General features: G+C 54.7%; 57 protein-coding genes and 1 tRNA gene (2 of these 58 only partly in view). 25 read left to right on the top strand and 33 right to left on the bottom strand.

Annotation, left to right across the window (positions count from 1 at the left end; genetic code table 11):
* The 3 genes from NMUL_RS05510 to NMUL_RS05500 all read left to right on the top strand — a co-directional run.
* A protein-coding gene (locus NMUL_RS05510; RefSeq protein WP_011380395.1) for an ExbD/TolR family protein crosses the window boundary here: on the top strand, positions 1–286 show its 3' portion. It extends 134 nt beyond the left edge of the window; only the last 286 of its 420 coding nucleotides appear in the window; the start codon falls outside the window, past its left edge; its stop codon occupies positions 284–286.
* Between the two features lie 101 nt (positions 287–387).
* A complete protein-coding gene (locus NMUL_RS05505; RefSeq protein WP_011380394.1) occupies positions 388–915 on the top strand; it encodes a FecR family protein in 528 nt (175 codons plus the stop codon).
* Between the two features lie 60 nt (positions 916–975).
* The gene (locus tag NMUL_RS05500) at positions 976–1,686 is read left to right on the top strand and encodes a type 1 glutamine amidotransferase (protein WP_011380393.1); all 711 of its coding nucleotides are present in this window, start codon (positions 976–978) and stop codon (positions 1,684–1,686) included.
* A 96-nt stretch (positions 1,687–1,782) separates the two neighbouring features.
* Here the strand turns inward: NMUL_RS05500 and NMUL_RS05495 are convergent, their stop codons facing one another.
* From NMUL_RS05495 to NMUL_RS05475, 5 genes are all read right to left on the bottom strand, one after another.
* Positions 1,783–2,268 (bottom strand): YajQ family cyclic di-GMP-binding protein, encoded by a 486-nt coding sequence (locus tag NMUL_RS05495; protein WP_011380392.1) that lies wholly within the window; start codon positions 2,266–2,268, stop codon positions 1,783–1,785.
* Between the two features lie 40 nt (positions 2,269–2,308).
* A complete protein-coding gene (locus NMUL_RS05490) occupies positions 2,309–3,532 on the bottom strand; it encodes an argininosuccinate synthase (RefSeq protein WP_011380391.1) in 1,224 nt (407 codons plus the stop codon).
* Positions 3,533–3,615: 83 nt separating this feature from the next.
* Positions 3,616–4,539, bottom strand: a complete 924-nt coding sequence (gene argF / locus NMUL_RS05485) for an ornithine carbamoyltransferase (protein WP_041352408.1) — start codon at positions 4,537–4,539, stop codon at positions 3,616–3,618.
* 94 nt (positions 4,540–4,633) lie between these two features.
* Positions 4,634–5,806 carry an aspartate aminotransferase family protein gene (locus NMUL_RS05480; RefSeq protein WP_011380389.1) on the bottom strand — a complete coding sequence of 391 codons (1,173 nt, stop codon included), beginning with the start codon at positions 5,804–5,806 and terminating at the stop codon, positions 4,634–4,636.
* Positions 5,807–5,906: 100 nt separating this feature from the next.
* Positions 5,907–7,886, bottom strand: a complete 1,980-nt coding sequence (locus tag NMUL_RS05475) for an aminotransferase class I/II-fold pyridoxal phosphate-dependent enzyme (RefSeq protein ID WP_041352407.1) — start codon at positions 7,884–7,886, stop codon at positions 5,907–5,909.
* Positions 7,887–8,001: 115 nt separating this feature from the next.
* On the opposite strand from NMUL_RS05475, the gene NMUL_RS05470 reads away from it, so the two are divergent.
* Complete coding sequence (locus tag NMUL_RS05470) at positions 8,002–9,372, top strand: NfeD family protein (RefSeq protein WP_011380387.1); 1,371 nt, start codon at positions 8,002–8,004, stop codon at positions 9,370–9,372.
* A 13-nt stretch (positions 9,373–9,385) separates the two neighbouring features.
* Entirely contained in the window at positions 9,386–10,219 is an 834-nt protein-coding gene (locus NMUL_RS05465; RefSeq protein WP_011380386.1) for a slipin family protein, read from the top strand.
* A 177-nt stretch (positions 10,220–10,396) separates the two neighbouring features.
* On the opposite strand, the gene rpsT is transcribed toward NMUL_RS05465, so the two are convergent.
* Entirely contained in the window at positions 10,397–10,660 is a 264-nt protein-coding gene (gene rpsT / locus NMUL_RS05460) for a 30S ribosomal protein S20 (RefSeq protein WP_011380385.1), read from the bottom strand.
* A 204-nt stretch (positions 10,661–10,864) separates the two neighbouring features.
* On the opposite strand from rpsT, the gene murJ reads away from it, so the two are divergent.
* Positions 10,865–12,400 (top strand): murein biosynthesis integral membrane protein MurJ, encoded by a 1,536-nt coding sequence (gene murJ, locus NMUL_RS05455; RefSeq protein WP_011380384.1) that lies wholly within the window; start codon positions 10,865–10,867, stop codon positions 12,398–12,400.
* Positions 12,401–12,655: 255 nt separating this feature from the next.
* On the opposite strand, the gene NMUL_RS15620 is transcribed toward murJ, so the two are convergent.
* Positions 12,656–12,877: a hypothetical protein gene (locus NMUL_RS15620; protein ID WP_146063186.1), complete on the bottom strand. Its 222-nt coding sequence runs from the start codon at positions 12,875–12,877 to the stop codon at positions 12,656–12,658.
* 55 nt (positions 12,878–12,932) lie between these two features.
* Between NMUL_RS15620 and NMUL_RS05450 the strand changes: the two genes are divergently transcribed.
* Positions 12,933–13,733, top strand: coding sequence for an MlaA family lipoprotein (locus NMUL_RS05450; protein WP_104009598.1), 801 nt, complete (start codon positions 12,933–12,935; stop codon positions 13,731–13,733).
* Positions 13,734–13,847: 114 nt separating this feature from the next.
* Here NMUL_RS05450 and htpX read toward each other — a convergent pair whose 3' ends face one another.
* The 5 genes from htpX to xseA all read right to left on the bottom strand — a co-directional run bounded on the left by htpX (position 13,848) and on the right by xseA (position 18,670).
* The gene (gene htpX / locus NMUL_RS05445; RefSeq protein ID WP_011380382.1) at positions 13,848–14,729 is read right to left on the bottom strand and encodes a protease HtpX; all 882 of its coding nucleotides are present in this window, start codon (positions 14,727–14,729) and stop codon (positions 13,848–13,850) included.
* A 198-nt stretch (positions 14,730–14,927) separates the two neighbouring features.
* Positions 14,928–15,434 carry a disulfide bond formation protein B gene (locus tag NMUL_RS05440; protein WP_011380381.1) on the bottom strand — a complete coding sequence of 169 codons (507 nt, stop codon included), beginning with the start codon at positions 15,432–15,434 and terminating at the stop codon, positions 14,928–14,930.
* Positions 15,427–16,626, bottom strand: coding sequence for a THUMP domain-containing class I SAM-dependent RNA methyltransferase (locus tag NMUL_RS05435; protein WP_011380380.1), 1,200 nt, complete (start codon positions 16,624–16,626; stop codon positions 15,427–15,429). Before NMUL_RS05435 ends, NMUL_RS05440 begins: the two co-directional genes overlap by 8 nt.
* A gap of 69 nt (positions 16,627–16,695) precedes the next feature.
* A complete protein-coding gene (locus NMUL_RS05430; RefSeq protein WP_011380379.1) occupies positions 16,696–17,073 on the bottom strand; it encodes a DUF423 domain-containing protein in 378 nt (125 codons plus the stop codon).
* Between the two features lie 253 nt (positions 17,074–17,326).
* The gene (xseA, locus tag NMUL_RS05425; RefSeq protein ID WP_011380378.1) at positions 17,327–18,670 is read right to left on the bottom strand and encodes an exodeoxyribonuclease VII large subunit; all 1,344 of its coding nucleotides are present in this window, start codon (positions 18,668–18,670) and stop codon (positions 17,327–17,329) included.
* Between the two features lie 332 nt (positions 18,671–19,002).
* Here xseA and NMUL_RS05420 point away from each other — a divergent pair, with 332 nt between their 5' ends.
* The 4 genes from NMUL_RS05420 to NMUL_RS05405 all read left to right on the top strand — a co-directional run bounded on the left by NMUL_RS05420 (position 19,003) and on the right by NMUL_RS05405 (position 21,410).
* Positions 19,003–19,614, top strand: a complete 612-nt coding sequence (locus NMUL_RS05420; protein WP_011380377.1) for a MotA/TolQ/ExbB proton channel family protein — start codon at positions 19,003–19,005, stop codon at positions 19,612–19,614.
* 90 nt (positions 19,615–19,704) lie between these two features.
* Positions 19,705–20,121: an ExbD/TolR family protein gene (locus tag NMUL_RS05415; RefSeq protein ID WP_011380376.1), complete on the top strand. Its 417-nt coding sequence runs from the start codon at positions 19,705–19,707 to the stop codon at positions 20,119–20,121.
* An 83-nt stretch (positions 20,122–20,204) separates the two neighbouring features.
* Positions 20,205–20,390, top strand: coding sequence for a Trm112 family protein (locus NMUL_RS05410; protein ID WP_011380375.1), 186 nt, complete (start codon positions 20,205–20,207; stop codon positions 20,388–20,390).
* Between the two features lie 54 nt (positions 20,391–20,444).
* Positions 20,445–21,410: an ADP-ribosylglycohydrolase family protein gene (locus NMUL_RS05405; RefSeq protein ID WP_011380374.1), complete on the top strand. Its 966-nt coding sequence runs from the start codon at positions 20,445–20,447 to the stop codon at positions 21,408–21,410.
* Between the two features lie 76 nt (positions 21,411–21,486).
* Here NMUL_RS05405 and NMUL_RS05400 read toward each other — a convergent pair whose 3' ends face one another.
* The 13 genes from NMUL_RS05400 to NMUL_RS05340 all read right to left on the bottom strand — a co-directional run bounded on the left by NMUL_RS05400 (position 21,487) and on the right by NMUL_RS05340 (position 36,830).
* Entirely contained in the window at positions 21,487–23,010 is a 1,524-nt protein-coding gene (locus NMUL_RS05400) for an NADH-quinone oxidoreductase subunit N (protein WP_011380373.1), read from the bottom strand.
* Entirely contained in the window at positions 23,007–24,509 is a 1,503-nt protein-coding gene (gene nuoM, locus NMUL_RS05395) for an NADH-quinone oxidoreductase subunit M (protein WP_011380372.1), read from the bottom strand. Before nuoM ends, NMUL_RS05400 begins: the two co-directional genes overlap by 4 nt.
* Positions 24,491–26,479, bottom strand: coding sequence for an NADH-quinone oxidoreductase subunit L (nuoL, locus tag NMUL_RS05390; RefSeq protein ID WP_011380371.1), 1,989 nt, complete (start codon positions 26,477–26,479; stop codon positions 24,491–24,493). Before nuoL ends, nuoM begins: the two co-directional genes overlap by 19 nt.
* A 240-nt stretch (positions 26,480–26,719) precedes the next feature.
* Positions 26,720–27,067 carry an NADH-quinone oxidoreductase subunit NuoK gene (gene nuoK, locus NMUL_RS05385; protein ID WP_011380370.1) on the bottom strand — a complete coding sequence of 116 codons (348 nt, stop codon included), beginning with the start codon at positions 27,065–27,067 and terminating at the stop codon, positions 26,720–26,722.
* Entirely contained in the window at positions 27,064–27,630 is a 567-nt protein-coding gene (nuoJ, locus tag NMUL_RS05380) for an NADH-quinone oxidoreductase subunit J (protein ID WP_011380369.1), read from the bottom strand. Before nuoJ ends, nuoK begins: the two co-directional genes overlap by 4 nt.
* 34 nt (positions 27,631–27,664) lie before the next feature.
* A complete protein-coding gene (gene nuoI, locus NMUL_RS05375; protein ID WP_011380368.1) occupies positions 27,665–28,180 on the bottom strand; it encodes an NADH-quinone oxidoreductase subunit NuoI in 516 nt (171 codons plus the stop codon).
* Between the two features lie 27 nt (positions 28,181–28,207).
* A complete protein-coding gene (gene nuoH, locus NMUL_RS05370) occupies positions 28,208–29,161 on the bottom strand; it encodes an NADH-quinone oxidoreductase subunit NuoH (RefSeq protein ID WP_011380367.1) in 954 nt (317 codons plus the stop codon).
* A gap of 90 nt (positions 29,162–29,251) precedes the next feature.
* Positions 29,252–32,080: an NADH-quinone oxidoreductase subunit NuoG gene (gene nuoG, locus NMUL_RS05365; protein ID WP_011380366.1), complete on the bottom strand. Its 2,829-nt coding sequence runs from the start codon at positions 32,078–32,080 to the stop codon at positions 29,252–29,254.
* A gap of 43 nt (positions 32,081–32,123) precedes the next feature.
* A complete protein-coding gene (gene nuoF, locus NMUL_RS05360; protein ID WP_011380365.1) occupies positions 32,124–33,401 on the bottom strand; it encodes an NADH-quinone oxidoreductase subunit NuoF in 1,278 nt (425 codons plus the stop codon).
* Complete coding sequence (gene nuoE / locus NMUL_RS05355) at positions 33,379–33,885, bottom strand: NADH-quinone oxidoreductase subunit NuoE (protein ID WP_011380364.1); 507 nt, start codon at positions 33,883–33,885, stop codon at positions 33,379–33,381. The genes nuoF and nuoE overlap by 23 nt, the downstream gene beginning before the upstream one ends.
* Positions 33,886–33,917: 32 nt before the next feature.
* Complete coding sequence (gene nuoC, locus NMUL_RS05350) at positions 33,918–35,744, bottom strand: NADH-quinone oxidoreductase subunit C/D (RefSeq protein ID WP_011380363.1); 1,827 nt, start codon at positions 35,742–35,744, stop codon at positions 33,918–33,920.
* Positions 35,741–36,340 carry a NuoB/complex I 20 kDa subunit family protein gene (locus NMUL_RS05345; RefSeq protein WP_369596332.1) on the bottom strand — a complete coding sequence of 200 codons (600 nt, stop codon included), beginning with the start codon at positions 36,338–36,340 and terminating at the stop codon, positions 35,741–35,743. The genes nuoC and NMUL_RS05345 overlap by 4 nt, the downstream gene beginning before the upstream one ends.
* Positions 36,341–36,386: 46 nt before the next feature.
* Positions 36,387–36,830, bottom strand: coding sequence for an NADH-quinone oxidoreductase subunit A (locus NMUL_RS05340; protein WP_011380361.1), 444 nt, complete (start codon positions 36,828–36,830; stop codon positions 36,387–36,389).
* Between the two features lie 298 nt (positions 36,831–37,128).
* Here NMUL_RS05340 and NMUL_RS05335 point away from each other — a divergent pair, with 298 nt between their 5' ends.
* Positions 37,129–37,860, top strand: a complete 732-nt coding sequence (locus NMUL_RS05335; protein WP_041352406.1) for a hypothetical protein — start codon at positions 37,129–37,131, stop codon at positions 37,858–37,860.
* A 63-nt stretch (positions 37,861–37,923) separates the two neighbouring features.
* On the opposite strand, the gene NMUL_RS05330 is transcribed toward NMUL_RS05335, so the two are convergent.
* Positions 37,924–38,151, bottom strand: a complete 228-nt coding sequence (locus NMUL_RS05330; protein WP_011380359.1) for a sulfurtransferase TusA family protein — start codon at positions 38,149–38,151, stop codon at positions 37,924–37,926.
* Between the two features lie 331 nt (positions 38,152–38,482).
* Between NMUL_RS05330 and argJ the strand changes: the two genes are divergently transcribed.
* A complete protein-coding gene (argJ, locus tag NMUL_RS05325; RefSeq protein ID WP_011380358.1) occupies positions 38,483–39,721 on the top strand; it encodes a bifunctional glutamate N-acetyltransferase/amino-acid acetyltransferase ArgJ in 1,239 nt (412 codons plus the stop codon).
* A 148-nt stretch (positions 39,722–39,869) separates the two neighbouring features.
* Here the strand turns inward: argJ and NMUL_RS05320 are convergent, their stop codons facing one another.
* Entirely contained in the window at positions 39,870–40,475 is a 606-nt protein-coding gene (locus NMUL_RS05320) for an EF-hand domain-containing protein (RefSeq protein ID WP_011380357.1), read from the bottom strand.
* Positions 40,476–40,852: 377 nt separating this feature from the next.
* On the opposite strand from NMUL_RS05320, the gene NMUL_RS05315 reads away from it, so the two are divergent.
* Complete coding sequence (locus NMUL_RS05315; RefSeq protein WP_011380356.1) at positions 40,853–41,752, top strand: ATP-binding protein; 900 nt, start codon at positions 40,853–40,855, stop codon at positions 41,750–41,752.
* Between the two features lie 8 nt (positions 41,753–41,760).
* Complete coding sequence (locus NMUL_RS05310; protein WP_011380355.1) at positions 41,761–42,738, top strand: Nudix family hydrolase; 978 nt, start codon at positions 41,761–41,763, stop codon at positions 42,736–42,738.
* Between the two features lie 176 nt (positions 42,739–42,914).
* Here NMUL_RS05310 and yacG read toward each other — a convergent pair whose 3' ends face one another.
* Complete coding sequence (gene yacG / locus NMUL_RS05305; RefSeq protein ID WP_011380354.1) at positions 42,915–43,112, bottom strand: DNA gyrase inhibitor YacG; 198 nt, start codon at positions 43,110–43,112, stop codon at positions 42,915–42,917.
* Positions 43,113–43,552: 440 nt separating this feature from the next.
* Here yacG and petA point away from each other — a divergent pair, with 440 nt between their 5' ends.
* From petA to NMUL_RS05275, 6 genes are all read left to right on the top strand, one after another.
* Positions 43,553–44,155 (top strand): ubiquinol-cytochrome c reductase iron-sulfur subunit, encoded by a 603-nt coding sequence (gene petA / locus NMUL_RS05300; RefSeq protein WP_011380353.1) that lies wholly within the window; start codon positions 43,553–43,555, stop codon positions 44,153–44,155.
* Position 44,156: 1 nt separating this feature from the next.
* A complete protein-coding gene (locus tag NMUL_RS05295) occupies positions 44,157–45,401 on the top strand; it encodes a cytochrome b (RefSeq protein WP_011380352.1) in 1,245 nt (414 codons plus the stop codon).
* A complete protein-coding gene (locus NMUL_RS05290) occupies positions 45,401–46,138 on the top strand; it encodes a cytochrome c1 (protein ID WP_011380351.1) in 738 nt (245 codons plus the stop codon). Before NMUL_RS05295 ends, NMUL_RS05290 begins: the two co-directional genes overlap by 1 nt.
* A gap of 55 nt (positions 46,139–46,193) precedes the next feature.
* A complete protein-coding gene (locus NMUL_RS05285; RefSeq protein ID WP_011380350.1) occupies positions 46,194–46,793 on the top strand; it encodes a glutathione S-transferase N-terminal domain-containing protein in 600 nt (199 codons plus the stop codon).
* Positions 46,790–47,218 carry a ClpXP protease specificity-enhancing factor gene (locus NMUL_RS05280; RefSeq protein ID WP_011380349.1) on the top strand — a complete coding sequence of 143 codons (429 nt, stop codon included), beginning with the start codon at positions 46,790–46,792 and terminating at the stop codon, positions 47,216–47,218. Before NMUL_RS05285 ends, NMUL_RS05280 begins: the two co-directional genes overlap by 4 nt.
* Positions 47,219–47,283: 65 nt before the next feature.
* Positions 47,284–47,359, top strand: a tRNA-Thr gene (locus tag NMUL_RS05275).
* 123 nt (positions 47,360–47,482) lie between these two features.
* Here NMUL_RS05275 and NMUL_RS15915 read toward each other — a convergent pair.
* Positions 47,483–47,656, bottom strand: coding sequence for a hypothetical protein (locus tag NMUL_RS15915; protein WP_167535557.1), 174 nt, complete (start codon positions 47,654–47,656; stop codon positions 47,483–47,485).
* 272 nt (positions 47,657–47,928) lie between these two features.
* On the opposite strand from NMUL_RS15915, the gene NMUL_RS05265 reads away from it, so the two are divergent.
* Positions 47,929–49,086 (top strand): sensor histidine kinase, encoded by a 1,158-nt coding sequence (locus tag NMUL_RS05265; protein ID WP_011380348.1) that lies wholly within the window; start codon positions 47,929–47,931, stop codon positions 49,084–49,086.
* A gap of 168 nt (positions 49,087–49,254) precedes the next feature.
* Here the strand turns inward: NMUL_RS05265 and NMUL_RS05260 are convergent, their stop codons facing one another.
* Both NMUL_RS05260 and ppsA read right to left on the bottom strand, forming a co-directional pair.
* Positions 49,255–49,434, bottom strand: coding sequence for a hypothetical protein (locus NMUL_RS05260; RefSeq protein ID WP_011380347.1), 180 nt, complete (start codon positions 49,432–49,434; stop codon positions 49,255–49,257).
* Positions 49,435–49,843: 409 nt separating this feature from the next.
* Positions 49,844–52,231, bottom strand: a complete 2,388-nt coding sequence (gene ppsA / locus NMUL_RS05255; RefSeq protein ID WP_011380346.1) for a phosphoenolpyruvate synthase — start codon at positions 52,229–52,231, stop codon at positions 49,844–49,846.
* Positions 52,232–52,328: 97 nt separating this feature from the next.
* Between ppsA and ppsR the strand changes: the two genes are divergently transcribed.
* The 3 genes from ppsR to NMUL_RS05240 all read left to right on the top strand — a co-directional run bounded on the left by ppsR (position 52,329) and on the right by NMUL_RS05240 (position 54,565).
* Positions 52,329–53,177, top strand: a complete 849-nt coding sequence (gene ppsR, locus NMUL_RS05250) for a posphoenolpyruvate synthetase regulatory kinase/phosphorylase PpsR (RefSeq protein WP_011380345.1) — start codon at positions 52,329–52,331, stop codon at positions 53,175–53,177.
* Between the two features lie 470 nt (positions 53,178–53,647).
* Complete coding sequence (locus NMUL_RS05245; RefSeq protein ID WP_011380344.1) at positions 53,648–54,100, top strand: carboxymuconolactone decarboxylase family protein; 453 nt, start codon at positions 53,648–53,650, stop codon at positions 54,098–54,100.
* A 48-nt stretch (positions 54,101–54,148) separates the two neighbouring features.
* Complete coding sequence (locus NMUL_RS05240) at positions 54,149–54,565, top strand: cupin domain-containing protein (protein WP_011380343.1); 417 nt, start codon at positions 54,149–54,151, stop codon at positions 54,563–54,565.
* Positions 54,566–54,611: 46 nt separating this feature from the next.
* Here the strand turns inward: NMUL_RS05240 and NMUL_RS05235 are convergent, their stop codons facing one another.
* Entirely contained in the window at positions 54,612–55,235 is a 624-nt protein-coding gene (locus NMUL_RS05235; RefSeq protein WP_041352403.1) for a hypothetical protein, read from the bottom strand.
* 274 nt (positions 55,236–55,509) lie between these two features.
* On the bottom strand, positions 55,510–57,004 hold the 3' portion of the coding sequence (locus tag NMUL_RS05230) for a phosphoketolase family protein (protein ID WP_011380341.1). It continues 929 nt past the right edge of the window; 1,495 of the gene's 2,424 nt are visible here — the last part of the coding sequence; its start codon lies beyond the right edge, outside the window; its stop codon occupies positions 55,510–55,512.

The following is a 57,004-nucleotide window of genomic DNA, read 5'->3' as shown; positions in this document are numbered from 1 at the left end:
TAAAATCGACCTGCCCAAGGCATCCAGCAGTCCAAACATCACTCAACCGGATCATGTGGAATTCGCCTTGCGTGACGACTCCACTCTTTACTGGAACGGTGAATCGGTTACAATGGATCAACTGCCTCCGCGCTTCACTGAAGCGGTAGGGCAAAATCCCAATATCGAGCTTCATATCCGCGCCGACAAACATGTCCACTACGAGCATGTAGCGCAGGTGATGTCTATTGCAGCAAAGGCGGGACTGGTGCGAATAGGTTTCGTTACCGACCCTTCACAAAAATAACAATTGCCGAAGCGCGGCCGCGGAAGGAATATCATTACGGTCAATTCAAGCGATGACAGATACGCCGGCGAACGCTCCGTCATTGCGGGGATAATGGTTGCATGCCCGGCGTGATTCGCGACCGGTGGTGGCTACCGTTCGTGGTACATGGCTCTATCGTAGCTATCGCCGTAGGGCTCGGCCTGTTATCCTGGTTCATTGCCAAGCCGATTACTACACGCCTCCATGAAACCATTCCCGGCCAGCGGCTCACCGTTCTTGTAACGCCCGATATCGCCATCAGTCTCGATGCCGACAGCAGTGTTGCTGTCACCAATACGGAACCCAGCGGGATTGAACTGTTGCGGGGCAACGCCTTCTTTGATGTCAGGGGCAGCCAGCCCGGAAAACTGAATCTGAAGGTGGGAGCCACTTATATCAGGGACACCGGCACCCGTTTCAGCGTCAACAAGCGCGCCGCTGGCGGCAGCGTTGCGGTAGCGAATGGACAGGTGGAGATCCTGGTTAAGACCGGAACTTACCTCGTAGGCGCGCACGAGCGCGCGGATTTTGATGGTGTCCACGTTACCGGCCAGAGGGTGATTGCGGATGCCGAGGTGGCCCCCTGGCGCCAAGCTGACCGGTACTGAACATCTCCATTCCCTTTCCTCCCATTCCTACCCACCAGCCAGCGGAGTGCATGCATATTCATGAAGCCGGTCGCAATCTTCAGGCATTTTCCAATCGAAGGGCCAGGCTATTTAGCCACGTTTCTCGATCGCCATGCCATTCCCTGGCAACTCATAAAAATCGATGCCGGTGAAAGTGTACCTGGCGATGCCGGGCAATTCGGCGGCTTGGTATTCATGGGGGGCCCGATGAGTGTAAATGACGATTTGCCTTGGATCAGAAATGAACTCTCGTTGATTCGCCAGGCAGTGGCAAACAATATTCCTGTATTGGGGCACTGCCTCGGTGGTCAATTAATGGCGAAGGCACTGGGAGGAGGAGTTTCCAAAAGCCGGGTCAAGGAAATCGGCTGGGGTGAGGCGAGCACTGCCGACAACCAGCCAGCTCGGGAATGGTTTGGAGATCTGTCAAAGTGCGAAGTGTTCCACTGGCATGGCGAGATTTTCACTATCCCGGATAACGCCACACTGCTGCTTTCCAGTCCCTGGTGCAAAAATCAGGCGTTCACTCTGGATAATAAGCACTTGGGATTGCAGTGCCATGTGGAAATGACCGAAGAGATGGTGAAAGACTGGTGCACCCACGGGGCGGCAGAAATTGCCTCGAGCCCCGGCCCTGCGGTCCAGGCCGCAGAGGCAATGCAAACAAACTTGTCTGTCCGAATATCGCGGTTGCAGTGTGTAGCCGACAAGCTCTATGAGCGCTGGATCAAGGGGATCAGGTTCAATTGATCAAATCGATCGGGGAATTGTGGAGACGAGGAGAATCAGGAAACAGACAGAGAGGGGGATAAAAATCAGGGCGTTCAGGATTAATCGAAACGTTGGTCAATCGCGAAAATTCTGGAATTGCAGGGGAAAATCCGTGACCGATTTCTTGACCAATTGGATGGCCTCTTGCAAGGTATCCCGCTTTGCGCCTGAAACGCGCACAGTCTCCCCCTGAATGCTGCCTTGGACCTTGAGTTTACTGTCCTTGATGAGCCTGATAATTTTTTTAGCCAACTCACTTTCCACGCCGGTTTTTACCGTAACGAGCTGCTTCACCTTGTTGCCGCTGATTTTTTCCACCTGACCCTTGTCCAGGGAGCGCACATCGACATTCCGCTTGGCCAGTTTGGTGGTCAGAATGTCGAATACCTGGTCCAGCTTGAATTCATCATCGGCAAAAACAGTAAGGGTATAATCCGCCTGTTCCACGCGGGCGTCAGAACCCTTGAAGTCGAAACGCGTGCCCACTTCCTTATTCACCTGGTCAATCGCGTTTCTAACTTCCTGCTTGTCGACTTCGGAAACGATATCGAATGATGGCATATCAATCTTCTCAAAAGAATCTCATGCAGTTCCAGCGCTATTATTTGCGATTTCTTAAATTGGCGGCAATCCGCATCCTGAGTGCATTCAACTTGATGAAACCGGCAGCATCCATCTGATTGTACGCACCCTGGTCATCCTCGAAGGTTGCAATATGGGGATCAAACAGCGAATCTGTTTTCGAGTCTCTCCCCACGACAATCACATTACCCTTGTAGAGCTTCACCCGCACCCAGCCGTTCACATGCGCCTGTGACGCATCGATCATCGTCTGCATCATTCTGCGTTCGGGACTCCACCAATAGCCGTTGTAAATCAGTTCGGCATAGCGTGGCATAAGCTCGTCTTTCAAATGTGCGACTTCACGGTCCAGTGTAATGGACTCCATGGCCCGGTGGGCACGCAGCATGATCGTGCCGCCGGGAGTCTCGTAGCACCCGCGGGACTTCATACCGACATACCGGTTTTCGACCAGATCCAGGCGCCCTATCCCGTGCTTGCCCCCCAGTTCATTGAGTCTGGCGAGCAGGCGCGCCGGCGAAAGCTCTTCCCCATCCAATGCAACGATATCGCCCTGCCTGAATTCGAGGTCGAGATATTCGGGACTATCCGGAGCTTTTTCCGGCGAAACACTCCACCGCCACATCGACTCTTCCGGCTCCTGCGCAGGGTCTTCGAGAATACGTCCCTCATACGAAATATGCAGAAGGTTGGCATCCATACTGTAGGGAGAGCCTTCCTTTTTCTTCATTTCCACCGGGATGCCGTGCTGCTCCGCGTATTTCAGAAGCTTTTCCCGGGATGTAAGGTCCCATTCGCGCCACGGCGCAATCACCCGGATATCCGGTTGAAGCGCATAGTAACCGAGTTCAAAGCGCACCTGATCATTGCCTTTCCCGGTCGCGCCGTGCGACACGGCGTCCGCACCGGTTTCTCGCGCGATTTCGATCTGGCGCTTGGCAATCAGCGGGCGTGCGATGCTGGTGCCGAGCAGGTACTCCCCTTCATAAAGGGTATTGGCCCGAAACATGGGAAAGACGAAATCGCGTACGAATTCTTCGCGCAAGTCGTCGATGAAGATTTCCCTCACGCCAAGCTGCTTCGCCTTTGCACGGGCAGGTTCCACCTCCTCCCCCTGGCCAATGTCAGCGGTGAAGGTGACAACTTCGCACCGGTAGGTATCCTGCAGCCACTTCAGGATTACCGACGTATCCAGACCGCCGGAAAATGCCAGGACTACTTTTTTAATCTGAGCGACATTCACCTTGTTTCTTTTCCCATGCTTGTCTCATTAATAAAAATGCCGGCTTGACTTCCCGAATAACTCCTATTGAAAATCCTGCTCTATCAGGCGTTATCCAGTCTTCCCAGCAACAGGTATTCAATCAGCGCCTTTTGCGTATGCAGCCGGTTCTCCGCTTCATCCCATACCACCGATTGCGGTCCGTCTATCACTTCCGCCGCCACTTCCTCCCCGCGATGAGCAGGCAGGCAATGCATGAACAACGCATCCTTGCGGGTGTGCGACATCATTTCCGCATCCACCCGAAAATCCGCAAAATCCCTTTTTCGCTCCTCGGTTTCGGCCTCGAATCCCATGCTGGTCCAGACGTCCGTGGTAACGAGGTCTGCACCTTTTACTGCCTCATGTGGATCCGCAAACTCCTCATAGTGGCTTGTCCCGTAAAGACCGGCCCGTTCCGGCTCCACTTCGTAGCCTCGCGGAGTGGAGACATGGACGTTGAAATCGAATACTTCCGCTGCCTGAAGCCACGTATTGCAAACGTTGTTGGAGTCCCCTATCCACGCCACCGTCTTGCCGGTAATGCTGCCATGGTGCTCGATGAACGTAAAAATATCCCCAATGATCTGGCAGGGGTGATATTCATCGGTCAGTCCATTAATGACCGGAACACGCGAATGCGCCGCAAACCGCCTGACGATATCATGCTCATGGGTACGGATCATGACGATATCCACCATCCGCGAAATCACCCGGGCCGCATCTTCGACCGGCTCGCCGCGCCCCAACTGGGTATCACGAGTGGAAAGATAGATCGCCGCCCCGCCCAACTGGTGCATGCCCGCCTCAAACGAAAGCCTGGTGCGGGTTGAATGCTTGTCAAAGATCATGGCCAGAGTACGGTCTTCCAGGGGCCAGTAGCGTCGGTATTGCTTGAACTCCTGCTTGATCCAGCGCGTGCGCTCGAACAGATACTCGAATTCCTCCCGGGAAAAATCGTTGAACTGTAAGAAATGCTTGATCTGCATATTTTTGGTGTCAGGGGCGAGTCCGTTGCGAAGACTATTGCGAAGACTTGGGCCGGCTGACTTCAACCGTTCACTTTTTGCGATCGCAAAAAACTCAAGCTGCCAGAAATTCCTTCACAATGGGAGATAAAATGTTGACTACCTGCTCAGCCTCGCTGCGTTGAATCACCAGCGGCGGTAGCAGACGCACGACCTTGTCGGAGGTTACATTGATGAGAAGGCCTTTTTTCAAAGCTTCCTTCACCAGTTCACCACACGGTTTCGAAAGCTCGATGCCTATCATCAGGCCCTGGCCGCGAATTTCAATGACCTCCGGCAAATCCGCCAATTGCGCCTTGAACAGACTGCGCATGAAATCGCCCACTTCCATTGCATTGCGCAGCAGATCTTCTTTCTCGATTACTTCGAGCGTGGTGAGCGCAGCACTGCAGGCAAGCGGGTTTCCACCGAAAGTGGAGGCATGATTGCCTGGCTTGAAGACATTTGCCGCGATACCTTTCGCCAGGCAGGCCCCAATCGGCACGCCCGATCCCAGGCCTTTGGCGAGCGTGACGACATCGGGCGTGATGCCGCTGTATTGAAAAGCGAACCAGTTGCCGGTGCGGCCGATTCCGCACTGTACTTCATCCAGCATCAGCAGCCAGCCGTTCTGGTTACAGAGGTGGCGGAGACCTTGCAGATAATTTGCCTGCGGCACATTGACCCCCCCCTCCCCCTGGTAAGGTTCAACCAGGATAGCAACGACGTTCTTGTTGTGTTCCGCAACCTGTGCCACTGCCTCGAGATCATTATAGGGAACCCGCGCAAAACCGGTGAGGAGCGGCTCGAAGCCAGCCTGCACCTTGCGGTTGCCACTTGCGGTCAGGGTCGCCATGGTACGTCCGTGGAAGGATTTTTCCATGACGATAATAGTCGGCAAATCGATATTCTTCCCATGTCCATACAACCTCGCGAGCTTGATCGCTGCCTCATTGGCTTCCGCCCCTGAATTGCAGAAAAATGCATTGTCCATGCCTGAAAGCGCGGTCAATCTCGTTCCTAGTTGTTCCTGCTTCCTGATATGGTAGAGATTGGAAGTATGGATAAGGGTACCTGCCTGGTCGCAAAGGGCCTTTGCCAGCGCCGGGTGGCAATGCCCCAGCCCGCATACCGCTACTCCCGCAAGCGCATCGAGATAGCGCTTGCCCTCCTCGTCCCATAACCACACCCCTTCCCCCCTCGCAAATGTAACGGGCAGGCGCAGGTAAGTGTTCATCAAATTCGACATAGGTAAATTTGCCAGATCAGAATGCAACACGGCGGCATGAGCCGCCGTGCGACGTGGTGGAATTTATTGTGGTTTATTCTGTGGAATCCTTTAGTTTTACCTATTTTGCAAGCTTTTTCAAGCTCTTTTCCTCGACGTCGCTCAACAGCCTCAAACACGGCAGATAGCCGTCATAAACGATCCCGTGCACTTCCACCCGTTTCTGCGATCGTAGCATGCTGACTAGATATTGCACCACCCCGGACGTGATGGTCTGGCCTGGCACCAGGACCGGAATACCCGGGGGGTAAGGCGTGATCTGATCCGCGCAGACCTTCCCTTTCAGGCTATCATTTATCCGCTCCTGCTCGTCGAGCAACGGAACGATCTCGCCGCCGCAGTAAAAGGCATCCCGCGGCAGATACTTCAATTCAGTAAATCCCGGAAGCTCCGGGATCTGGTAGAGTCTGCGGGGCGCCCTGCCCTCGCGTGCGATGCGCATGAGAGCATCGTAAAGGCGCGATACCTTGCTGCGCGTGGTACCGATGGTCAGCAGCAGAGTGAGCGTATTGAAAGTGGATTTTTCCACCTGAATGTTATATCGCTCGAACAGTTCCCGGACCAAATCTTCCACCGTAAAGCCACAATGCGAAATATCGACGGTGACCTTGGTCGAATCGAGCTGGATATTGTCGTTCTTCACCTCGTCAGGCAGCAGATCCGTCAGTTCCAGTACGCGAAACACGCCGGTCGAATTGATTTGCTCACGTACTTCCTTCGCCAGCTCCAGCGTGCGCGACAATAGCTTGTATCCCTCCATCACCACCTGTTTGCGCGCCACGTCGAGACTTGCAATCATGCTGTACTGCGGGCTGGTGGAAGTATGCATGTTGAAATTTTCCCGAAACAGATGCTCGTTGAATTCGGGATCATTGATATGAATCATGCTGGACTGGGAAAAAGCCGACAGCACCTTGTGTGTACTTTGAGTAGCATAATCTGCGCCTGCTTCCAGGGCGGTGGGACGGAAAGCCGGATGAAAGCGGGCGAACCCGTACCAGGCTTCATCGATGATCACCTTGATGCCTTTGGCATGCGCGGCCTCTATGATCGGAGGCAGGTCATAGCGGAAACCATCATAGGTGCAACTCGTGAGTATGAGCGCCTGGGCATCGGGATGTTCTTCGATTGCCCTGAACAGTGTCTGCTTGGGCACCGGCCCATAAACCCCGAATTTCTTGTTTACCGAGGAGTTGAGATAGATGGGATGGGCGCCGGATAGCACGACTCCGTGATGAACCGATTTATGGCAGTTCCGATCCAGCAGCAGCTTTTCGCCAGGAGCGAGCAACGTCTGGAATATCACCTTGTTGGCGGTGGAAGTGCCATTTGTGGCAAAAAAAGTGCGGCGCGCGCCAAACGCCTTTGCCGCAATCTTCTGCGCTTCGGCAATGACCCCGGAAGGTTCCATGAGCGAATCGAGCATGGGCACCGACACCGACAGATCTGCGCGAAAAATATGCTCGCCGATAAACTGGTAGAAATCGCTGGCCCAGGGACTGTCCCGCAACGAATCGCCTGAAGAATGCCCAGGTGTATGCCAGGCATCCTTTGCCATCAATACATAACTTTTGAGTTGATCGTAAAAAGGCGTGCGCGCTTTTTCCTGAAGCTGGGCATTCAAAATCCGGTACATGCCCCGGTAATCACGCTCTTCCCGATAGAAATAACCATCCACGGTTTCAGAAAACAGCGCATCCACCACCTCATCCTCTTTCTCCTGCGCGATCAGGATATAGATATCCAGCTCGGGGCGGAAACGGGTTATTTCCTGCACCAGTTTCAGCGCCGTCATTTGCAGGATGCGGGAGCCCTTCTCGCCATTTTTCAGCGTATAGAGCGTATCGTCCACCAGCACGGACTGAATGTCGCCATCATCCTGAATGGCCTGCAGCGCCTCCCGCGCAGTAGTGACCCCCAAAAACGTGATTCCCAGAGGGTTCTCAAGGGATCTGGCCGCGGCGTTCAATCCCTTTATGAGCTCCTTGAGTATCAGTTTTTCATCATTGATAACGAGAATTCTGCTTACCGGTCTCTTCATGAAATAAATGCTTTTGATATGGAAGTCGCTTTATGCGCCAAAACAAAGGGCATTGCAAGCATCCGCAAGCTTTTTTGGCGAATTTGTAACGGATGAAACGGTCTATATTGAATAAATGAAACTACTCATTCGCACTCTTTTTGTCAGTGTCCTGGCGATGCTGTTTCTGCTGCCGTCAATTGTTCGAGCTTCCCCTGTCGTGGTGTTGAAAATCGATGGCCCCATTGCTCCGGCCAGCGCCGATTTCATCCAGCGCGGACTGGAACGCGCCGCGAACGAGAACGCGCTGCTTGTGGTGTTACAACTGGACACGCCGGGAGGCCTCGACACTTCCATGCGGCAGATCATCCGCGGTGTCCTGGCTTCACCCTTGCCCGTGGCGACTTTTGTGGCGCCGAGTGGGGCTCGGGCAGCCAGTGCCGGCACTTATATCCTGTATGCCAGCCATATCGCCGCGATGGCTCCGGGCACCAACCTGGGTGCCGCAACCCCAATAGAAATGGGTGGCTTTCCCCGATCAGAGCCTGAACCCAGGCCCCAACCGAAATCAGGCGAGAACCGCGCGCAAAATCCGGAAAAAGAAGGCCAGCTTCCCGTAAAGGACGAAATGTCCCGCAAAATGATTCATGATGCTGCGGCGTACATACGCGGCCTGGCGCAAATGCGCGGGCGTAATGTGGAATGGGCGGAAAGAGCCGTCCGCGAAGCGGTCAGTCTGTCGGCCTCCGAAGCGCTGCACCTCAAAGTTGTCGATTATATCGCTACCGACATCGCGGATCTGCTGAAGCAGCTCAATGGCAGGCAAGTGAACGTACTGGGCCAGGACCGTAAGCTCGATACCACTTCCGCCACCATGGAAGTCGTGGAACCCGACTGGCGCACGCGGCTGCTCGCCATCATCACCAATCCAAGCGTCGCCTATGTCCTGATGCTTATCGGCATTTACGGACTGTTCTTCGAGTTTGCCAACCCCGGTTTTGTGCTACCCGGCGTGGCAGGCGCCATCTGCCTGCTTATCGCCCTGTATGCCTTCCAGTTACTGCCGGTGAGCTATGCCGGACTTGCCTTGATCCTGCTCGGGATCGGGTTCATGGTGGCCGAAGTATTCCTGCCCAGCTTCGGGGCCCTCGGTATCGGCGGAATTATCGCTTTCGTCGTGGGCTCCCTGATGCTGATTGACAGTGAGGCGCCCGGTTTCGGTATCCCCTGGACGCTCGTCGGCGGAGTAGCCTTCGCCAGTGCCCTGTTCCTGATTTCAGTAATCGGCATGGCGCTCAAGACCCGCCGGAAACCGTTGCTGAGTGGTCAGGAGCATATGGTCGGCTCAGTGGGAGAAATGCTGGAAGACACTTCCGGTGACGGCATGGCGCGTATCCGCGGCGAGTTGTGGACCGTGCACTCCGCCCAACCGCTGGTTCGGGGCCAGAAGGTGCGTGTGACCGGAATCGACGGCCTCATCCTGCATGTAACCGCAGCAGAAAAATAACCAGGAGACACTTATGCTCGCCAATTCGGTATTCGGCACGCTCGCCCTCATTCTTATCCTCGCGCTATTCTCGATATTCCGCATTTTGCGCGAATATGAACGGGGTGTCGTGTTCCTGCTCGGCCGCTTCTACAAGGTGAAAGGCCCCGGCCTGATCATCATCATTCCAGGGATTCAGAAAATGGTGAAAGTTGACCTGCGCACGGTGGTGATGGACGTACCGAGCCAAGACGTCATTTCACGCGACAACGTCTCGGTGAAAGTCAGTGCCGTGGTGTATTTTCGCGTGGTCGATCCGCAAAAATCCATCATCCAGGTGGAGAACTTTCTTGCCGCCACCAGCCAGTTCGCGCAAACCACGTTGCGATCGGTACTGGGCAAGCACGAACTCGATGAAATGCTGGCGGAACGCGAGAAACTCAACATGGATATCCAGAAAGTGCTGGACATTCAGACCGACGCCTGGGGCATCAAGGTATCCAATGTCGAGATCAAGCATGTGGACATTGACGAATCCATGATACGGGCTATTGCCCGGCAGGCGGAAGCGGAACGCGAACGTCGCGCCAAGGTGATTCACGCCGAGGGTGAATTACAGGCATCGGAGCAACTCATGCAGGCGGCAGAAACGCTGTCGCGGCAGGCCGGCGCCATGCAACTGCGCTATCTCCAGACGCTTACGACAATTGCGGGCGACAAATCCAATACGGTTATTTTTCCAGTACCGATGGATCTGGTATCGACTCTGACAGAGTCGACCGGGAACCGGAGGGCGAAAGCTTCCGATACCGCAGGACCAGAAGATGCCCCCTCGCTTCCGCTACCTAATTCCGCTGAATCCACGTAATCACCGCTAATGCCGACACCCATGCGAACCCCCTCCCCTCGAGACCGGTCCTTTCCTGCTCGAGGCGAGACTTTTGCATACTCCCCATGGATCGGGTAAGTGCTAAACCATCGACAAAAGGAGCACCAACAAAAAAGCCCGGGTGATTCCCGGGCTTTTTTGTTGGGAGTTGAACGATCAGGCCATCGCCTTGATGGCTGACGAGAGACGGCTTTTATGACGGGCTGCCTTGTTCTTGTGAATGATTCCCTTGTCCGCAATCGAATCTATGGTAGCGACAGACGCCTGATATGCAGCCTGGGCAGTATTTTTGTCAGCCGATCCGATCGCCTTTCTTACATGCTTGATCGCTGTGCGCAATTCCGAGCGCAGACTCATGTTGCGGTTACGATGACTGATATTCTGTCTAGCACGTTTTCTTGCTTGTGCGCTGTTGGCCATGAAAATTCCTCGGATTACCCTTTGCGGAAAATTTTCGAATGATACGGATGTTTACGCCTGATTGCAAGAAAACTGACAACTCTGCCTTTTGTTGCTATCCATTGCAGCATTTGTCCTGATTTGCGCCTGTCGGGGAACGGCAGTGAAGAACGACTCATGGTGAAGCGACCCTAAACCTCAAGTATTCAGTTAACATACGCATCCATGAATCTGCTCAAAGCCCTTGTCACCGTCAGCGGGATGACGTTCATATCCCGCATTCTGGGATTTGCGCGGGATGTCATCATTGCCCGCATTTTTGGCGCAGGCGTCGAAACCGATGCTTTCTTTGTGGCATTCCGTATCCCCAACCTGTTGCGCCGGCTGTTCGCCGAGGGGGCGTTTTCTCAGGCGTTCGTGCCCATACTTGCCGAATACAAGAATCGCCGCACAGCCGAAGATACGCGCGAGCTGGTAAGTCATGTCGCAACGCTGCTGTTCATCGCGCTATTTGCGGTCACGCTGGCAGGCGTTATTGCGGCACCGCTGGTCATCTATGTAAGTGCGCCAGGATTCACGGCAAGCCCCGGGAAATTCGAGCTTACGGTGGAACTGCTGCAGATCACGTTTCCCTACATCCTGTTCATCTCGCTCGTGTCGCTGGCTGGCGGCATCCTCAACACCTGGAGCAGATTTTCAGTGCCTGCCCTGACTCCGGCCCTGCTCAACCTGTCGTTTATCGGCTGCTCGCTATGGCTGGCACCCCTCATGGACCCGCCAGTGCTGGCGCTCGCGTGGGCGGTATTCATCGGGGGGGTGCTCCAGCTTGCCTTCCAGGTACCGTTCCTCATGCGCCTCAAATTGATGCCGCGCCCGCGCCTGAAATCCCCCGACAATGGTGCATGGCGTGTTCTCAAGCAAATGGGACCGGCTGTTTTCGGCATGTCTATCGGCCAGATCAGCCTGCTGATCAACACGATATTTGCTTCCTTTCTTGTCACAGGCAGCGTTTCCTGGCTTTATTATGCGGATCGGCTAATGGAGTTTCCCGCCGGTCTGTTGGGTGTTGCGCTCGGCACGGTCCTGCTGCCGTCCTTGTCGCGGCACTATGCCGACAACAGCACGGATGAATATTCCCGGCTGCTTGACTGGGGTTTGCGCCTGACCATGCTGCTGACGCTGCCGGCGGCGCTGGCGCTGGCGCTGCTTGCCACGCCGCTTATCACGACACTGTTTCATCACGGCGAATTCTCGGCCAATGATGTCTGGATGACACGCAATGCCCTCATCGCGTACAGCGTGGGCCTGCTGGGGCTGATTCTGGTGAAAGTGCTGGCCCCTGGTTTCTACGCAAGACAGAACATCAAGACACCGGTAAAAATAGCCCTCATCACGCTTGTCGCGACCCAGTTGATGAATCTCGCCTTCATCATACCGCTGCGACACGCCGGGCTCGCGCTTGCCATCGGATTGGGCGCCTGTATCAATGCGGGCCTGCTCTATTACAAATTACGGCGTCATCAGATTTATCAGCCTCAACCAGGATGGGGCATCTTTATGACAAAAATATCGGCAGCCCTGGCGATGATGGGAACCATATTATGGTTTGCTTCAGGCACCGATGTTTCGTGGCTGACGGATACGGCGGCAGTGCGAGGGGTACGGTTGGCAGGAGTCGTCATGATCGGGGCGGCGAGCTACTTTGTTACCTTATGGCTGCTCGGTTTTCGCCTTAAGGATTTCTCCCGGCGCGCTGCATAGAAGCTGAATAGCGTACAGTGCGCTTCTGGTACGTTGTCACTCTTTCCACTCTCTCCCACTCCTCTCGCACACCGGGAAGAAAGGAGGATCTGGAACTCACGGTACGAGTGGTCGAATAATTTCAGACTCGCCAACGTTTACCGTTCTTGCATGAGGATTAACGAAAGCCATGTTTGCAGGAAGCTCTCATTACTCTTCATTTCCCTCTCCGGCGCAAAAGACTGGATAGCCAGCAAAAGGCCCGATTATCGAATCTCAATCTCCTTCTCTCACCGGTGGAAGAGGGACAGGGGAGAGAACGTTAAGATCGTGAAAAGCGCGTCGTAAAGCAGATGAAGCATGAACAAACATCCCGGAAAAAGCCTCAGGATTGAGCGAGAAAAAAAGTGTTTTCTTGCTTGAAATTAGCCATATAATGGCGAAAAAACATTCCCTGTCAACTTCAGGATTTACCTTGACTATGGCACGCTCTGTCAAACCTTCTCCTCTATTATTGCCGTTACTTCTTGGGTCTCTCCTCAACGGTGGGGCCATGGCTGAGGACACCACGGCTGATGGAAGCGCTCCCGCAGAGAAGAACGCTTCGACCGCCAAAACCGCTTCTGTTGATGATAACAGGCCAACAGAAGCGATTGAGGGACCTGTATTCAAAAATGCGGCTCCACCTGCCACTTACCCGACCTACAGTAAAAAAGACCCGTGGGAACCCGTCAACCGCAAGATATTTTCATTCAATGAATCGGTTGATGATTACGTCATGAGGCCGGTTGCAAGGGGATACAGATGGATAATGCCGGACCCCCTTGAAACGGCAGTAGGAAATGTTTTCGCCAATCTCGGTGATATACCGATCACGCTGAATAATCTTTTGCAGCTCAAATTCAGCAATGCGCTCACCAGCAGCACCCGGTTCGTGGTGAACAGCACGCTTGGTCTCGCCGGCATCGTGGATCTGGCAAGCGGTATTGGTCTGGAAAAGCATAATGAGGATTTCGGGCAGACTCTGGGTCATTATGGCGTCGCAAGCGGACCGTATGTCGTTTTGCCCTTCCTCGGACCCAGCTCCACCCGGGATGCGGGGGGACGCGTCATTGACACCGTGACCGACCCTGTATTTGTGGGCAGCTTTTTCGTCGCACCCTTTATAGGTCCGATAGTGGGCTCCACCAAGGTTACGGACGCTCGCGCCGATCTGCTCAAATCCGAAAAAACCCTGGAAGAAGCTTCCCTAGACAAATACGAGTTTATCCGGGATGCCTATCTCCAGAGACGGCAAAATCTGGTGTATGACGGGAATCCCCCGAAGGATACGGAGGATGAAGAGGAAATTTGAACCGCGCGAAGGAACAAGAAAGTAAAAGCCTGTCGAACCTGACCCGTCAGAACTGACGGGGCGCAAAAAAGGGCGGAAGCATGTTATGCTTCCGCCCTTTTTATTTCATGCCGATCAGGTCATCGCGCGAAGCGCTGCAATACGCACTTCAAGAGGCGGATGAGACATGAACAGGGTTCTGAGACCCCCTTCCCCTCCGGAAATACCGAATGCTTCCAACCGCTCCGGCAACTGGGAGGGCTCGTGCCGGCGTTGCAGGCGTTCAAGCGCTGCGATCATTTTGTTGCGTCCAGCCAGCTGCGCTCCACCCGCATCCGCACGAAACTCACGCTGGCGGCTGAACCACATTACAATGATGCTCGCCAATATCCCAAGTACCATTTGGGCGATCAGTGTGGTAACCATGAAGGCGGGGCCGTACTCCCGCTCGGTTTTGAATATGACCCTGTCCACGAAATGGCCGATGACTCTCGATAAAAAAATCACGAAGGTATTGACGACACCCTGAATCAGCGCAAGTGTCACCATATCGCCGTTGGCAACATGGCTTATTTCATGCGCCAGCACTCCCTCGATTTCATCTTTTGTCATAGCCTGAAGCAAGCCGGTACTTACCGCCACCAATGCCTCGTTGCGGTTCATGCCGGTTGCAAAGGCATTCATGTCCGGTGCCTCGTAGATCGCCACTTCCGGCATACCGATACCCACGCGCTCAGCCTGCCGCCGGACAGTTTCCACCAGCCAGCGCTCGGTCGGATCGGAAGGTTGCTCGATCACGACCGCACCCGTCATGCGTTTCGCACTCCACTTGGACATGGCCAGCGAAATCAGCGAACCGCCAAAACCGATTACTGCCGCCATGACAAGCAGTGAATTGTAATTGATACCCACACCCTGCTCGTCAAGCATGCGATCAACACCCAACAAGCGCAATGTGATGCTCAGCACCAGCAAGATGGCCAGATTGGTAACTACAAATAGAAAAATTCGCTTCATGGACAGTTCCGTTTCCTTGTATCAGAGATGGATCATATATAGGGATGGGAGTTCAATTTTTCAAGGAGACGCTGCAGGCAGAACCTTGCTCCTCGCAATATTCTTGTCCTGCCCTGATCGACTCAGGCCCTCTTAAACGAGCCTGTCAAAAAGCTCAGGGCGAACGGCGGACGAAGAATTCAGGAGGCTGTTAGTGTATCACTCGCGCTGATTTTCGCGGACGAGCAGGACATAAATCGAGAGCGCGGCAAGGATCATGAAAAAAATTGCGGACCAATCCGGAAGAGTAAGCGAAGCAAATTTCCATGTGACATCGGCGCAATCGCCGTTTGCTTCGAACATGACGGGCCACCATCGTGCCAGCGGCAGCGCGTTCAGAAACGCTTCTTCAGGGCTGATACCGCATTCGAATGCTTCCGGGTAGCGGACGAGCCAAGCCTGACGCAAGGCAACCAGCCCGCCGGTGAACGCAAAGACTGCCATCAGGCCGGCATAGATGCGGCGACCGGTCGTTTCCGGAGTATGAAAAAAACCGGCCAGCGCGGTCAAGCCTATCAGCCAGTAGGCCATACGCTGCACGACACAAAGCGGGCATGGCAAAAGATTTTCCACGAGTTGCAGATAAAGCGCGTAGCCGATCAGGCCCGCGCAACCGGTGAAGATCGCCAGCAATATGCTTCGTACCGGCCTCATGGGGTTACTCATGCTCGGCTCCCGTTACTCGTCCTGGCTCACCGGTGGCGGTTTTTTTCGTTTTGCGCATCCCGCCCGATACAATTTTATATTCCAGTAAGCGGCACTCCAGCGCACCGTTGAAGAGCGGAATACGACGCGAGGCTGTCAGACGTATGAGCTTGGGAAGCTGTGGATCAGCAGTCAAGATGTAGGCATTCCACCCGCTGAATTTCTTCTTAAGCACGTCGCCGAGTTTCGGATAAAACTCCATGAGCTGTTTCTGCTCCCCCAATCTCACCCCGTAGGGGGGGTTGGTGACAAGAAAGCCGGAAGATGCCGGAGCGGACAATTCCAGCACGTTCGCCTGCTTGAGAGTAACTGCTTCAGAAAGTCCGGCAGCGGAGAGATTGGCCTGGGCCACAGCAATCGCATTGCCATACAAATCGCTGCCAAATATCGGTTGCTGAGATTTCGTCTTCTGCCCTGCAATTGCCGCCTTTCTGATCTGCTCCCATCGTTTTTTGTCGAATATCCTGAGCTTTTCGAAAGCAAAACTTCGTCCCAGCCCTGGGGGTATATTCAGGGCAATTTGTGCCGCTTCCAGCAGAAAGGTTCCGCTCCCGCACATGGGATCAAGCAGCGGAATTCCCGGGCGCCAGTCTGCCAGCGATAAAATTCCTGCAGCAAGATTTTCCCGGAGGGGAGCCTCCCCGGTATTCTTTCGCAGGCCACGCTTGAATAACGCGTCACCGGAGGTGTCCAGATACAAGGAAATCCTGCGGGCATCGAGAAAGCCGTGAATCCGGATGTCAGGTTGCACGGTATCGACACTCGGCCGGTTGCCGGCAACTTCGCGGAACCTGTCGCAGACTCCATCCTTGATCTTGAGCGTAACGAAATCCAGGCTCTGCAACGGACACCTGATGGCAGCCACGTTGACCTTGATTGTAAGCGCCGGAGAGAACCAATCGTGCCAGGGTAACTGGCGCGCAACTTTATATACGTCAATTTCGGTAGCGTAAGGTTCGCTTGCAACGCGCCAGAGAATGCGGCTGGCGATACGGCTTTCCAGATTGGTTCGATAGCACGTATCCCAATCCCCCTGAAATTCCACGCCCCCATCCTGAGGATTTATGGCAGAAGCACCGAGGCACTCCAACTCGGCAACGAGCCCGGATTCCACGCCACGGGGACAGGGAGCAAAAAAATGATGAAGCGTCACAGGATGACAGAATGCAGGCGGGTCACGATATCAGGGGAACCTGATCCCCGGATACTCGCAAAAATGGGTTTATCTTGCTGTCCACGAGCCGTAGGCAAGCAGGGCCCACGCTGTGAGGAATGACACGCCGCCCAATGGGGTGATGGCGCCAAGTCCGCGTATGCCCGTGAGGCTCAGCGCATAAAGACTGGCAGAAAACAGAACAATTCCGGCACACATCAGCCATCCGGATAACGCCACCCATTTGGAAGCGGGAAACTGAAACAGCACGAGACCCACTGCGATAAGGCCGAGCGCATGATAAAAATGATACTGCACACCGGTCTGGTATACGGCCAGCATATCAGCGGAGAGCGTCTGCTTCAGGCCGTGCGCGCCGAACGCACCCAAAGCGACGCAGAGAAATGCATTGACTGCGCCCAGCGTGAGAAAGATTTTTGGAGACATATTTTTGTGGAAAGAGCTGATAGGATTCAGTGGCAGAGATCAGTGGCAGAAACATATAAACGGAATTGAATGGCAACTATCTCCATAACGTCTTTTTATCCGGGAAAAACTTATCTCTCCCCTGCGGGAGAACGGGAGTTCGATGCGATTCTGCACAATCCAATCCCGCCAACGGTCAAGTCTGCACCACCCTTGGCTGAATGTCCAGACTCGGCGGAAGGTCATGGAGTGCGATCCTGCAGGCGCATTCCCGCTACTCGCCCTTCTCCATCACGGACGCCTTGCTCCATCCTTTCGCAAACGTCACGCGGATGACATCGCCAACATCGACCTGATCATTTCTTCTCAATACCGTGCCATCGGAGGTATAAGCAATACTGTAGCCTCGCGCCAGAACGGAATCCGGATTCAGATGGGAAAGATTTGCTTCCCTGCGCTGCAAGTGCATGCCGAGAGTTTCAATCCGGGATGCGATCGCCCGCTGAAGGCGTAGACCGAGTTGCTGCTGGCGCCCTTCCAGCCGTGGGATGTCGGGCCGGGCAATCTTCATGCGCTGCTGGAGCTCGCGCAAGCGCCAGTGCCTCTCTTTCGCGTGACGTAGCCATGCGCTTTCCAGGCGTTCGCGCAAACGCGCAAGCTGCGCCAGTTGTGCTTCGATGCGCTTTCCCGGATGTACCAGACGGCACCCCAGCATATCCGTATGCTGCATCCGGCTTTCGATGCGCCGTTGCATCGCGCGGTACATGCGTCCACGAAGAATTTCTCCGCATCTCGCCACTTCTGCGCGATCCGGGCACACGAGCTGGGATGCGCCAGTCGGCGTGGGCGCGCGGACATCCGCAACAAAATCCGCAATGGTAAAATCGGTTTCGTGACCCACTCCACTGACAATGGGAATGGAACAAGCCGCGATTGCGCGTGCCACAACCTCCTCGTTGAAAGCCCACAGATCTTCCAGAGAGCCACCCCCGCGGCACAGTATCAGTACATCGCACTCAGCCCGGCTTGCAGCGGTTTGAATGGCGCCCGCGATCCTTACTGAAGCGCCAGCGCCCTGAACAATCGTTGGATAAACGATTATGGGCACGGAAGGCATACGCCGCTGCAAGGTGGACAGCACATCATGCAGCGCCGCGGCGGCAGGAGAAGTGATGATCCCGATCTGCTTTGGAAACTCTGGCAATGGTTTCTTGCGCTCAGAATCGAACAACCCCTCTTTTCCAAGCCTCGCCTTGAGTTGCTCGAAAGCTTCAAACAGCGAACCGAGTCCGGCGTGGCGGATAGTCTCGATGTTCAGTTGGAAATCGCCGCGCGCATGATATAGCGTTACCAGGGCGCGCACTTCCACCCGCATGCCATCCCGAGGCTGCCAATCAAGATACTGGTTTTTTTCCCGGAACATGACACAGCGCACCTGAGCAATCTCATCCTTCAGGGAAAAATACCAGTGGCCGGAGCCATAGCACTTGATATTGGAGATCTCGCCAGCCACCCAGGATAATGGAAAAGCCTGCTCCAGCAACTCCTTGGCATTGCGGTTCAATTCGCTTACGCTCATGACCGCCCGCTCGAAACCCATTTCCAGAACGTGATTCATCTTGACATTTTACAATAATCCACACTTGTCACGAAAATAGCATATTATGCGGCGCCAACCCGCATGAAATCCGGATATGACATAACCCCATGTTTTAAAATGAATTGTAATAAGTTCAAAAATTAGTCTAATCAGAAAAAGTTGTTATGGAAGGGCGACTTAATGGCTCTATCTGCATATTACCCACAAACTTATCCACAGCAATTGTGGACAATAAAAACCTTTCATCCTTGCTGAAATCACAGCAGCAAGCTACATTAAGACGATTCCTGAAGACCTGATCTACTCTGATTCAGGTTCGATTTCTGTATTTTTACCGAGGAGGCTCCCGCGTGTTCGCGTTGATTCAAGCTGCCGGCTGGCCGATCTGGCCGATCATTCTGGCATCCATCGTCGCGGTAGCCATCATCGGCGAGCGTATCTGGGCACTGCGCCTCAACGTGGTGGCACCCCGGAATCTCTTGCCTCTGGTCGTGCGTGAGTACCGCGAAGCGGGCGTGTCTTCCGAAATGCTCACCCGTCTCCAGAAGCATTCTCCCCTCGGTCAGATTTTTTCTGCGGGACTGAAAAATGACACCAGTACGCGGGAAGTCATGAAAGAATCCATAGAAGAAGCCGGTCGTGCCGTTGCCCATCAGCTGGAACGCTATCTCACCACCCTGGGAACGATCGGCTCCATAAGCCCGTTGATGGGTCTGCTGGGGACACTGGTGGGCATGATCGAAATATTCGGCTCAAACACGCCTGTCAGCGGAAACAATCCGGCGCAACTGGCGCATGGCATCTCCGTAGCCCTTTATAATGCCGCTTTTGGCATCCTTGTAGCCATTCCCAGTATCATGTTTTACCGGTATTTCCGTGCCAAGGTGGATGAGCTGGTAGTAGAGATGGAACTGCAGGCATTGAAACTGGTGGAAATCATCCATGGCGACAGAAAAGGTTGATTACTGGGAACAGCTACCTGATCCGTCATAATCCGCACACCTGAAACTGCTTCTTCTATCACTGCTTCCGTATTCCACCAACTCCCGGCCATGAATTTTCAGCGCGGCAGAAACAAGGAAGAACCTGAAATCAATCTGGTCCCGATGATCGACGTGCTGCTTGTCATCCTGATTTTTCTGATGATAACCACCACTTATTCCAAGTTTTCGGAACTGGAAATCACCTTGCCGCAAGCCTCCTCCGAAAAATCCAGCGAGCAGTCGAATGTCATCGATATCTCGGTCAGCGCGACAGGGAACTACATGATCAACCGGATGCCTCTCCAGTTTCGGAATGTCGTGCAACTGCAGGAGGAATTACGAAGCGCGGCTGGCAGTCGGGTGGATCCTGTGATAGTCATCAACGCGGATGCCCAGGCAACGCATCAGTCGGTTATCACCGTGATGGAGGCGGCGCGGATGGCGGGATATAATCGTATCACTTTCACCACCCGGAATCGGGAATAGCGCCGGGAGCCCGATGAAAAACAGAAAGCTCGGCTTATTGGAAGCAACCGATTGAGGTGAAATCTTAAAATTGAGGCTGAATTATGGATCCGAAATTGCTCGACATTCTGGTATGCCCCCTATGCAAATCACCGCTCCTGTACCGGAAGCCTGAAAACGAACTCATCTGCAAGGCCGACAGGCTGGCATTCCCCATCCGGGATGGAATTCCCATCATGCTGGAAGATGAAGCCCGACGGTTGCCGGTAGAAGAAGAGATCAGCCGATAGATATCCGGCGATGTATCGGATTTCCGGTCTCAGGAGCCTGAAAGGGTATGAAGAATGAAGAGTCTGAACAGTGAGGCGATTCTTGGCGCTTTGGTAGCGGACAGCGCTGCCCTCGGGCTACACTGGATTTATGATCCTGCCCGCATCGCGGAGATCGAAGCAGCTCGGGGTCCACGGGGCCTCGTATTTCTGCAGCCGGAGGAGGCAAATTATGCCGGGGTAAAGGGATACTTTGCACATGGCGGAAAGACATCCGGCGAGTCAAGCTCCTATGGAGAGGTTTGCTTGCTGATGCTGAAGCATCTGGCAAGGCACGGGCGGTTCAACCGGGTCGAGTATCAGAGCGAATATCGCGCCTGCTTCGGGCCGGGCGGGAAATACGTGGGGTATATCGATTCCCCTACTCGCCTCACGCTGCGCACATTGTTACCTTTGGAGCCGCGGGATTTCCCGGCGGCCTCCGGGCCGGACGACGACCAGCATCCATCCCTGGCAGCGATCCCATCACTGGTGGCCGCACACGCAGGAACACTGGATGAACTTCTGCCGCGGGTCGATGAAGTGGTGCGCATAACAAACAATAACGAAACGGCGGTCGCCGCCGCGCAATGTTCTGCCGCAGCGTTATTCAACCTTTTGCATGGCATGCCGATGCCACAAGCCCTGGCACATGCTTTGCCGCTTGCAGGCAGCGTGCTCCGGCCGCTGCTTGAAGAGGCACTTTCAATGTCCAAGCCGGATGGTGTCGGCGCAACTCAACGCTTCGGTTCTGCCTGTCACGTCACGGAAGGTCTGCCTGTCGTCTTCCACATTGCGCAAACTGCGAGCGATTACCGAAGCGCAGTCGAAACCAACATACGCGCAGGCGGAGACAGCTGCGGCCGGTCGATCATGTTGGGTGCTCTTATGGCGGCACATGCGGCAAGACAGAGTACTTGCGAGTTCCCTGTTCCGTTTCAGTGGCTGGCGCGATACCGGAAGTTCATGGAGGCTGCGGATGCCTGCGCAGCCATTCAATGACAAAAAAGAGGGCAGGCGACAGGACAGACAGTGAAGCAGACAGCAAGATGGGGACAAATAGACGAAGTACCGGCAATCAGGTCAAGCCTCCTCCCGCTCCTTCAAGCACACCGATAAGCTGAGCCGGAAAGATGCCAAGCCATATAAGCAATAACGCCAGCGCTGCCAGCGTCGCGCTTTCCGCAAAGGAGGGCGAAGCAGCGCGCAGCATGATTGCTTCACCGGCTGCCTCAGGGCCCCACCCATACATCACAGCGATAATGCGCATATAATAGAACAGCCCGATGATGCTGCCGATAACCAGGGTAATCACGGGCATCCATAACGAGGCTTCCACCCCGGCCGTCACTATATAGAACTTCCCGATAAAACCCATTGTCAGGGGAATTCCGGCCAACGACAGCAGCATGGCGGTAAACACTCCCGCCAGCCACGGTCTGTGCCAGAACAGACCCGCATAATCTGCCAGCCTGTCACTATCCTTTTCCCCTGCATCATGGAATTCCCCAGCGGATCCGCCATTGAACCCCTCGGACAATACCGTTACCACACCGAAGGCGCCCAGCATGGTGACGAAATAGGCTGTCAGAAAATAAGCTACCGCCTCGATTGCCAGCTGGTCAAAGGCCAGAAACCCGACCAGCAGATAGCCAAGCTGTGCAATCGAGGAATAGGCAAGAATCCGCTTGATGTTATTCTGTAACAGTGCGAGCAGATTGCCAACCAGGATCGTCGCGACGGCAATCAGGCTCAATGCGAATGTGATCGAATGCGACTGGTGCGCCCCTGCCATGAGGAAATAGCGCAGCAGCAGGACAAGCATGGCGCCCTTTGAAGCAGTGGCGATGAACGCGGTAATCGGCACAGGCGCACCTTCATATACATCCGGAGTCCACATGTGGAAGGGCACCAGCGCCAGTTTGAATCCGACACCGGTTACAATCAGCGCAAGCCCCGCCAACCCATAGAGTTCCAGCGCCGCGCCGGGCGCAGCAAGCATTGTCCCGATTTTCACAAACTGCATCGTCCCGAGCTGCGCATAAACCAGCGCCATTCCGAACAGGAGCAACCCGGATGAGAATCCGGCGAGGATCAGGTACTTGATTCCTGCTTCGAGGGGATGCTCTGTGAACCGTGGATAGGCGATCAATGCAAACAGCGAAATGCTGAGCAGTTCCAGACCCAGGAGAAACGAGGCAAAATGGCTGCTTGCCACGAGAACCCCTCCACCAAGGGCAGCCAGCAGTAACAGGATGTAAAGCGCTTCATGCCGGCTTTCGCCTCCGCCGAAGTAGCGGTAACACAATATCGCGACGACAAAGGTCGCGACAACGATGAGTCCGATAAAAAACAATGCATACTGATCCAGTATCAGCAGAGTTGTGACCTGAGAAGACGCCGTGCCTTGGGACAGGAACAATGCCATAAATGACAGAACCAGTCCGGCGAGCGTCAATATCATGACCGGTCGGGGATGACGGTAAAAGGCTGCGGTCAGCATCACCACTACCGCTGCTGCGGCAAGGAGAATGAGCGGCGACAGGGTCACGAGGTCCACGTGCAGAAAATCGGAGGGTAGTGCAGAGGGCATCGGATTCATTCCACATTGACCTCATGGTGGGCAACAGCAATCGCAGGCGGACTGTTTGCGGGGTTTGGCGCGGCATTCAGGACCGGCTGGGGATACAGGCCCAGCCATAGGGTAATGGCTGCCATTGAGAACAGGGTTGCCATTTCACGGCCTGACAGATCATGTAGTTGCCAACCATGCTTGTTCTCGCCATGAAAAGTTTTCTGCACCAGCGCAAGCGCATATACGACACTGGCGACAAATACCACGGTCGCCGCGGACGCCAGCACGCTGCTGCTGCTGGATAATCCCATCAGTACCAGGAATTCCCCGACGAAGTTTCCCATTCCCGGCAGCCCAAGCGCGGCAATGGCAAAAAACAATCCCATTGCCGCCAGGCGCGGCATGACGCTCCACAGGCCTTCAAAGCGCTGCATATCGCGTGTGTGGGTCCGCTCCTGCAAAATGCCAGCGATTACAAACAGTGCCCCCGTACTGATGCCGTGCGCGATCATCTGCATCACGGCTCCCCCAAGCGACCAGGGATTCCAGGCGAATATCCCGAGCACTGCAAACCCCAGGTGACTCACGCTGGTGTAGGCCACGAGGCGCTTGAAATCCGTCTGGGCGAACGCCAGGAAAGCGCCATAGAGAACCCCGGTTGCTCCCAGCACCATCGCCACCGGAGCAAAATACGCCGCGGCCTCGGGAAATAGCGGAACAATAAAACGCAATAGTCCGTAGGCTCCTGTTTTCAGCAGCACTCCTGCAAGAATCACGCTTCCTGCTGTCGGCGCCTCGGTATGTGCATCCGGCAGCCAGGTGTGAAATGGCACGATGGGGGTCTTGACTGCGAACGCAATGAAAAAGCCGAGCATGATCCACAACTCGGTGGAGGGAGAGAGGGTGGCATTCAGCAGATCGAAATAATCGAATGTCAGGACTCCAGTACCGCGGTAATGAACGAATACCAGCGCAAGAATTGCCACCAGCATGAACATGCCGCTCCCCTGCGCGAAAATGAAGAACTTGATCGATGCATACTGCCGATTCTCATGGCCCCAGATCCCGATCAGGAAATACATCGGCACCAGCATCAGCTCCCAAAAGAAGAAAAACAGAAACAGGTCCAGCGCAAGGAATACACCGATCGCCCCTGCCACAGTCCATAGCAGGTTGAAGTAAAAGAATCCGACACGCTTCTGGATTTCCGTCCAGGAACATGCCACCGATACTATCCCCAGAAAAGCGGTCAGCACGACCAGGATGAGGCTTGTTCCATCCACGGCCAGATGAAAGCTCACTCCGAAACGCGGAATCCATTCCGCCCGGGTCTCGACAAGCCACCCCCCGTGAGCGGGAAGAGCCATAGCGCTGGCAGACTGCAGCCAAAGTCCCATCGTCAATACGAACTCGATACCCGCCGTGACCAAGGCGACCCACTTTGCCGCACCCGGCTGCCACCGGTCCGCCATCCATGCGAGCAAACCGCCCGATATTGGGATGAAAATCAATGCAGCGAGGACCATGCGAATACCCCCACGAATATAATGCCGATCGATCCGGCGGCAATCGCTGCCGCGTAGCGGCGTACCTGTCCGCTTTGCGTTGCACTCAAGGTGCGATGGAAAAACAGACAAAGCCCAGCCAGGCCGCTGTAGAGATTGTCGATCAGGTCGTGCCGATTGATCTTCTGGAGACACCTGAGTGTGCATGAAAAGGACATGCGGTAGAGATCGTCGATCACGTCACGCTGATCGGCGTGGGCAAGCCAGAGATAGGGCCGGACGAACAGGAACTCATAAAAACTGTCGAAACCCCAGCCAAAATGCCAGAGCTTCCGGATGCTTGCTAATGCCGGGACCAGCATCAGTCCATGGAGAAAGGCGGGATATCTCAAAAACAGCAGGTACGCCAGCGCAATGCTGCCAAGAGAGGCAGCAATTGCGAGCAGTTCCAGAACGATTTCGTCATTTTTACTGTCATGAACAACCTGAGTCGGCGGCAGGGCATGCTGAATGAAATCGGAAAACAGCGTTAAATTTCCGAGAAAAGATGGAGTTTCGATCCATCCGCCAACCACAGAAAAGGCTGCAAGAACGATGAGCGGTACAGTTATGCGCCGCCCTGGCCGGCGGATTTCGGGGGGCGCCACAGTCCTCGCTTCGCCAAAAAAGACGAGAAACACTACGCGAAAGATGTAGAGGCCCGTCAATATTGCACCTCCCCATCCCGCGGCCCATAACCATGGATTCCCTCCTCTCGACGACCAGGCCTGCCAAAGAATCAGATCCTTGCTATAGAAGCCCGCGGTAACGAGCGGCAGTGCCGCAAGCGAGGCGCTGCCAATCAGAAAGGTCCAGAAAGTGACGGGGAGTTTTTTCCTCAATGCACCCATCCGGAAAATATCATGTTCCTCGTGCAGGCTCATGATGACCACGCCCGCGCTCAGGAACAGCAGAGCCTTGAAGAAAGCGTGCGTCACGAGGTGAAAGATGGCGGCTGACCAAGCCCCTACTCCCAGGGCAAGGAACATATAACCTAGCTGGCTGATGGTCGAATAGGCCAGTACCCGCTTGATGTCGTTTTGTGCGAGCGCGCTGAACCCGGCCAGCAGCAGGGTAAGCGCGCCGACCGCTGCTACCGCGAACTGCACTGCCGGCGCAAGCACAAAGAGCGCGTGCGTGCGGGCAATCAGATATACGCCTGCCGTTACCATGGTCGCCGCATGCATCAGCGCGCTCACCGGCGTGGGGCCGGCCATTGCGTCCGGCAGCCACGTCTGTAGCGGGAGTTGGGCAGATTTGCCTGCCGCACCGCCAAGCAGAAGCGCTGCAGCGAGAATAGCGAGTTCCGACCCCACCGGCCACTCCTGCGTCGCCCGCTGCATCAACGGCTGGATATCAAGGGTTCCCAGATGAGTGAACAGCAGAAAAAAGCCGATCGCCATGGCGGTATCGCCGACCCGGGTCACGATAAATGCTTTGCGTGCCGCGCGCCCGTTGGCAGGATCGCGATACCAGAATCCGATCAGCAGGTAGCTGCAAAGTCCCACTCCTTCCCAGCCCAGGTAAAGAAACAGCAGGTTGTCGGCAAGAACCAGGATGCACATCGAGCCGACGAAGAGATTCATATAGGCGAAAAAGCGGGCATAGCCCTCATCGCCGCTCATGAACTCTGTGGAATAGAGGTGTATCAGGAAACTGATGACAGTCACGACCACGACCATCACCAGCGATAACGCGTCAAGATAAAAAACAATCCCTGGCGAGAAACCGGCCACAGCGATCCAGGTCCATGCTTCCTGCCGGAAAACAAAACCCGGTGGCGGCGCAGTGATGAAATCGATCCCGATCAGGATGGCAACGAGTGCCGAGAGCGCCACCGATCCTGTCCCAATCATCGCAATACTGCGGTGCCCCAGATGGTTTCCACCCAGCACCAGCAGCAGGAAACCGGCTAGAGGCAGCGTGGGGATGAGCCAGAGCAGGGACAGCATATTATCCTAAACCTGGCAGTTGATCGCTCATTTTCAGTTACCACCCTGATTACAAAATTTTTTTACGACACTTGATCTTTACCTTTTTTGGTGAGTTTGCTCCAGGGCAGATTATGCTTTTTTGCGGTACATGGCTGCGTTGCAACTCCTTGGAATGGAATAGCCATTCCGCGTCGTTGCGCCTTGCCCTGCAATCCCAAAAAAACATACTCCCTCCCTGTCCAACCGCCGGGCTTAGGATCATCCCCGCATCTTGCTTACCGCATCGGCGTCCAGTGTCTGGAAGCGGCGGTGCAACAGCAGCAGCAATGCCAGGCCAACAGAGACTTCGGCCGCCGCCACTGACAGGATAAAGATGAACATCACCTGCCCGTCGGCCTGCGTCCAGTGTGAACCGGCCACCACGAAGGCAAGCCCAGCGGCATTCAGCATGATCTCGATCGACATCAGGATAAAAATCAGGTTGCGCCGTACAAGAATGCCGATCATTCCCAGCGCGAAGAGGATTGCAGCCAGCAGCAGGCCATGATGCATGGGAATGGCGGCCACGGTCGCGGTAGCGACGGATGCAGTCTCAGACGTAATCATGACCGCACTCCGTCCGAACGGGATGCCGAATGCGTACCGGACCGCATCCCGGTGTGCCAGCCGAGATGACAGGCGCCGACCAATCCCGCCAGCAGCAGGAGCGATGCCAGCTCGACACCGAGGAGATAAGGCCCGAAGAGCGCGATGCCAATTTCTTTCGAATCGACCACCGCCCTGGTGGAGATCGCAGTGCCATCATATACGCCCTGCACATCCTGTATATTCTGGACAAGGATATAAATCAGTTCTGCCAGGAGCAATGCCGACAGTATGGAGGGCCCCACCCACATGCCGGGGCTCAACCATTCCCGTTCCTTGACCGCAGCGGCTTTGCCGAGGTTGAGCATCATGATCACGAACACGAACAGCACCATGACAGCGCCTGCGTAAATGATGACCTCCAATGCGGCGGCAAACGGAGCCCCCAGCACAAAAAAGATGATCGCCACGGCAAGCAGGGACACGATCAGGTAGAGCAATGCATGTACGGCGCTCGCCCGCGTAACGACCATCAGGGTGGCTGCGACCGCAACCGCCCCGGACAAATAGAATGTCGCTTCCATAACCTCCTCCTGAATCAGTAATCAAAGGTACGGATCAAGGCAGCAGCGAATGCGGGTCTACCGGAGGAGCTTCATTCTCGGCCCCGCCCTTGTTTTTTCCTCCGATTGCGACTCCCGCCACCCGATAGAAGTTATAGCCGGGGTATTTGCCGGTACCATCGATCAACAGATCCTCTTTTTCATACACCAGGTTTTTCCGGTTGTATTCGCCCATTTCAAAGTCCGGCGTAAGCTGGATTGCGTCGGTAGGACAGGCTTCTTCGCAAAATCCACAAAAAATGCAGCGCGAAAAATTGATGCGAAAGAACTCGGGGTAACGGCGTTCGTGTTCATCTTCGGTGGCCTGAAGCGCGATGCAATCCACTGGACAGGCTGCCGCGCAGAGGTAGCATGCGACGCAGCGCTCCTCACCATCCGGATCGCGGCTCAGAATGATGCGTCCGCGCCAGCGCGGCGGGATATTAGGCATTTCGTCGGGGTATTGAATGGTTACCCGGCGGCGGAACATGTGCAGAAAAACGATCCACATTGTCTTCAGAGAATTCCACATAATCTTCTCCCGAAGCTATATGAGCAGTTATGCCACTGACAATACGACTGCGCCGGTGAGCAACAAATTGACCAGCGTGACTGGCAGCATGACTTTCCAGCCGTAGGTCATCAGCTGATCGTAACGGGGGCGTGGCAATGCCGCCCGCAGCAGGACGAAGCAGATGATGACGATAAAAGTCTTGAGCAGAAACCAGGCGAGTGGAGGCAGCACGGGTCCCAGCCACCCCCCGAAGAATAATGTGACGATCATTGCTGAGATAAGGGTGATCCCGACGTATTCGCCAATGAAAAACAGCCCGAACTTCATGCTGGAATATTCGGTATGAAAGCCTGCGACCAGTTCGTTCTCCGACTCGGGCAGATCGAAAGGCAGCCTGCGCGCCTCAGCAATGCCGGCAACGGCAAAAGTTGCCAAGCCCAGGATCTGGGGAATGCAGAACCAGAGGTTTTCCTGCGCGGCAACGATATCGCGCAGGTTGAATGAACCTGCAAGCATGACAACACCCATGAGCGCCAAGCCCATGAAGACCTCGTAGCTCAACATCTGGGCGGCGGCGCGCAATCCCCCGAGCAGCGGATATTTGCTGTTGGACGCCCATCCGCCCAGCACGATGCTATAGACGCCCAGCGAAGACATGGCAAGAAAAAACAAAACTCCGATGTTCAGATCGACCACGCCGATGCCGGGCGCAATGGGTACGACGGCAAACGCAAGCAGCGTGGTGACGGCAACGATTGCCGGCGCCAGCACGAACACCGCCCTATCTGCAAAGGGAGGTATCCAGTCCTCCTTGGTAAGAAGCTTGATCGAATCGGCGACAATTTGCAGAACCCCGAACGGCCCTACTCGGTTGGGCCCATAGCGATCCTGCCACAAGCCGAGCAGGCGGCGCTCGATCCAGGACAGCATCGCCGCGAAAGCAAACAAGACGGCCAGGATCAAAATCAGGTTCACCCAGATGGGGGTCCACTCATTCATGGCTGACTCCACTACTCATGGCTAAATCCATTCGTGGCTTCTTTCCTCTATCTATCCTTCCATTTGCTTTCCCTTCCCCACCTTTCCCCTTTACACCTTCTTGAGTTCGCCCCATGCCGGCAAGACGACTCCCGCAAGATGACCCATACCTGTCAGGCCGACAGGGAGTCCCGCAGTACCGGGCAACAGCTCAGGCTTGAAGCGCAGCGGCAGCCGGAAAATTTCGGTGGCGGCGGTGTTCGCCGAGTCCTCTCGCGTAACATCCACCTGCGCATCCCCCTGCGCCTTCAAACGCAACTGCACCTCATCCCCGGCAGCCAATTCGAGAGCATCCGCATCCTCCGGGTTGAGCGCGAGATAGGGCTGGGCACCGAGCTCGGCGATGCCGGGCGCGAGGATGCTCAACTCCTCCGAACCAAAGATGTGATGCAACGGCAACAGGAGCCATTCGTCCGCGCGCGGCTCGAAGCCGGCGGGCATATTTTCAAAATAAGCGGCTTTTTTCCCCGCTTGGGGCATTGGCTCGATCAGGCGCTCGCCTGGATCGCCCCCGGAAAGCGCCCCCCCCACTTCGTCCTGGAATTTGTTTAACGCCTGTATTGAATTCCAGCCGGGTGCCCAAAACCGGGGAATAAGCGACGGCGGAGGATGACCAGGATAGCCTTCCATCGAAAATGCCAGGGCTGTATCGGGGTCCTGCGGTTGTTCGGGTTCGTGGATGCTTACATTGGCGTTCATGGCAGTGCGCCCGCTATAACGATGGGACTCCCGCGGAATCTTCTGTCCATCCATGCGGAAAGCCGCCGAGGGGGCGGCGCGTAAAATGGGTTCCAGGGAGGGAATCGCTGCGGCGCAGGCAGCCGTGACATCATCCAGGCTTGACCACTGCCCTTCATCCCCGGGGTCTGCAAGCATGATGTCCCGTATCCAGCGCCAGCTTTCCTGGATATCGCCGGGAATATCGCGTGCAGTATCGCCCCTGATGTCACCTTCGATCTCCTCCTTGGGCACAAATACCTGAAAGAACCGCTGTGCCCGCCCTTCGTTATTCACAAGGGTGCCATCGGCTTCGGCAAAGGCCGCTGCCGGCAGCACCACATCAGCCTTCGCGCTGGTCGCATGCTCGATGTGATCGATCATCACGATGTGCCGCGCGACCGCGAGAAGCCGATCAACCAAGGCAGCATCCGCCCGCCGATAAAGATCATTTTCGAGAATGACGAGAATATCCGCAGCAGCATCATTCATCGCTTCCAGTGCGGTTTCGAGACTGCCGCCGCCGAGCATCGTGGCACCCAGACTGTTACATTCGGGAACTACGTAGCAGAGCTCGGCAGGGCGGCCCAGATTGCAAAGCGCCCATGTCACATTGGCCGCTGCCTCGACGATGGCCTTGTCCCCGCAACCTATGCCGGAAATGACCAGGGGACGCTCTGCTGCCTTCAGCTTTTCGGCAATTGCATCTGCCAATGTTTGTGCCGTGTCGGATAAGCCCGGTACTTGCGGCGCAATCGGATCGAGCGCATGCGCTATTGCGAGACCCAGCCGGGCTAATTCAGCGGGAGGCCCCCGGAAGGTGCGGGTGGCAATATCATCGAGCCGGGTATTCGCCAGGGTGGCAATAAACAATGGCCCATGCTCTTCCTGCATCGCCTCACGCACCGCGTGATCATTCCAGAGCGGGATACCCGTTTTTTTTGCCATCTTTTCCGGTTGCCGGCGCACCGACTGCCGCAGGGCCAGCCCGAGCCGCGGGGCAGTATTGGCCACATCCTCACCCAATACCAGCACCGCATCCGCCAACTCCACTTCATGCAACGAGGGAGTGCGGGCAGGGCCTTTCTTTAAAATATCCAGAACGGAGGCAAGCAGGCGGGAATCCCTTTCAGATATTCCGAGATAAAACCGCTCGCCTCCAACGAGGGCGCGCAACGCAAAATTGGCTTCGAGTGACGCGCGCGGTGAACCGATGCCGATCGCCCGAGCCCTGCCGGATAGCATTTCGCCCAGATGCTGAAGTGCATCGCGCTTGCTGGCAGGTTGCAGGGGTTGGGTTCTGTTTTTACGCAACAGGGGTTGCCTGATCCGGCGCCTGCTGTTGACAAACTCGTAACCGTAGCGCCCGCGGTCACACAGGAAATAACCGTTTACCGCACCGTTGAAGCGGTTGCGGATGCGCCGCAACATGCCGTAACGCTCGCCGGGAATGGTGTTGCAACCCAGCCCGCAGTGGACACACACCGAGGGCGCCGTTTGCAAATCCCACTTGCGCGTATAGTGCCGCTTCAGTGTCTTGTCAGTAAAAACCCCGGTAGGGCAAACCTCCACCAGGTTGCCGCTGAACTCGTTTTCGAGAACGCCATCCTGATGGCGGCCGAAGTAGACCTGGTTGCGCAGCACCAGTGCATCCAGGTCCCGACCGCCGGCATACTCACGATAAAACCGCGTGCAGCGATAGCATTGTATGCAGCGATTCATCTCGTGGTTGACCAGCGGCCCGAGGTCCTGGTTGTGGAAGGTGCGCTTGCGGCCATGGTAGCGGCGGTAGACATGCCCATTCATGACCGTCATGTCCTGCAGATGGCATTCGCCGCCCTCGTCACACACCGGGCAATCGTGCGGGTGATTCACCATCAGCCATTCCGCCACACTCGCGCGAAATTCCTGCGCTTCGGGATCATCGATGGAAATCCGGATTCCGTCTTTCGCAGCAGTCATGCACGCCATGACAATCTTGCCGTGCTTGTCTTCCTCGTTCTTGAACTGCTTGATTGCGCACTGGCGGCATGCGCCTACCGAGCCGAGCGCAGGGTGCCAGCAGAAATAAGGCAGGTTGAATCCCAGCGACAGGCACTCCTGCAATAAATTCTCACCCTCTTTGGCAGGATAGGGACGATTGTCGATATGAATGGTCGTCATCACATTCGTCTTGCCAGCCTCGCTGTATTTCCTGTTTCACCTTTCACGTCGGGCTCCAGGGACAGCGTTTCTCATGGATATGGCGCTCGAAATCATCACGGAAATACTTGAGGCCGCTTTGCAGGGGCTCGGCCGCTCCGGGGGCAAGCGCACAAAAAGTATGTCCGGGACCCAGGAGGCGCGTATGGGATTCCAGCAATTCAAGGTCGGAAGCCCGGCCGCGACCCTCCTCCATGTCCTGCAATATCTGTTCGATCCAGGAAAGCCCCGACCAGCACGGGGTGCACCAGCCGCATGATTCCTGGGCGAAGAAATGTTCCAGATTGAGCAGCATGCCAACGGGGCAGGTCTTGTCATCAAGGATGATCATGGTGCCGGTGCCGAGGCGGCTGCCGGCCTTCTGCACCGAATCGAAATCCATCGCCACGTCGAGGTGCTCGGCAGTAACAAAATCAGTCGAAGCGCCACCCGGCAGCACCCCGCGAAACTGATAGCCGTCACGCATGCCGCCCGCATGCTCTTCCAGAATCTCGCGCAGAGGAGTGCCCATGGGCAATTCCCATAATCCCGGGTTCTTCACTCTCCCGCTTGCCCCATACAGCTTCGTTCCGCCGTCGTCGCTGCGGCTCAGGCTCCTGAACCATTCGGCCCCCTGCTTCACGATATGCGGAACGTTGCACAAGGTTTCCACGCTATTGACAATGGTAGGCTTTCCCCACAGGCCACTCACCTGGGGATAGGGAGGTTTGGCCCGTGGGTTGGCGCGCTTGCCTTCGAGGGCATTGAGCAGCGCGGTCTCCTCTCCGCATATGTAGCGTCCCGCACTGACGTGCAGGTGCATCTCCAGACTGTAAGCCGAGCCCAGGATATTTTTACCCAGGTAGCCGTGGCGGTATGCTTCAACGATTGCGCGCTCCACGCGCCGGGCCGCCAGTTTGTAGGCCCAGCGCAGAAATACGTAAGCCACATCGGCCTGGATCGCATAGGCGCTGATGATAATGCCTTCGATCAACTGATGGGGGTCTCCCTCGAGCAACATACGATCCTTGAATGTACCCGGCTCCATCTCGTCGGCATTGCAAACGAGATACTTGGGCCGCGGCGCATCATCGCCCATCGGCACAAAACTCCATTTCTGTGCAGTTGGAAACCCCGCTCCGCCACGGCCGCGCAGGTTGGATTCCTTGACCGCTGCCTGAATTTCCGCCGGCGCCATACCGAGCGCCTTGCGCAGCGCGCCATAACCTCCGGCCTTCTCGTACTGCGCAAGATCCGGAGGTTCCCTGCCCGGTGAAATGTTATGCGTCAGCGGTGTTTCCATCGGTCGATTTTTCTTCTTCCTGTTGATAACTTGCCAGAATCTGATCGATCCTGGCGGGATCCAGGTCCTGGTAATGCGCGTCATCCACCATCATGACAGGAGCATGATCGCAGGCGCCCAGGCACACGTTCGGCAACAGCGTGAAGCGCCCGTCGGCGGTGGTCTGGCCCGGCCTGATACCCAACCTGTCTCCCAGGTGCTGGCGCAAGCGTTCATAACCCATGATCCAGCAACTGACGCTGTCGCATAGCAAAATGACGTGCTTGCCTACCGGCTTGCGGAAAATCATGTTGTAGAAGGTTGCAACGCTCTCCAGTTCGGCCGGCTTCATCTGCAACGCCTCGGCCACGTCGGCAATCCCCTCATTCGATACCCAGCCGCGATGCTGCTGCACGATCTTGAGTGCCTCGATGCATACCGCCCGATTATTCGGGTAGTGCCGCGCATGTGCTTCTATTTCTTTCCTCTCCTGCTCGCTCAGCATTGTTTCCTCTCAATATCCCCCTCAGCCATCCATCAGCGATCCACGTCCGCCATGACAAAATCGATGCTGCCCAGAATGGCGATCAAATCCGAAATCATCAGTCCACGGCTGATCAAAGGAATCATTTGCAGGTGCGGAAAGGAAGGTGTTCGGATACGCACCCGATAAGCCGTGGTATTGCCGTCGCTAATCAGGTAATAGCCGTTGTTTCCCTTGGTCGCCTCGATGCCTACGAATGCTTCCCCCGGAGGAATGACAGGTCCCCAGCTCACACCCAGGAAATGATCGATGAGCGTTTCGATGTCATGCAAGGTATGCTTCTTGAGGGGCGGCGTGGTGAGCGGATGATCCGCTTTATGCGCCCCGGCGGGCATGTTTTCCAGGCACTGATCGATGATGCGCAGGCTCTGGCGGATTTCCTGGACACGAACGGCACAGCGGTCATAGCAATCGCCATGCTGGCCGGTGGGCACATCGAACTCGAACTGATCGTAGCCCGAATAGGGCCGCGCCTTGCGGAAATCCCATTCGAAGCCGCAGGCGCGCAGATTGGGGCCGGTCACGCCCCATTCGATCGCCTCATCTATCGAATAACCGCCGACGCCACGCGTCCGGGCTTTCAGGATGCGGTTGCCCACAGCAATCTTGTCATACTCATCCAGCCTTGCAGGCATATAATCCAGGAAATCCCGCACCATCCTATCCCATCCATTAGGCAAGTCCTGGGCCACACCGCCGATGCGATACCAGCTCGGATGCATTCGCCCCCCGCAGATGGCTTCCACGACATCGAATACCCGTTCGCGGTCGGTGAACATGAAAAATACCGGGGAAAGCGCGCCCAGATCCTGGGTAAAAGTCCCATAGAACACCAGATGGCTTGCAATGCGAAAAAATTCTGCCATCATCACGCGCATCACCTTTACCCGATCGGGCACTTCAATGCCTGCCAGTTTCTCCACGGCCAGCACATAGGGAAGGTTGTTCATGACCCCTCCCAGGTAATCGATGCGGTCGGTGTAGGGAATATAGGTATGCCATGATTGGCGCTCACCCATCTTTTCTGCTCCCCGGTGGTGAAAGCCGATCTCTGGCACAGCATCGATGATTTCCTCGCCGTCGAGCTGCAGCACAATGCGAAATACGCCATGCACGCTTGGATGGTTCGGCCCCAGGTTGAGGAACATGAAATCGGTGCCGTCATGTGTGCGCCGCATTCCCCATTCTTCAGGATGAAAACGCAGTGTCTCCTGCTCAGCCTCCTCCTTCTCCGTGGACAAATGGAATGGTTCCATCTCCGTCGCGCGAGCCGGATGATCCTTGCGCAGGGCGTGACCCTGCCACCAGGGAGGTAACAAAATTCGACGCAGGTGCGGGTGTCCGTCGAAGACGATCCCGAACATGTCCCATATCTCACGCTCGTACCAGTTTGCCGCAGGCCAGATATCGGTAATGGTGGGCATCCGAAGATCAGTATCGGTGAGCGCGACCTTGAGGCACACGTCCGCATTACGCTCGAACGACAGCAGGTGATAGATGACAGTGAACCGGCTTGCCGGCTGGTCTTCCCGGTGTACGCGTGTGCGTTCGTCAATCGCGGTCAGGTCGTACAGCATGCGGTAAGGCCGCTCCGCTTTCAGTTTCAGGTAGTGCAGAACCTCATGTACCCTGTTCCTGGAGACCCATTGCGTGGGAAGGTCATCGCCGGTTTTTTGCACTACACCCATTGGCCCTCCTGGGTTATCAGTGCCAGGGGGGCCAAAGCGGTTCTTCAGTTCTTCCAGTACATCTGAAGCGTTCGATGCACCGCCCATGTCCTGCATATACCGCTGTGGGGCAAGGCTGGAGGCTGCGCTCACTTTTGTACCTCGTCGGGACTGCGCAGGGTGGTGGCGCACATTCGGCCGGAACGCTTGAGATCCCGCTGCGATTCCTCAGCCGGTCGCTCGATCCCCTGCGGACCAATCACCCAGCTCAACGGACGCTTTTCCTTGCCGATTGCGTCCTGAAGCAAGTTCAGTCCCTGCATGAATGCGTCAGGCCGAGGCGGGCAACCCGGAACATAAACATCCACGGGGAGGAATCGATCTACACCCTGCACCACGCTGTAAATGTCATACATTCCACCCGAATTCGCGCATGAGCCCATCGAAATAACCCAGCGCGGTTCAAGCATCTGATCGTAAAGCCGCTGGAGGACGGGCGCCATTTTGATAAAAACCGTACCGGAAATAACGATCAGGTCGGCTTGGCGAGGAGAGGCGCGGATAACTTCGGAGCCAAAGCGGGCAAGGTCATACTTGCTGGTGAAGCTGGTCGCCATTTCCACATAACAACACGAGAGGCCAAAGTTGTAAGGCCAGACCGAATTCTTGCGGCCCCAGGCGACAAGATCTTGCAATCGCGTCAGCAACACGCTGCGGCGCCCGTCTTCCTCAAAACCGTTATCGCGAATTATTGAAGACCCGGGCGTTGCTGGCCCGGATGGTTTGTCAGATGGCTTACTTAGAGACCACCGCATGATTTGGACTCCTTGAGTCTTTGGCAAACCTGCCAGCCGAATGCCTGGGCGGCCCCCAGTCCAGCGCCCCCAGTCGCCACAAATAAGCGAGGGCCGCTCCGAGAATAGATATGAAGATGATGGCCTCGATATAACCCGGCCAGCCCAATTCACGAAAAGCAACGGCCCAGGCAAAAAGGAATACGGCTTCTACATCGAAGATCACAAAGAACACTGCGATCAGATAGAATTTGGCAGAGAGGCGGAAGCGCGCAAGGCCGACGGTGACAATGCCGCTTTCAAACGGCTCATCCGTAGCCTTGGAGCGATGACGCTCGCCAATGATGTACGAAAGCGCCATGACGCCCACCACCAGCATGACGACGAGGAAAAAGTATGCAACCAGGGGCCAGATTTCTGTTGCTTGTGTCGCGGAAGCATTCAAGGATTAGGCTCCTTTGTGCTTGGTCCTTTGATGACACCAGGATTAAACAGGCTGGTCCACCCAAAAACCTGCGGGTCCTGAGAGGGGTGACTTCCTGAGAGGGGTGACTTCAGGTGAAAGTTTAGTATTTCCCATCGGGCGGCAGACTTCTGTGCGATAACCAACAAAGGGGTATGCGAAAATTCGTTGTTATGCGGCATGAAACCATGCTGACCTCCCCATACTTACCTGCCACGCTACCCTGTGCGTGAACCTTATCCCGACCCCACCTCCTACTTACTTTGACTGGTTTAACCATTTGAGATTCGCTGGGAACGATCAAATCCGCAAAGACCGTGCAGCCAGTTTTTTCGCCGGACTGCTATTGCTGCTTCTATTACCGCAACGCATGGCTTTGGCCGGCAATGACTCGTTTGAAGCCAATTGCGAGAAACTGATGGGTCCCGGCAAGGTGGCGGTTGTGTATCTGGATATCGCGCCGGCCGAGGACAGTTCGCGCACGGCCAGGGCGCTTCAATCGGTATCAGGAAAGACCGGCGACGCGTATCACAACGTGTACGGGTTGACGCATGCCGAACCGGAATTCAGATACGAATTCCGGACAAGGCAGTGGACAAGCACGGACGGGCGAACGTGCATGGTGCCGGACGTCTCGGTCAAACTGGGATTTGCGGCGATGCGGGTATATCTTGCCAGGGAACTTGACGACAGCTGCAGAAGAAATATCGTGCGCGAACATGAGCTGGAGCATGTGTCGGCGTGGCGGTCACACTTTCGTATTGGAGCGAGGATGCTGGAGGAACCGTTGCGGGCAGCCTTTTCCCAGCCGCGTTATTATGCTTCGCAAAACCAGGCACGGTCTGACTCGAGGCCTTGGGTGGAGGGGATACTGCAACCTTTGCAACAGCATCTGATGAAGGGTGTCATCGCCGCTCACCGCGCGATCGATTCACCGGTAGCCTACCAGCGCGTAACGCAACGGTTGCGTGCCTGTCCGGAAAGGCCACGGGAATACCGTGAATTCCGATGATTAAGATTTTCCTTAAACTACTTCTACTCCTTGCTGCTTCTACTCCTTGCCACTTCTTCTCTGCTACCTTTTCTTCATATAAAACGTGAATTCCCCCGCTGCTTCTGACAACGACAGCAGCTCATTTCCCGTCTGCTCGGCAAAAACCTGAAAGTCGATTACAGCGCCGGGGTCCGTTGCGATAATTTTCAGCACCTGGCCCGATATCATGTCCACAAGGGATTTTTTAGTGCGCAATATGGGCAGCGGGCAGTTCAATCCGCGCACATCCAGTTCTTTATCATAATTCATGCATCTTCTCCTTCATTCCTGTCTGGCCTGCTCGTATCAAGCGGCATGCCAGGTAAAACGGGGGCCCGGCGAACGAGAGCCATTCGCCGTTAATAATATTTCTGTCAGTTGCAAAAATTCTAATTTCCTGCTCGTCAGGGTAATGCGGGGCTATTCGGCATTATCAGCGGCTGAAAAGATGAGATGGAGGAGAACCTGAAGATGGGTTAGGATTGCGTTTTTCTACAATCTACTCTTCCGATTCAAAAAACAGGGTGGACGATAATACCACTGTCTTCTTTTACCCAAGCATCGATTGCGCTTCATTCGCCCATTACCTCGCCTATCTATTATGCCTGTCAACTTTACACCTGCTCCACCCGAACAACTCCTGGCCATAAAGGGCGTCACCCTGGGCATAGTGGAAGCCAACATCAGGAAACCAGGGCGCAAGGACCTCCTGGTCATCGTTCTGGATGACGGGGCGACGGTGGCGGGAGTGTTTACACAGAATGATTTTTGCGCAGCGCCAGTCACAGTCGCCCGGGAACATCTTTCGACCCTCGATTCAAAGAGTTCTATTCGTGCCCTTGTCATCAATACGGGGTGCGCCAACGCCGGCACCGGCGAAAGAGGCATTGAAGACGCCCGTACCACCTGCGCCGAGACTGCCCGGCTGCTCGGGTGTGCCAGCGAACAGATACTGCCTTTTTCAACCGGCGTGATCATGGAACCATTGCCTCTGCCCAAAATTGTCACCGGGTTGCCACGGGCAATAAACAACCTTGCGGCCGATAACTGGTTCGCCGCCTCTGAGGCGATCATGACAACCGATATTGTGCCGAAGGCAGTGTCCCGCCGGATTGCCCTCAATGGTACAACCGTGACGATTACCGGCATTGCCAAAGGTTCGGGAATGATTCATCCGAATATGGCAACAATGCTGGGTTTTATCGCAACCGATGCCGCCGTTAGCAATCCCTTGCTGGAACACATGGTCCGGCACGCTGCCGCCCATTCCTTCAATTGCATCACGGTGGACGGCGATACCTCCACCAATGACGCATTCATTCTGATGGCCACCGGATGCGCCGCTCATTCACCTATCGTGGATAAGGAAAGCCGGGAGTTCGTGCAATTGCAAGATGCGATAACCGGTGTCGCAGTGGAACTTGCTCAGAAAATCGTACGCGACGGCGAAGGCGCGACCAAGTTCATTACAATCCAGGTGGAAAGTGGCAAAACCGTGGAGGAATGCCGCAAGGTTGCTTACGCGATTGCACGCTCACCCCTGATCAAGACAGCGTTCTTCGCTTCAGATCCCAATCTCGGGCGAATACTGGCCGCCATCGGCTATGCAGGCATAGAAGCTCTTGACATCAACAAACTGCAACTTTATCTCGACGATGTACTGGTTGCGGAAAACGGGGGAAGAGCCTTTGCTTATGAGGAGAAAGAGGGACAGCGGGTGATGAAACAAGCGGAAATTACGGTGCGCGTCGCACTGAATAGAGGGCAGGCTGCAGCCACTGTCTGGACCTGCGATTTGTCTTACGATTATGTAAAAATCAACGCGGAGTATCGAAGCTGATACCAGTGCGCACGTCCCTATCCCAATCCGCAACCGCTCGAAATATATTGAGCACTGATGCCGTACGATTCCGCCACAGGACAGCCCTGTCGAGAACCGGTCAAAACCGGTTCTCGACAATATTGGAGTCCTCACTGAGGACGGTGTTTTACTCGCCCATGGGCCTCATATGGGGCAAATCACGGGGAACCGTCTCGCCCGCACCATATTCGCGGTAACGATGCACATCGACACCCCCATCGCGGTTGTACTGATCGCCACGGTACTGGTCACCTGATCCACCGTATTGGTCGCCGGGTCGGGAACCGTGGCCATGGCCGCGATATTTTTTCCTCATCGCGCTGGCCTCATCCTTATCGATATACCCGTCCTTGTTGGTATCCATCTTGTTAAACATCATTTCGGCGTGGCGGGCGTGCTCTTCCCTGCTTACCCTGCCATCATTATCGGTGTCCGCCATGGACATCCCGCAGCGGCCTTCTCCATACTTCTTGTCACCACCGTAGGCGTCCTTCCTGTCGCCATATCCGCCGGTGTCACCATATCCATCCTTCCTGTCGCCATATCCGCCGGTGTCACCATATCCGCCTTTGTTATCATAGTGGCTGTCCGCTACCATGAAACCTTTCTGAAGGGATTGTGCGGCGAAGGGGTTGTCGGCCGCAGAAGCAACGGAAGCAGTACCGAGCGTTGCAGCGAAAGCAGATCCGAGCGCGAGAGAAATGATTGACTTTTTGCTGGGCATATTATTCATAGTGTATTCTCCTGAGAGGTTACTCAATTTAAAGGAAGTTTCCCGGAAAGCGTACGCTTGCCAATTGCTGAAACCCATCAAAGATTTTTATCTTCTTGGTTTTTACGGTTCTATCGGAACCCGGAAAACGGGAACCCGGTAGCTGGACAACTGCCTGACGTACCGCGTTAAATCATGACGTTTTTAGCTGAGCCATTCCGTTCGTTAGCGCACATAAATCGTGCATTTGACACCGCGTTTGGCGGCAGATACCGTCCTGATACCGCCTGAAGCTTACACAGGAGTCTTTCTCAATATACCTCCAGCTACCGTGGCGAATTCCGTGGACGGGCCCTGAAATTCGTTACGGGTATAATTGAGCAATTTCAGGACTGGTCATGAACGATTGGGATAGGTTGTATGATCGGGCGGAAACTCTGCTCTCCCGGCTGGAAGGGTTGCTGCGCGCTGACGCGCCCGAGCCGGAGTGGAATGCCGCAGCCTTTCGCTGGCGAAAGACAGGACGCAGCGGATTCATCGAACCGGTGCGTTATCCTGATAGCATCACCTTCGAGGCATTGCAGAGCATAGGGCGGCAAAAAAGCCTTGTAGATCAGAATACACGGCAATTCGTGCGGCATCATCCTGCCAATAACGTGCTGCTTACGGGAGCTCGCGGAACAGGCAAGTCGTCGCTGGTAAAAGCGATGCTGAATAAATACGCAGCCGATGGGTTGCGTCTCATCGAAGTAGAAAAGCACCATCTCGTTGATTTGCCGGAAATCGTGGAGAAGGTATATCGTCGTCCGGAACGCTTCATTCTCTATTGCGACGACCTGTCGTTTGAATCCGGCGAGCCAGGCTACAAGGCCCTGAAAGTGGTTCTCGATGGCTCGATTGCCACTGCGTCCGAGAATGTGCTTGTCTACGCCACCTCCAATCGGCGCCACCTGATGCCCGAATATAGGGTGGATAACCAGGACACGCGGCATACCGGAGGGGAGATTCACCCGAGCGAAGCGGTCGAGGAAAAGACGTCGCTATCGGAACGTTTTGGTTTATGGATATCTTTTTACCCTTTCGACCAGGAACAGTATCTGGACATCGTGGCGCGCTGGCTCGCCTATTTCGGCATAGACAAAATGGACGACAGCATACGGGAAGAAGCGCTACGCTGGGCCCTCGGACGAGGTTCCCGCAACGGGCGGGTGGCGTGGCAGTTCGCGCGCGACCGGGCAGGTAGAGAGAAAGCTGGGCAGAAACCCGCGGACAAAACAGAGTTCCGCGCGGAACAATAAACCTCTTCATGCGCCCCGCTCCCTCCATCGTTGAAGTTGTTGCCGCCATCATCATCGGGAGCGACGGTTCCTTTCTTTTGGCCCGTCGCCCGGAAGGCAAACCCTATGCCGGCTACTGGGAATTTCCGGGTGGCAAGGTCAATCCGGAAGAATCCCTGTTGCGCGCACTCAAGCGCGAACTGCTGGAAGAATTGGGCATACATGTCAAGCATGCGTACCCCTGGATAACCCGCACATTCACCTATCCTCATGCCAGGGTACGGCTTCACTTTTATCGGGTCGTGGAGTGGCATGGCGAGCCTCATCCGCATGAAGACCAGGAGCTGTCGTGGCAGTTTGCGGACAATGTCTCTGTAGAGCCGTTGCTCCCTGCCAACGCACCCGTATTGCGGGCACTTGCCTTGCCCCCCGTGTATGGGATTACGAATGCCGCGGAGTGGGGGCCACAAATTGCAGCAGCCCGAATCGGGCACGCTCTCCAGAAAGGACTACGGCTGGTGCAGCTACGCGAAAAAGGAATGCGGAGTAAAGCGCTGGATGCCTTTGCCCGTGAAGTAACCGCACTGGCCCATCATTACGGCGCCCGCATTCTCGTAAACAGCGGCACGGGTAACGAGAGCCTCTGCCAGGAATTGGATATGGATGGAATCCACTTTACATCGGCTGATCTGATGAATCTTTCGAAACGACCCGATGTAGAATGGTGCGCGGCCTCCTGTCACAACGCCGAAGAGCTTTTCCGGGCCGAGCAACTGGAAATGGATTTCGCCGTTCTGGCTCCCGTACTTCCGACATTGAGCCATCCCGATTCCCCCGTGCTGGGCTGGCGAAAGCTTGCCAGAATCATCCACGGCAGCGCCATCCCTGTCTATGCGCTGGGAGGGCTGCAAAGCGAAGATCTTGCCATTGCCTGGGAACACGGTGCCCACGGCATCGCCCTGATGCGCCGTATTGAGCAGGTGCGCGGCACCGGGCAGAAGGCCTGAAGAAGCTGTATTCCGCCTCGAGGCCCATCTTCCTTTGGACGGTACCGCTCCTCTCTCCGCGATCGGACCATCGCGTCCTCCCTTTCGCGCATCTTATCCTGCAAAGCCGCCGTGGCGCCTGTGAGGAATCTGTCCAGCGATTCCCTAAACCCTTTGACGCCCTGGCCGCCTTGCCTCTATTTCTCGCTTCCTGACGGATCGTTCTCCTGTTTTTCCGAATCCTTTCCCGTATCGGGAATACGGTAGGATTCCGTCGCCCACTGCCCCAGGTCGATCAATTTGCAGCGTTCCGAACAAAACGGGCGAAAAGGATTGCTGTTATCCCACGCGACACTCTTGCCGCACTGCGGACAATTGACAACCGGTCGTTTCATGCCGGCCTCGTAGTTATCCCATGATATCCAATATCCAGCTGTTCGTTAGGGTTGACCATTTCTTTTCCTCCCCGCCCATCCTTGTAACAGTCCTGCCCCCTCGCACCCGTTACCTCGCGCAGATCGACTGAAGCATCCCCTTTGCCCCACAGGTTCCATGATCAAGACATTATAGTTGCAGGGCTCCCTGTTTGTCCCCCTGCTTAGCCTTTTGAAGGCTTCAAATCCGGGACTATTTCACTTGGAGTCATTTCAGCCCGCGGGGAGATACGGAGGTCATATCTGTTTGATTAAAAAATATAATGTTTCAAGTTTCATCGCTTTGCCCGCTCAAGTCATCTTGCAATCAATATTTATTTTCCAATACGTATCATGGTAAAATAGTTAAGTTTTTTTATAAATTTTTCTGGAAGTCCGAATCGGAAAACGGGACTGCAAATATGGCAGATATTGAAAAAAAAGAAGGTATGAACAGCAGGAGACGTTTTCTCCTGGCCGCAACTTCTGTTGCCGGCGGGATCGCGACTGTTGCGGTAGCGACTCCTTTCGTGATGAGTATGATGCCCAGCGAACGCGCCAAGGCGGCCGGGGCGCCAGTCGAGGTGGATATCAGCAAGGTCGAGCCGGGCATGCTGCTTCTGGTGGAATGGCGCGGCAAGGTGGTGTGGGTTCTGAACCGCACGCAGGATATGTTAGCCACATTGCCGAAGCTCGACAACCAGGTTGCGGATCCCAAATCTGAAAAGGATCAGCAACCGAAATACGCCCAGAATGAAACCCGTTCGATCAAGCCCGCCATTCTCGTGGTCGAAGGGGTTTGCACCCACCTGGGCTGCTCCCCGGTATTCCGAAAGGACGTTGCACCCGCCGACCTCGGCCCCGATTGGCTTGGCGGTTTTTTCTGTCCATGCCACGGCTCCAAGTTCGACCTTGCAGGACGTGTGTACAGGGCAGTTCCGGCACCCACTAACCTGGTTGTCCCACCCCACATGTATTTGAGCGATACGCGCCTGCTGGTCGGGTCTGATAAGGAGTCTGCATAAAATGAGCAAGCGATTGGAGGCAATGATCGGCTGGATCGACGCCCGATTTCCATTGACAGCCAACTGGAGAGCGCATCTCAGCGAGTACTACGCGCCCAAGAACTTCAATTTCTGGTACTACTTCGGTTCACTTGCCATGCTCGTGCTGGTGAACCAGCTTCTCACCGGCATTTTCCTCACGATGAACTACAAGCCGGATGCCAGCATGGCATTCGCCTCGGTGGAATATATCATGCGTGACGTGAATTACGGCTGGATTATCCGTTACATGCATTCCACCGGCGCCTCGATGTTCTTCGTGGTCGTCTACCTGCACATGTTCCGCGGGATGATGTATGGCTCCTATCGCAAACCGCGCGAGCTTCTCTGGGTCATCGGCATGGGCATCTTTTTCGTCCTCATGATGTTGGCATTCACCGGCTATATCCTCCCCTGGGGGCAGATGTCATACTGGGGCGCGCAGGTGATCATCAGCATGATCGGCGCGATCCCGGTGATCGGCCAGACGCTGTCGAACTGGATTCTGGGCGACTTCATGCTCTCGGATGCGGCGCTCAACCGCTTCTTTGCCTATCACGTGGTGACCCTGCCCGGCCTGCTGGTAGTGCTGGTGATCGTCCATATTCTGGCGCTGCATGAAGTAGGTTCGAACAATCCGGACGGGATCGAGATCAAGGCCAACAAGGACCCCGTGACGCATATCCCCGTGGATGGCATTCCCTTCCACCCCTATTATTCGGTAAAGGATATTTTCGGCGTCGTCGTGTTCCTGATCGTGTTTACCGGCATCATATTCTTCATGCCGGAAATGGGCGGATACTTCCTCGAGTACAATAATTTCATTCCTGCCAACACGCTGCAGACTCCCGACCACATCGCCCCAGTATGGTATTTCACGCCATACTATTCGATGCTGAGGGCGGTGACAGTGAACTTTCTCTGGATAGATGCCAAGCTCTGGGGCATCGTGCTGATGGGCGGCTCCGTCGCAATCTTTGCCTTGCTGCCATGGCTGGATCGCAGTCCGGTAAAATCCATCCGGTACAAGGGGCCCATTTTCAAGTTTGCCCTTACACTTTTTGTCATCAGCGTCCTTGTGCTTGGCTGGCTGGGCACAAAATCGCCCACACCCCTCTACACGTTGCTCGCGCAGATATTCACGGTAATCTATTTTGCTTTTTTCATTCTCATGCCGTGGTACAGCAAGATCGATAAAACCAAGCCTGAACCGACCAGGGTGAGATAATGAGAAACCTTAAAAGCATCGTATTTGTTTTTTGTCTGGCTCCGCTTGTCGCATTCGCAAGCGAGTCGGCAGTACCGCTTGATACGGCGCCCATCAAGCCGAGGGACATGACTTCCCTGCAGCGGGGTGCGAAGACCTTTGTCAATTATTGCCTGTCCTGTCACAGCGCGGAATTCATGCGCTATAACCGGCTGCGCGATCTCGGCCTTACCGAGTCACAGATCAGTGAAAACCTCATATTCACAGGTCAGAAAGTCGGCGAACTCATGACGGTGGCAATGCCAAAGAAGGAAGCAAAGCAATGGTTCGGAGTAACTCCGCCTGATCTCTCCGTCATTGCCCGTTCGCGCGGTCCTGACTGGCTTTATACCTATCTGCGGAAATTTTATCGGGATGACAGCACTGCAACCGGCTGGAATAACCTTGTGTTCGACAAGGCCGCCATGCCTCACGTGCTGTACGAATTGCAGGGAGAGCAAGTCCTCAATGTAAAGTCAGAGGATGACGGCCACGGCGGTAAGCACGAAATAAAGGAATTGACCCTCGCGAAACCGGGGTCGCTTTCCAAGACGGAATACGACGCATACGTTGCCGATCTGGTGAATTTCCTGGTTTACCTGGGTGAACCCGCAGCCAACAAGCGCGTGCAGATCGGAATTGTCGTGATGCTCTTCCTGTTCCTCATGCTTGTGCTGACCTATGCCCTCAAGAAGGAATACTGGAAGGATGTTCATTGAGATTGATCATTATCCAGAAAGCAGTCGACTTGATATTGCTGGGAATTAACCGGTCATGATGACTTTGTACTCAGCCACAACCTGCCCGTACAGCCATCGTTGCCGGATCGTGCTGTACGAAAAGGGTATGGATTTTCAGATCATTGATGTGGATCTGCATAACAGGCCTGAAGATCTGGCAGTGATGAGCCCGTATGGTCGCGTCCCCGTCCTGGTGGAGCGCGACCTCGTCCTGTACGAATCCAATATCATCAACGAGTATATTGACGACCGCTTCCCTCACCCGCAACTGATGCCCGCGGACCCCGTGATGCGGGCGCGGGCCCGTCTGTTTCTGCACCGCTTTGAACAGGAACTTTTCTGTCATCTCGAAGCAGTGGAGCATGGCAACCAGAAAGCGGCGGAAAAAGCGCGCGCAACGATTCGCGATAACCTGACCCTCATCGCCCCTGTCTTTGCCAAACAGAAACATATGCTGGGGGATGAATTTTCCATGCTCGATGTCGCCATAGCACCCCTGCTGTGGCGGCTCGATCATTACGGCATCCAGCTACCCAAGCAAGCCGCGCCCCTGCTGAAATTTGCCGAGCGCCTGTTCAGCAGACCGGCATTCATCGATGCGCTCACAGCCTCTGAAAAGGCCATGCGCAAATGAGAGAGCTTTCCACCAAGCCTTATCTGATTCGCGCCATTTACGAATGGTGCTCGGATTGCGGTTATACGCCTTACATCTCGGTTAAAGTGGATGACAACACCCGCGTACCGGATGAATATGTGAAGGATGGCGAGATTATTCTCAACATAAGCCACGATGCTGCTCACCACCTTACGCTTGGAAATGAAGTGATACAGTTCTCGGCGCGGTTTGCCGGCGTCTCGCGTGAAATCTCCATCCCCCTGGCGACAGTCCAGGGAATATTTGCCAAAGAAACCGCACGCGGTATGCTTTTTCCAGCCGAGGTAGAACCGGATGCCCCCCAGGATGAGGCTGCCGGAAAAGAAGCCGATGAGTCCCAATCCTCATCGGATCGGCCCCCTGCCAGGGCAACCAAGAACCGTCGGCTTCAAGTGGTCAAGTAAGGGCGAGCTGTCACCCGTATCAGCGGTTTGCTCCCCTCCTTTCCAGTCTCTATAATTGCATCCACGCCGGCATAGCTCAGTTGGTAGAGCAGCTGATTTGTAATCAGAAGGTCCCGAGTTCGAATCTTGGTGTCGGCACCAGCAGTTGCTTAACATTCAGGTAGCAGATTTAACGCCACTCCGATCTGTACCGCCCCACTTCCAGCTGGTGGTAACGCAATTCCTTATCTCTCTGCTCAATTTTGTTCTGACGTTCGAGTTGCATTAAGCAGTCGGCAATTTCCCACTGGCGGCGCCTTGCACCCTGCCCGATCCGCTGCACTTCCGATAACTGTCGCTTACGGTTCCACTCGTCTTCCATGTTGGATAAGCCTCGTAGGCGGTGACTTCACTGCTCATGACAGCCACCAGTATGAAAGCTTCAATTATTCTTCTCATCGTTTCGTTCCTATAAAACAAAAAGGCTGGGTTTTCCCCGCCTGATTCAGGTTTATACCCGTTCGGAGCTTGGATTCCATAACCCTAAATAACTTCCCCTCCGCAACAATAACATGACCGAGGGCCGAAGCTTTGCAGTCACACCCCCCACATGTAATACTTCCCCAACTTGCTAAATGCTCCGATCCGTCACCCACCAACTCTTCGTGGCTATCTTCCCAAGGCTTAAATCATATTGCTCCTTTCCTCATCAATAAAAAAGGGCGTTTATCATGACTCTGGCAAGCGACCAAAATATCAATCCTGAGAAACTTTCCGCAACCGCTCGAAGAATGCTCGAGCTTCGAGATGAAGTACTTTCGGAATGGATGAAAAGGGTTCGAAACAGCATCAAGGAAGCCGAGCATTTACCCAATCCAATAATCATCAATACCTTTCCCGCCCTGTACGATAACCTTGCCGAAGCTATTACGCCTGATTATCCAAGAGCAACAGGAAATGAGGGTACTACGGTGGCGGCGGAGCACGGTGGGGAGCGAGCGCGCCTTACAAGCTATAACGCGCACTCGGTAATCGCGGAATATCAGCAACTGCGGTGGACAATCTTTGATGTTCTAAAGATGAATGACGTACGCCTCAATGACCGTGAAATTTACATTATCAATGCCTCTATCGATGGATCAATCCGTGAGGCTGTCAACGCCTTCGCCTTGACCCAGGCAGCGCTCCAGGAAAGATTTGTTGCAACACTTGCTCACGACCTGAGAAATCCATTATCGAATGCCCATCTTGCCGCCCAGTTGATCAAATCCACGTCCGATTTGAACAAGATAAAGGAATTTGCGGAAGGAATCATGAACAACCTGAGTCGAATGGATGGAATGATTCGCGATTTGCTCGACTCGATAAAATTCCACATGGGAGAACAATTACACCTGCGGCTCAAGGAATTCGACATACAGGAAGTCATGAAGGAAGTACTCGACAGCTTCACCGCCATTCATGGGGCACGCTTCCGTCTGATCGGCACTTCTATCACAGGATGGTGGGACCGGGAGGCAATCAAACGGGCGGTGGAAAATATTATTGGAAATGCAGTGAAATATGGCTCTGCCGATACGCCTGTTCGAATCAAGATTGCTTCACAAAACGAGCGCATGCTACTGTCTGTGCATAACGAAGGGGAATTCATTCCACCTGAACAAATCGAGAGTATATTTCAAATATTCGGAAGAGCAGAGGCCGCAAAAAAGGGAAACAAGGAAGGCTGGGGTATTGGCTTGCCGTATGTGCGAAGTGTTGCGGAAACCCATGGTGGCAGTGTCGCGGTCGATAGCTCACCTTATCGCGGCACAACCTTCACGATAGATATTCCGGTGGATGCAAGACCTTATCAAGGTGCCTTGCAACCTTCCCGGAAGCCGGAATGACTTGTAATAATTTCGATATCACTCTGATCGTTTCCCCTATTTCAAGGTGATTTCCCGACTGACCCTTCGACAAGCATTTCCTGAGCTCGTCGAAGGGCTCGGGCGAATGGGAGGAGAAAACCAAGGTGAATGGGGAACAGGGAGTGTTCAACTCCTGCAGGTGTCGCCTTAATTCCTTTTGGCTATTTGCAGCTTGATTTCCTCTAATTCCTGCTGAATCTGCTCCACCGATGCCACCAGGTAAATAAGGCCGAGATAAAGATTGTATTTTTCCGGCTGGGTTTCCTTATCGCCAAACGCATTCAGATTTTCCACAAACATTCTTTTCGCATCCGAGGTTACCGACATTTCTTATCTCCTTCTCCAAAAGTACCCTTTGCAATGAATCTTGCCGACGGTTGTCGCTCCTGCGTGAGAATCCGAATGCCCTGCTCAGACATGCATGTGCAAACTGCCCCCCATATCCCTCATCTCCTCGAAAGTTGATCCGCTTTTATCGCTTCCTTTCACCCTCTTCTCTTTGCAATTAATGAAATGTCATACAACCTGGAAAAGAAAAAGCCCAGAATGGAGGGCTGACCATATCTGGGCTTGGGTCGTAAGGGAGAGGATGGACCCGAGGGTGTTTACATAAGGGGTAAATGCTAACACCGGCATCAATGGTCTCATAACGATGTGTCGAATCTATGACAATGAAAGTGAAAGTTGCTGTCCGGCAAATGATCGACAAACTTGCCGAGCTCGGCGAATTCTTTGACTATAGCTGTTTTTTTGCCTCCTCTACCAGATATAACCAGGTATCGATGATGGTATCGGGATTAAGCGACAGGGTTTCAATGCCCTCTTCCATCAGCCATCGTGCGAGGTCAGGGTGGTCGGAAGGCCCCTGTCCACAGATTCCCACATATTTGCCGGTTTTACGGCATGCCTGGATAGCCATCCTCAGAAGCGCTCTTACCGCCGGATCGCGTTCGTCGAAGGCTTCCGCAACGAGGCTGGAGTCACGGTCCAGCCCGAGAGTAAGTTGAGTAAGATCGTTGGACCCGATCGAGAAACCATCAAAATATTCCAGAAACTGTTCCGCCAACAATGCGTTGGACGGAATCTCGCACATCATGATCAAACGCAGTCCATTCTCGCCCCGCTTCAAACCGTTTTCCGCCAGCAGCTCCACCACCCGTCGGGCCTCGGACAGTGTCCGCACAAAGGGGATCATGATTTCCAGGTTGGTCAGCCCCATTTCGTTGCGCGCTTTCTTCAGCGCGCGGCATTCCAGCTCGAAACAATCCCGGAATTCGTCCGCTACGTAGCGTGAAGCACCGCGGAAACCAAGCATCGGGTTTTCCTCCCTCGGTTCATAATCATGGCCGCCGATGAGGCTGGAGTATTCATTTGATTTGAAATCGGACATCCGCACGATTACAGGTTTTGGAAAAAAGGCTGCGCCCAGGGTGGCGATTCCCTCGGTAAGCTTTTCCACGTAAAAATTGACTGGATCGGCGTAACCGCTGGTTTGGGCCTCGATCTGCTGCTTCACGTCTTGCGGAAGCCTGGCAAATTGCAGCACTGCTTTTGGATGCAGGCCGATCATGCGCGCAATGATGAACTCAAGCCGCGCCAGCCCCACTCCATGGTTGGGAATGCGTTGAAACCCGAAGGCAAGCTCGGGATTGCCGACATTCATACTGATCTTGACCGGAGCCTTCGGCATGCTTTCGAGCGCGATGTCGGTCACCTCGACTTCCAGCTTCCCCTGATAAATATTGCCGGTATCCCCTTCGGTGCAGGATACGGTGACAATCTCATTCTCCGTCAACAAGCCGGTGGCATTGCCGCAGCCGACCACCGCAGGAATTCCCAGCTCACGCGCAACGATTGCCGCATGGCAGGTTCGTCCTCCACGATTGGTAACGATGGCGGCAGCCCGTTTCATTACCGGCTCCCAATCAGGATCGGTCATATCGGTTACCAGCACGTCACCCTCGCGTACCCGCGACATTTCCTGCGCGTCGGGAACCAAGCGAACAGGGCCGCTCCCTATTTTCTGGCCTATGGCGCGCCCTGACACGAGTATCGCGGATTTGCTCTTCAGGCGATAGCGCCGCAATGTATCCATCGCGGCGTGTGCCTGCACTGTCTCCGGCCGGGCCTGCAGAATATAGAGCTTGCCGTCCGCACCATCCTTGCCCCACTCGATATCCATCGGTCTTTGATAATGCCGCTCGATCACGAGAGCATGACGGGCCAGTTCTTCCACATCTGCATCGTTAATGGAGAATCGTTTACGATCCCCCTCTTCCACATCCACTGTCTCAACCGCTCGGGCGGCGCCGCGGCCTTCAGCAAACCGCATCTTGATGAGTTTCGAGCCCAGGTTACGCCGCAGGATAGCCGGCCTTCCCTGTGTCAATGCCGGTTTGTAGACGTAGAACTCGTCGGGATTGACCGCGCCCTGGACAACGGTTTCACCCAGCCCATAGGAGGCGGTGATGAAAACCACTTGGTCAAAACCGGATTCGGTATCCAGTGTAAAAATCACTCCCGCGGCACTGATGTCGCTGCGCACCATCCGCTGTATTCCGGCCGAAAGCGCGACTTCGGAATGAATGAACCCTTTATGCACACGATAAGAGATGGCCCGGTCGTTGTAGAGGGAAGCAAAGACATCCTTGACCGCTTTCAGAAGGCTATCCAATCCCTGGACATTGAGATAAGTCTCCTGCTGCCCGGCAAACGACGCGTCCACCAGATCTTCGGCAGTGGCCGAAGAACGCACCGCTACCGAAATTTCACCTTCCGCCTCGCCCAGCATTTTCTCGTAAGCAGCAGAAATTTCATTTTCCAGACGAGGTGGAAACGATGCTTGCACTATCCAGGAGCGAATTTGTGTGCCGGCCGCAGCCAGTGCCTGAACATCTTCTATATCAAGTTCAGCGAGGGTTTGCTCGATACGCTGTGCGAGCCCATCCTGAGCCAGGAAATCGCGATAGGCATCGGCAGTGGTTGCAAAACCGCCGGGAACCCGAATTCCCATCCCGGTCAGCTGGGTGATCATCTCGCCAAGGGAGGCGTTTTTGCCGCCGACGCGACTCACATCCGTCATGCGCAAAGTGTCAAACCAGGCTATATAGGGCGACTCGTCCATTTTGACTCCTGATTGTGCAAATACTGGCCAAAGAAGAATTGTGCTACATTTTGAAGCGGAATTTCCACCCGGAAATCATCGATAGTTTCTCATAATCATGCCGATCATGCCGATTACCCCCAAACCGATTCGTCGAACTGCCTTCTTTCTTTCAGACCGTACCGGGATTACGGTGGAAATGCTGGGGCATAGCCTGCTCAGTCAATTCGAAAATATTCCCCTGGATGAGATCACCCTACCCTATATTGACAGCAAGGCAAAAGCTACTTCGGCCGTCCGGACGATCAATGAGCGGTACATCGCGGACGAGGCCCGCCCGCTGGTGTTCAGTACGTTGGTGAATCCCGAAATCAGGCTTATCATCAATTCTGCCGACGCTCTGCATCTCGATTGCTTCAGCATTTTTATTGCTCCACTGGAAGCTGAGCTGGGTGCGCGTTCGTCGGAAAACATGGGGCGTTCTCATCGCGTTTCCGATCCAACGGGGTACTGGAAGCGTATCAACGCAATAAATTACGCTCTGGAGCACGACGATGGCTTGTCGCAAAAAAACTGGAACCGGGCCGATGTTACCCTGGTAGGCGCTTCCCGTACCGGCAAGACCCCGACTTGTCTCTATCTCGCCTTGCAATATGGAATTTACGCGGCAAACTACCCGCTTATTCCCGAGGATTTCCAGCGCGAAGAGCTTCCTGCCCAGATCAGGAATATACGAAGCAAGTTGTTCGGCTTTACCATTCACCCGGAGCGGCTCCATGAAATACGCAGCGAACGCAAGCCGGAAAGCGTGTACGCTTCCCTCAAGAACTGCGAGTATGAAGTGCAGAGCGCGGAAAAGCTGATGCGCCGCGCGGGCATCCCCTATCTCGACGCAACCAGCAAATCCATCGAAGAATTGGCGACCGCGGTACTGCACGAAGCAAAACTCGAACGGAAGATTTATTAGCCGGAGAAGCCGTAAGAGAGGACCCGGCAGCACAAGTCCATATTTTCATTAATTTACCCCTACGGTATGAAACCCGAAAGGCCTGTTTGGGAGATGGAAGGGGGATAGAAATGAGGAAATTCATGAGAGACACTCACAACTGATAATACGCAAGCTATCAAGGGTAAATGGAGGAATAAAAATTAGCCGCCTCTAATTTGCTTTTTCTTTATCCTCATCTATAAATTGAAATGAAATGGGGGATGCTGTGTCATTAGGCCATCCGCTATCCAATTTTTACTGGAGATAATCAAGGGGACGCCATAGAGAGGGGCGCTGTCCGGCAACGATAAGCGTCGGGAATTTGTCTCGCTTTTCAAGGACAACTCGACGTTTGTCGATCTAAAGGTTCATTACGCCGAACCCATCACTGTGGATCAACCCGGCCAGTAGCTTATTCGCTGGCAGGTACATATAGGGGAGGAGATTTCATGTCAGAAAGAATCAATCTGGGTAAATCCGCTCCAGCCCTTTACCAAGCCGTCATGGGCCTTGAGAAGCTGGCAGCGGAGGCCATTGCTTCCGCAAGCATCCCCGAGGGCTTTGCACATCTGCTGCGCCTTCGTGCATCCCAACTCAACCAGTGCGCATTCTGCATCAGGATGCATACTCATGACGCCCTGTCCAGTGGCGAGTCGAGCGATCGCATAAGTGTCCTGCCTGCCTGGCGGGAAACCGGGTATTTCACTGAAAAGGAACGTTCATCGTTGGCACTGGTGGAAGCAATCACATTGATCTCTGAGGGACAAGTACCGGATGCCATCTATGAGCAAGCAGCAGCCCATCTGTCAAAAAATGAAATATCGGCTGTCGAGTGGCTCTCGGTAGTCATCAATGCTTGGAATCGCATTGCCATTTCCAGCCGTTATCCTGTGAAGGCATGAGCATGGCCAACAATTCTCCACTCATTTCCATCAACGAAAGGAGACATAATGTTTACCAGGTTTCTCTGCAGCGTTGCCTGCGCAGCTCTCTCCATAAGCGGGGCTTCAGCCGATAACCTGCCTGCTGACAAATCCAAGGTAACCCTGGTCTTTGATCATGCCCTTCCGAATGTGCCTGGCAAAAGCATGAAAGGCGTGCTTGTCGAATACGAGCCGGGAGCCTCGTCGCCCGCCCATACCCATCCAAAGTCGGCTTTCATCTATGCAACGGTCCTGGAGGGGGAAATTCGTAGCAAAGTCAATGACGGTCCGGAAAAGGTTTATCGCGCCGGCGAAAGCTTCGCTGAACTACCGGGTGACCATCATGCCGTCAGCGCAAATAACAGCAAGACTCAGCCTGCACGCCTGCTGGCCGTCTTTGTCGTCGATACCAACGAAAAAAATCTCGTCACGAACGACAAATAGCGAATATCCCCGCGCGTAGCCTCGCTTCAGGATATCGCAGGAGGAATCATGCCACATTCAGCCAGCTGGCACCGTAATCATAGCGGTATTTCGTCAGCATCGATTTCACATCGTTATCTTCCAGCACCTCATCAGCCGCCTTCTTGAATGCCTTGTCATCCGGATAGAGCTCCGAAAATGCGATGATGGACATGGCAGCCAGCTCCCATTCTTTCCTGGCAAATTCATTGTCAGTACCGTCCCTGAAGTCAGAATTACCAAACACCGCGCGCGGCCTGTCCACCCGGACGCTCATCTGATACAGGACATAACCGACTACGAACATCACCACCCCTGCGGCGAGCAACTCCTTGAGAATATAAACCACGCCCAGGAAGAACGATGTCAGGGACAAAACGATACTGTTGCGCTGCTTTTTCCACGAAGTGGTCGGATATGCCAAAGCCATCCAGTATTTCACAATGTAAGCGGTGAGTTCCTCCGCATTGTTCCACTTCACCGCGAGAACTTTCGTTATCGTCGATGGAGGGATATCCGATCTGCCGATCAGCGCGTGCGGAGCAATGACCAGGGCATATAACACGGGCAGCACCGCCCCCCAGTAAATGGCAAGCATGTGATTGAGTGAAAACGACGCGTACAGCGCAATGAAATTGATGATGAGTATCATCAATGCTCCTATCCGATCCGGGGGTTGGATATTTGGAATAATGAACGAGATACGATTCCAATCAATATCGATACGAATTGCGTAAGATTCAGAGCGGTCCCGAAAGAATTTCTCATGTGAATGTACTCTCTTCCTGCGAGGAGCCATCCCACCCTTGAACGGGCACCCCATGGAAAATACTGGAGTTACTGGAGATATATTTCAATATAGCATGCGCGGTGATAAAAACATTTTTAGCAGGAAAACCGCCATTTTACTGGGCAGGCAACAATGGCTACGAACCGGGTGAAGGCCAATGCCAATCCCGTATCTCCGGCATGTCCTCACCGTATTGCCGGATATAGCGTTTATGGTCGATCAGCTTGTCGCGCATCAGTTGCTTGAGGTAAGCGCCTTTGGAACTCAGCTTGGGTACACGGTCCGCCACATCCATTACCAGATGAAACCGGTCCAGATCGTTAAGTACTGTCATATCGAAAGGGGTAGTCGTGGTGCCTTCTTCCTTGTAACCGCGCACATGCAGGTTGGGATGATTGGTGCGACGGTAAGTCAGGCGATGAATCAGCCAGGGGTAGCCGTGATAGGCGAAAATGATGGGCTTATTGGTCGTGAACAGCGTATCGAAGTCCCAGTCTGAAAGCCCGTCCGGATGTTCCGATCGAGGCTGCAAGGTCATCAGGTCGACGATATTGACAACACGGATCCTCAACTCCGGGACATGGCGCCGCAGCAGATCCACGGCAGCCAGCGTCTCCAGGGTGGGAATGTCGCCCGCGCAAGCCATGACCACATCCGGCTCGTCCTCCTGATCGTTGCTCGCCCACCCCCATATCCCGATACCAGCGCTGCCATGTCTGATGGCCGCATCCATATCCAGCCACTGAAGTGCGGGCTGTTTTCCCGCGACGATGACATTGATGAAATTTCGGGAACGAAGGCACTTGTCGGTAATATAAAGAAGGGTATTCGCATCCGGCGGAAGATAGACACGAATGATGCTTGCCTTCTTGTTGACGACAAGGTCAATAAAACCGGGGTCCTGATGGGAAAAGCCGTTGTGGTCCTGGCGCCACACATGCGATGTCAAGAGATAATTGAGGGAGGCGATGGGTCGCCGCCAGGGAATTTCCTTGCTGACCTTGAGCCATTTGGCATGCTGGTTGAACATGGAATCAACGATGTGGATGAAAGCCTCATAGCAGGAAAAAAGTCCGTGACGTCCGGTAAGCAGATAACCTTCCAGCCAGCCCTGGCATATGTGTTCGGACAATATCTCCATCACCCGCCCGTCGGGAGAGAGGTGCTCATCCTCAGGCAGCTGCTGCGCAACCCAGGCTCGAGCTGTTACATCGAAGAGGGCGTCAAGCCGGTTCGAGCTGGTCTCATCCGGTCCCATTACCCGAAAGTTGGAGCTATCCAGATTGAGTTTCATGATATCGCGAAGAAACTTACCCGTTTCCCGCGTGGCTTCCCGCACTTCCGTCCCCGGTACGGGTACGTCAACGGCATAGCTGCGAAAATCGGGCATTTCCAGCTCTTTCAGAAGCAGACCGCCATTGGCATGGGGATTGGCACCCATGCGCCGATCCCCTTCGGGCGCAAGCGCCGCCAGTTCCGGCATGAGACAGCCGTTCTCATCGAATAACTCTTCGGGTTTGTAGCTCCTCATCCAGTCTTCCAGCTGCTTCAGGTGATCCGGCTTGGAACCGAGTTCCGCAAGGGGTACCTGGTGTGAGCGCCAGTAGTCTTCCAGCTTTTTCCCATCCACT

The sequence above is a fragment of the Nitrosospira multiformis ATCC 25196 genome (genome assembly GCF_000196355.1).
Taxonomy (GTDB): Bacteria; Pseudomonadota; Gammaproteobacteria; order Burkholderiales; family Nitrosomonadaceae; genus Nitrosospira; species Nitrosospira multiformis.
The sequence above is the reverse complement of the archived record's forward strand: the minus strand, read 5'-3'. Positions and strand labels throughout refer to the sequence as shown.

Coding starts and splice junctions, on each gene's coding strand:
- xseA (WP_011380378.1), bottom strand. CDS start 18,670: ATGAATCACGTTCTGGAAATGGGTTTCGAGCGGGCGGTCATGAGCGTA.
- NMUL_RS05465 (WP_011380386.1), top strand. CDS start 9,386: ATGCTCGCCAATTCGGTATTCGGCACGCTCGCCCTCATTCTTATCCTC.
- NMUL_RS05500 (WP_011380393.1), top strand. CDS start 976: ATGAAGCCGGTCGCAATCTTCAGGCATTTTCCAATCGAAGGGCCAGGC.
- NMUL_RS05330 (WP_011380359.1), bottom strand. CDS start 38,151: ATGAATTATGATAAAGAACTGGATGTGCGCGGATTGAACTGCCCGCTG.
- NMUL_RS05240 (WP_011380343.1), top strand. CDS start 54,149: ATGTTTACCAGGTTTCTCTGCAGCGTTGCCTGCGCAGCTCTCTCCATA.
- ppsA (WP_011380346.1), bottom strand. CDS start 52,231: ATGGACGAGTCGCCCTATATAGCCTGGTTTGACACTTTGCGCATGACG.
- NMUL_RS05440 (WP_011380381.1), bottom strand. CDS start 15,434: ATGAGTAACCCCATGAGGCCGGTACGAAGCATATTGCTGGCGATCTTC.
- argF (WP_041352408.1), bottom strand. CDS start 4,539: ATGCAGATCAAGCATTTCTTACAGTTCAACGATTTTTCCCGGGAGGAA.
- nuoG (WP_011380366.1), bottom strand. CDS start 32,080: ATGACGACCATTCATATCGACAATCGTCCCTATCCTGCCAAAGAGGGT.
- NMUL_RS05290 (WP_011380351.1), top strand. CDS start 45,401: ATGAGAAACCTTAAAAGCATCGTATTTGTTTTTTGTCTGGCTCCGCTT.
- nuoJ (WP_011380369.1), bottom strand. CDS start 27,630: ATGGAAGCGACATTCTATTTGTCCGGGGCGGTTGCGGTCGCAGCCACC.
- NMUL_RS05495 (WP_011380392.1), bottom strand. CDS start 2,268: ATGCCATCATTCGATATCGTTTCCGAAGTCGACAAGCAGGAAGTTAGA.
- NMUL_RS05475 (WP_041352407.1), bottom strand. CDS start 7,886: ATGAAGAGACCGGTAAGCAGAATTCTCGTTATCAATGATGAAAAACTG.
- nuoM (WP_011380372.1), bottom strand. CDS start 24,509: ATGGTCCTCGCTGCATTGATTTTCATCCCAATATCGGGCGGTTTGCTC.
- NMUL_RS05430 (WP_011380379.1), bottom strand. CDS start 17,073: ATGTCTCCAAAAATCTTTCTCACGCTGGGCGCAGTCAATGCATTTCTC.
- nuoF (WP_011380365.1), bottom strand. CDS start 33,401: ATGGAAACACCGCTGACGCATAACATTTCACCGGGCAGGGAACCTCCG.
- murJ (WP_011380384.1), top strand. CDS start 10,865: ATGAATCTGCTCAAAGCCCTTGTCACCGTCAGCGGGATGACGTTCATA.
- nuoK (WP_011380370.1), bottom strand. CDS start 27,067: ATGATTACGTCTGAGACTGCATCCGTCGCTACCGCGACCGTGGCCGCC.
- NMUL_RS05260 (WP_011380347.1), bottom strand. CDS start 49,434: ATGTCGGTAACCTCGGATGCGAAAAGAATGTTTGTGGAAAATCTGAAT.
- NMUL_RS05265 (WP_011380348.1), top strand. CDS start 47,929: ATGACTCTGGCAAGCGACCAAAATATCAATCCTGAGAAACTTTCCGCA.
- NMUL_RS05285 (WP_011380350.1), top strand. CDS start 46,194: ATGATGACTTTGTACTCAGCCACAACCTGCCCGTACAGCCATCGTTGC.
- NMUL_RS05295 (WP_011380352.1), top strand. CDS start 44,157: ATGAGCAAGCGATTGGAGGCAATGATCGGCTGGATCGACGCCCGATTT.
- rpsT (WP_011380385.1), bottom strand. CDS start 10,660: ATGGCCAACAGCGCACAAGCAAGAAAACGTGCTAGACAGAATATCAGT.
- NMUL_RS05505 (WP_011380394.1), top strand. CDS start 388: ATGCCCGGCGTGATTCGCGACCGGTGGTGGCTACCGTTCGTGGTACAT.
- NMUL_RS05320 (WP_011380357.1), bottom strand. CDS start 40,475: ATGAATAATATGCCCAGCAAAAAGTCAATCATTTCTCTCGCGCTCGGA.
- NMUL_RS05480 (WP_011380389.1), bottom strand. CDS start 5,806: ATGTCGAATTTGATGAACACTTACCTGCGCCTGCCCGTTACATTTGCG.
- NMUL_RS05280 (WP_011380349.1), top strand. CDS start 46,790: ATGAGAGAGCTTTCCACCAAGCCTTATCTGATTCGCGCCATTTACGAA.
- petA (WP_011380353.1), top strand. CDS start 43,553: ATGGCAGATATTGAAAAAAAAGAAGGTATGAACAGCAGGAGACGTTTT.
- htpX (WP_011380382.1), bottom strand. CDS start 14,729: ATGAAGCGAATTTTTCTATTTGTAGTTACCAATCTGGCCATCTTGCTG.
- NMUL_RS05410 (WP_011380375.1), top strand. CDS start 20,205: ATGGATCCGAAATTGCTCGACATTCTGGTATGCCCCCTATGCAAATCA.
- NMUL_RS05315 (WP_011380356.1), top strand. CDS start 40,853: ATGAACGATTGGGATAGGTTGTATGATCGGGCGGAAACTCTGCTCTCC.
- nuoE (WP_011380364.1), bottom strand. CDS start 33,885: ATGCTGAGCGAGCAGGAGAGGAAAGAAATAGAAGCACATGCGCGGCAC.
- NMUL_RS05450 (WP_104009598.1), top strand. CDS start 12,933: ATGGCTGAGGACACCACGGCTGATGGAAGCGCTCCCGCAGAGAAGAAC.
- ppsR (WP_011380345.1), top strand. CDS start 52,329: ATGCCGATCATGCCGATTACCCCCAAACCGATTCGTCGAACTGCCTTC.
- NMUL_RS05415 (WP_011380376.1), top strand. CDS start 19,705: ATGAATTTTCAGCGCGGCAGAAACAAGGAAGAACCTGAAATCAATCTG.
- NMUL_RS15915 (WP_167535557.1), bottom strand. CDS start 47,656: ATGAGAAGAATAATTGAAGCTTTCATACTGGTGGCTGTCATGAGCAGT.
- NMUL_RS05245 (WP_011380344.1), top strand. CDS start 53,648: ATGTCAGAAAGAATCAATCTGGGTAAATCCGCTCCAGCCCTTTACCAA.
- NMUL_RS05405 (WP_011380374.1), top strand. CDS start 20,445: ATGAAGAGTCTGAACAGTGAGGCGATTCTTGGCGCTTTGGTAGCGGAC.
- argJ (WP_011380358.1), top strand. CDS start 38,483: ATGCCTGTCAACTTTACACCTGCTCCACCCGAACAACTCCTGGCCATA.
- NMUL_RS05400 (WP_011380373.1), bottom strand. CDS start 23,010: ATGAATCCGATGCCCTCTGCACTACCCTCCGATTTTCTGCACGTGGAC.
- NMUL_RS05470 (WP_011380387.1), top strand. CDS start 8,002: ATGAAACTACTCATTCGCACTCTTTTTGTCAGTGTCCTGGCGATGCTG.
- nuoL (WP_011380371.1), bottom strand. CDS start 26,479: ATGCTGTCCCTGCTCTGGCTCATCCCCACGCTGCCTCTAGCCGGTTTC.
- nuoH (WP_011380367.1), bottom strand. CDS start 29,161: ATGAATGAGTGGACCCCCATCTGGGTGAACCTGATTTTGATCCTGGCC.
- NMUL_RS05310 (WP_011380355.1), top strand. CDS start 41,761: ATGCGCCCCGCTCCCTCCATCGTTGAAGTTGTTGCCGCCATCATCATC.
- yacG (WP_011380354.1), bottom strand. CDS start 43,112: ATGAAACGACCGGTTGTCAATTGTCCGCAGTGCGGCAAGAGTGTCGCG.
- nuoI (WP_011380368.1), bottom strand. CDS start 28,180: ATGTGGAATTCTCTGAAGACAATGTGGATCGTTTTTCTGCACATGTTC.
- NMUL_RS05235 (WP_041352403.1), bottom strand. CDS start 55,235: ATGATACTCATCATCAATTTCATTGCGCTGTACGCGTCGTTTTCACTC.